The organism is Clostridium sp. MCC328 (genome assembly GCF_018785465.1).
Lineage (GTDB): Bacteria > Bacillota > Clostridia > Lachnospirales > Lachnospiraceae > Pilosibacter > Pilosibacter fragilis.
This window is the reverse complement of record NZ_WQPW01000018.1, coordinates 1-57,671: the sequence shown is the minus strand read 5'-3', so window position 1 is coordinate 57,671 and position 57,671 is coordinate 1. Positions and strand designations below refer to the sequence as shown.

Below are 57,671 nucleotides of genomic sequence, written 5' to 3'. Positions count from 1 at the left end.
CATAATGTTCACCTCATTGACTGCTGCAGCGATCCGCCTGATCTCATGCAGCGTATTATATGAATCCTCGTGTTCTCAGGCTATCATGTTTCATTTCCATGACCACACGTCTCTTTCCTGCATAACACCGGTTATTTCATCGAATTATTTCTTTGTGATGATCCCTTATATCTTATCACACTTTCCCCGTTTTGAACATCCACAGACTTTCTCCGCTCTGTTTTTGTGCACTTTTTAAAATTTAGGCCTTTATATTTTTCATTTTTGGTTAATCTGTTTCTCAAAACACTGCTATACTTACGCTGTAACAAGAAAGAAGCGGTAACTGTTCAGTACCTTCACAGTTACGCAAAAATCCATTCCGAATTGCCTGCGGCAATGGGATTTTTGCCTGCTGGCCAAAATTATGTTACGGTCAGCGCAGTAAATGCGCAGACCTATTGAACAGTTATTAGTCACAAACTTAACAAAACCCCTTTATACACTAAAGCTGAGGGCTGCTAAGCGAATCCGGCAGAACGAATACTGGTTCGTTTGCCGGGAATCAGATTTTTGGAGGAAAAGATAAATGACTACTTTAAAAGCTGAAAAAAGAAGCATGGATGTAAAGGCAAAGAGATTAAGACGTGAAGGATTTGTTACAGGTAATGTTTTCGGACATGCCATCGAAGGCTCCATTCCGGTAAAGATGAACGCTGCAGATGCTGAACGTCTTTTAAAGACCGAACATAAAGGCGGCCAGATCAATCTCGACATTGAGGGTCAGGTATATGATGTCCTGATCAAGGAAATTGACTACAATGCAATGACAAGAAAGATCGATGAGATTGATTTTCAGGCACTTGTAAGCGATGAGAAGGTTACTTCTACTGCTGAGATCGTTATCCTGAACCGTGAAGCTGTTATCGGCGGCGTTCTTCAGGAAGACTTGAGCGAAGTTGCTTACAGAGCATTCCCGTCCGCACTGATCGAGAAGACAACACTGGATGCTGCAGGTCTCAAGGTTGGTGACATCGTACATGTCAAGGATCTTGACATCGCAAAGAACAAAGACATCGACTTAAAGACTGATCCGGAGGCTGTTGTGCTCTCCGTCATCCCGGTTCACAACGTTGTTCCGGAAACTGAAGTTACAACTGCACCTGCTGCAGCTGCTGCTGAGGAGAAAGAGACCAAATAATCTCCGCGTCCATATATAGAAATGGATATAAAAATGGCGGTATCGCTTCAATGGTGAGCGATGCCGCCATTTTTACATCCGTAGGAAATGAACACTCCTTGTACTTCCCGCTGGAATCAAGTATAATAAAAACAATCAAAGACGCTTTTTCTAATGGGAGGAATTTGCATGGGAAGTTATCTGAATCCGGGGAATCTTTCATTCCGCGGTAGTCTCCGCTCTAAAATTTATGTCGACAAAAGCGAACTGATCGCCAGAACCAATGAAGCGCTTTGTACCGAGCAGAAATATATCTGTGTAAGCCGTCCAAGAAGATTCGGAAAATCAATGGCCGCTAATATGCTCGCCGCATATTATGACCGGAGCGAGGATACAACGGAATTATTTCAAAATCTTGCTATCAGTAAAGACAGATCGTATAGGGAAAATCTGAACCAATATGATGTGATCAAAATCAATATGCAGGAATTTTTAAGTATGTCTGAAACAATGGAAGAAATGCTGGAGATGCTTAAAAATTATCTGATTTTGGATTTTAAGGAGACATTTCACGAAATACAGTTTCGTGATGAAAAGAATCTGATTCAGGTCATGAAAGACGTATTCCGTTATACCAAATGTCCTTTTGTGATCCTGATCGATGAGTGGGACTGCCTGTTCCGGGAGTACAAGCAGAATAAAGAGGCTCAGAAAAAATATTTAGATTTTCTGCGCGCATGGCTGAAGGATAAGGATTATGTGGCATTGGCCTACATGACCGGCATATTACCCATTAAAAAATATGGCTCCCATTCCGCATTAAATATGTTTACAGAATATTCCATGACCGATCCAGGCGATCTGGCCGGGTATTTCGGCTTCACTGAACAGGAAGTATCCAGACTCTGCGATACATACGATATGAATTTCGAGGAAGCGAAAACATGGTATGATGGATATCATCTGATCGCACATCGCCAGAATGGTGATGAACATTACTCTATTTACAGTCCTAAATCGGTTGTGGAAGCCATGCTGCGACACAAGTTGGGAACTTATTGGAATCAGACGGAAACATATGAAGCCTTAAAAATTTACATTCAGATGGATATGGACGGACTGCAGGACTCTGTGGTCAGAATGCTTGCAGGTGAAGCAGTACAAATCAATATAGGAACTTTCAGCAATGATATGACCACATTTGCCACTAAAGATGATGTCTTGACATTACTGATCCATCTCGGCTACCTGACATACAACAGCGTAGATGGTACCGTTGCCATTCCTAATAAAGAAGTCTCACAGGAATATGTGAATGCAATCAGCACCATGAACTGGCATGGCGTGATCGACTCCGTAGAATCATCCCGTAAACTTTTAGAATCATTGTGGGCCATGGACGCCGACGCAGTTGCGGCAGGAGTTGACAAGGCTCACGATGAAATTTCGATTCTTCAGTACAACGATGAAAATTCTCTGAGCTGTACCATAAATCTTGCATTTTACTTTGCACGTGAATATTATACGATAATCCGTGAACTGCCTACAGGTAAGGGTTTTGCTGATATATGTCTGATTCCGAGAAAACTGCATTTAGATAAGCCTGCGGTAGTGATCGAACTTAAATGGGATAAAAGCGCATCTGGAGCTTTAGACCAGATCAGAGAAAAACAGTATGGAAATGCATTGAAAGATTATCATGGTAGTATATTACTTGTTGGAATTAATTATAACAAAACAACGAAGAAACACGAATGCATGATCGAGACTATGCAGAAATAAATATAGTATCACGTGAACATCAGCAATATCTTTCAGCTTAAAAGATCAGAAAAGTCGCTGAGTTGACAATTCTGTATTTCCCTGCTATACTGTCTTACAGCTCATCGGAGGGCTTGTAAACGCATTTACAAAGCTGGATAAGATGCCGAAGGATCGTTCGGTATTTTATCCGGCTTTTTTGTATAACTGGAACCTTCCATATCTTCTCATCCTGCAGCACAAGCCCTTCCGTCAGGATTATATTTCCGTCATTACCAAGTACTATATCAAGTCCAAACAGATCATGATAAAACCTTATCGATCTCTCAATATCCTTGACAACGATCAAAATATTCCTCAATCTCATTCTACTTTTCCTGCACCTCCTTGCCGCTCAAATGCTCGATCTCGATTTCAAACATCTGCACAGCCCTTCCCGCCTGCGCGATCTCCTCATCAGCCAGCTGTTCATTCGGATAATATTTCATCGCAAACCGTTTTAACATTTCCATTGCTTTCTCACTGCCATTTTCCATCAAATGACATCTCCCGAACACAACCGTACTCTGCATAAACGGTGCCCAGGCTTCCTCCCTGATCGTCTCATTTCCATAAACCGTAAAACATACCTTATCACATACCCGCAGAGCATCGACCTTATGCCCCGCGCGCGCGCCATGAAAATAGATTTTCCGGTTCTCCCTGTCATAAAAATAATTGAGCGGGATCGCATACGGATACCCATCATCCCCATTCACCGCAAGAACACCTCTCCTGCTGTTCCGCAGAAGTTCCTCCGCCGCGCTATCCTCGATCTTATTTCTCTTTTTTCGAATCTCTCTAAACATAATTCTACACTCCTAATTCATAATATTACCAACCTTATCTTTTCCTGCTCCAAACACCGGCAAATTCTTCCAGATCCATTATATCTCACACGATTGGATTCGTCATCCTCTTCCTTCTCCAACGCGTTTTCCAGCCCCGGTTATACTCCATATTTTATCAAGCTCTGTTTTTCACTTTGCCGCATACAAGCGCTCACACTGTAACGCGCACGTTTGACAACCACTCATTTTTCACATATGATTGACACGCAAATACTAATACGAAAAAGGGAATCTCACCATGTTTGAAAAACTAAAATATTTCTCCACGATCTTCTTCGGCACCTTCATCATCGCCGTGGGAGTCTATTTCTTCATGAACCCGAACCATATCATCAGCGGAAGTATCTCAGGACTCGCCGTGGTTCTCGTAAACTTTGTCCCGCTGTCCCTGTCCGCCATGACGCTGCTCTTAAACATCATCTGCATCATCCTGGCATTCCTCTTCGTGGATAAGACCTTCGGGACAAAGATCATCTTTATCTCCGTCCTGCTGCCGGCGCTCCTCTTTGTGTTCGAGATCCTGTTCCCAAATCCGGGTTCTCCCACAGGAAATATCGCCCTGGACGTGGTGGGAATGATCGTCGTGATCTGCTACGGACAGGCAGTCCTCTTTAACGCCAACGCCGCGTCCGGCGGTCTCGACATTATCGCGAAGATCATGAACAAGTACCTCCACATGGATCTCGGAAAGTCCATCATTATCGCCGGAATGGTGACCGTCGCAAGCTCCTATTTCGCCTACGACCTCCAGACCGTGATCATCGGCGCCCTGTCCACCTACTTCAGCGGCCTCGTCCTGGACTACTTTATCGACGAGTTCACCGGAAAGATCCGCGTCTGCGTGATCTCCGAGCACAACGATGATTTCAAGCGCTACGTCATCGAAACACTCCAGCGCGGAATCACCGTCTACACCGCAACCGGCGGCTACAGCGACACGCAGAAGGAAGAGATCCTTGCGATCCTCACCAAAAAGGAATATGGTCAGTTTATGGACTACGTCCAGGCAAAGGACCCCAACGCCTTCGTAACGATCTCCAACGTGAAGCGCGTGGTGGGAAGCTGGAATACGCCGAAGAGACGGACGTACTTCTAAGACCATGCGCCTCCAGAACCTGTTACCGGCATTCTCTGCAGAACACACACAATTCCTACAGATCCTGCCGCCAGCAGTTTCTTCCGAATTTATGCAGCAAAAAGGCTGATGCAGTTTCAAACCAACGCATCAGCCTTTTCTTTATTTCCTACTATTCTTCCATCCATTGATCGTCCTCCAATACACTCCCATCCCGGTCACTCCAACAAGCACCTCTGAGATCGGAAACGCAAACCAGGTAAACTGAAGTCCCAGAAGAGACAGCGCCCAGAAAATCGGGATCAGACAGAATATCTGGCGCATCACAGACAGGAACAGACTGACTCTTCCATTTCCGATCGCCTGAAAGAACACCGCTGTCATCAGTGAAAATACCGCCGGAATAAAACTCGATCCAATGATCGGAAACGCCGTTTTTCCGATTGCAATGACCTCACTGCTGTCCGAAAAGATCCGGAGCAGTTCCACCGGAAAGAACACGAAACAAACCCCCCCGATCAGCATAAACCCACAGGAAAACAGATAACTGTCCTTCATGGTCTCCCGGCATCTCCCATAACTCTTCGTCGCGTAGTTGAAACTCAGCACCGGCACAATACACGTCTGCAGTCCCATCAGCGGGATAAAGAAGAAGGTCTGCATCTTATAATAAAGTCCTAAAACCGTCACCGCGGAATCCGAAAATCCCGCGAGGATCGCGTTTAAGATCACAATATACACCGTGTACATGGCCTGCTGTAAAATCGATGCGTATCCAAGCCAGTAGATCTGTTTTATGTAAACCTTCATTTTCCGAAACTCCGGCGGCCTGCGCACTCCCCCGAAGGCCGTGATCACAGCCGCGGCCACCTGACCGCAGACTGTAGCGTAGGCAGCTCCCGCCACGCCCATCTGCGGCACAGGACCAAGTCCGAAGATCATGATCGGATCCAGGACGATATTAGTCAGCGCGCCAACGGTCTGGGCGATCATCGGGCGCCGCATATTTCCCCTGGACTGGTGTACTTTCGTCCAGTTTCCCTCTAAAAACGCGCCAATACTGCCGATGCAGACGATCCGCCCGTAGATCACCGCGTCCTCGATCGCCTCCGGAGACTTCGCGCTTGTCATGACATAGGGACGCATAAACACGGCCGCGAGAACCGCAAATATAAGCCAGGTCATGAATTCCAGAACCATGCCGGTTCCCGCTGCCTCCTCGGCTTTCTGCTGGAATTTCTGCGCATACTGTCTCGCCATGTACGTGTTGACACCGACACCGGTTCCCACCGCCAGGGCAATAATGATAAGCTGCAGCGGATAGATCACCGACAGCGCTGTCAGCGAATTTGCGGAATACTGACCGACGAAAAAGCTGTCCACGATGTTGTACATGGCCTGAATGAGCTGCGCCAGCATGACCGGCGGCGCGATCTTCAAAAGAATCTTCGGAATCTTTTCCGTGCGGAAGAGATCCGTTCCAGTCTCCATCTTCTCCTTCATCACTCTTCCTCCTCCAGCGCGTCTTCCAACACCCGGTCATACTCCATGAACAGCTCCGTCATCATCCGGATCCGCTCTGCTCCGAGCTGAGCCGCCGCCCGCTCCTCCATAAGACTTAAAGAATGCAGGAGCCGTTCCGAATACTCTTCTCCGCTCTCCGTCAGCACCAGCGCCTTCTCTTTTCCACGGCTCATCTCCTCGCTGACCGCAAGGATCCCCTCTTTCCGCATCTCCGTGATCACATGGTTCACCGTCTGCCGCGGCAGCATATAAGAATCGCAGACCTGTTTCTGTGTGCAGGATCCATATTCCCGGATCGTATAGAGCACCAGCATCCGGTTATAGCTGACCTTATTTTTCTTCGCCCACACCGAGTAGACTCTTCGGCACCGGATGATCGCCTGGTTTACCTGGTCGTGAAGCTTCTGTATTTCATGGTCCATAATCGTTTTCTCCTTTTCAATCCCATTTGAGACTGAACAGGAGTATACTCCCGTCACCATGATTTGTCAATCCCCGCAGCTCCGCTTCCACCATCAAAGTTCCACCTGCAATTCATGCCGATTTTCGACATCTTGTGCAGCGTTTATTGACAACACCCGAAAAAATGATATCCTAAAGATAACCGATTCCGTTGCAGGATCAGTTTTTTATACCATTTTTCAGCTTTTCTTACGAAAATAAAGGGGGAATCTCTATGAGAAGTACATATAAGAAACCACTGGCGCTCCTGCTGTCCGCGGCGTTGAGCTTTACACTGTCCGGCAGCCCCGTCTATGCGTCAAACAGCAGCTTACTGCCAGAAACAGGCACACGGAACGCACTTCCGGCGCAGACGGCAACCTCTTCCAATGCTGTCACGCCGTCCAACGCCCCGACTCCAGTGACTCCATCCAGCACTGCTGCCGCCACAGCCACATTTTCCAATGCCGTGGAAAGCCAGGATCCCGTTGTTTCCGTAGACTGGAAGGATTCTCACTGGGAATTTACAGATTTCTTTGACGCCCTCCGCTGGATCCGTGGGCTTGAAAACGTAACACTTACTCTGCTCGAAGATGTCATGGTCACGCAGCAGATAGAACTCACGCCAGCAAGATATAATATCTTAGATAACCTGACTGTTGATCTCAATAATCATACACTGTCCGGCAATTTTGATGATGAGGCTGTTGTGTATTTCAATCCCGCGACAGCATATCATATCGCATTTAAAAACGGAACCATCGAAAATACAGCGGAAAATGGCACTGCCGTTCAGTTATGGGACGGCCAGATAACCATGGAAAATGTAAATATCAACGGTGATTTTGTTATTAAATATGATTTTCTTAACCTCTACAAGAGCTATACACCGACCTTCCTCGGCGGCGGAACGATCAGTAAACTCCGCACGGAATCCGAAAATCTGGCGAATTTCGGCAATTCCCTGGCCCCAGGATGTTACTTTGTTGATCCCGATGGCAGCCGCGTGCTGGGAAATGCCCTGGAACGCAGCACCAAACTGGAAAACGTCACAGTCATGACATGTGAGCATGAACAAGGATTTGTCAGGGATCCTGACCCCTTCTTTACCAGATATATCTGTCCAGTCTGCGGCAATGCCTGCACACATGATACCCGCAGTTCAAATGACAGGGAATGTGAGATCTGTCATATGGAGATCAACGACATTGTGTACAATCCCGGAGAGACGGAATATGTCACCTCCTTTAACGATGCAACGACTGCCGCGTATCCTTTCAGCAGCAGGATCCTTCTGTTAAGCGATCAGGATTCATCCTCCAATTTCATCCGCGATCATATGACCGTTGATTTTAATGGTCACACAATGACATGGACCGGAAGTTACGGTAACACCACGGTCTCTCTTTCCGGTACAGGGGTAACATTTCTGAATACCGGTACCTCCCAGGGACACTTTATCGGCACGATCAACCTTTGGGGATCTTCTGGATCTTCTCCCAATCTGATCATCCCGGCCGACACAAACCTTCTCATCGATGCTCTCGAGGTCAAAGAAGGAACTGCCTCCCTCGCCGGCGGTACCTTCGGCACGATCACTATTTTAAACGGCAGTGCCCTCACTGACCTTCTCGCGCCGGGATACTGCTACGAACAGAATGGTCAGATCATCGTTCCATCCGACAGCGACACAAAACTCACCAATGTGTCCGTAGTTCCCTGCGACCACACTTCGGCAGCCGTGACGACCACCAGCGGATCCACGATCATCTACAAATGCCCCTGCGGCAAGGTGACCTACACAGGCAGCGTGACAAAAGACGGAAAGACTCTGTACTACGTGGATCTTCAGGATGCTCTCGATCATGCGTCCGGCGGTACATTCCGTTTTCTCACTCCGTCTCTCAATACCCGGCTTATTGTCCCGGACAATGTGACGATCGATTTCACCAATATGTCGCTGTACCACGATACTTCAGACGCAGAACTGACCATCGCCGGCAGAGTCACACTCCTCAACCTTGAAACTTCACATGCTCTCATCCAGAATATTCCGATCGTCGTCAAGTCCGGCGGTACACTGATCGTTCCAAAAGACTACAGCGCTTCAGAGAGGAACCAGTTGGACCTGTCCAACGGATCATCCATCACCATTGAGTCTGGCGGACATGCTGAACTAGACAGCGGTACATACGGCTGGATCTACGCATACAAAGACAGTGAGATCCATGTTTCCGACTGCAGCACCCCGGTCCTTGTTATGAAGGACGGCAGCAGGGCAGTCCTGACCGGCGGCAGCTACCGGTCGCTCTATCTGGAAGGGCTCTGTGACGTAAAGATCTCAGGCGGAAGTTACGACAGAATTGAGATCTTTGAAACAGACCTTCAATCAGCTTTGGTCCGTCCGAAAGTCACTTACGCGGATTTCTCCGCTCTGCTGACGAATGGATCAGGATTTCAGAAGTCTGACGGCAGCTGGCTCTCCAAGAACGATGTAACCAGTTCTCCCGAATATATGAACAGAAAAAGTAAATATATTGAAGATGTGACCGCTGTGGATGCGCCTGTCCAGGATGCAGCCGTATATGCCCGGATTTCCGGTACAGAGTACAAAGAGTCTGTGAACGTCCAGTACAAAGCACGGACCGGCAGGGAATTCAGCCTGATGCCTGATATCCACTTCAGATCAGATGTAACTCCGTCTGCCTCCTGCCAGTGGTACCAGGTAAATTCCGACGGCAGCATGACGGAGATCGAAGATGCCTCAGACATGGCTCTCCACCTCTCTCCGACGATACCCGTCGGCACATACACCTATGCCGCGGAGATCACCTGCGGCGGATATATCTGCTACAGTGACCCGTACACCGTGACCGTCACTCCCCGGGAACTGGAGCTGACCGTCGATGAAGATTTCATCTCAAAAGTCTATGACGGTACAGCGGATGTACCCGACATAAAGCCTATATTCATTGCGGCTGGCGGCGGAGATCTCCCGGATGCAGACGAGATCACATGTCTGATCGGCGATTCCTGGTACTTTAATTCTCCAGCACCAGAAACACCAAATCCAGATTTTTCCGATGAAAAAGGGGTAAGCTTCCTCTGCACCCTGACAAACCCGAACTACTCGTTTGCAGGCGGGGAAACGGAAAAACGTTTTTTCTGCGGTCAGGCACCGTACATCAAAAAAGCCACCGCATCCAATGCAAAACCAGGAACCATGACTGTCCTCAATCATACGGAAGCCGCGTACCGCTTTGACCTCAGTTCCCTTCTGCCGGAGCTCGACACGCCGAAGAAATACGGCACGGTCGAATACCATCTTGAGGACGTGGCTCTCGGAGACTATTACGACAGCGGCGCGTCCATCTGTGATGGAGTACTGACACTTCCGGTCCGTCCGGTGGATTCTGCGCTGGAGCAGCAGATCGGCACCGTGACAGTTAAAGTCATCTCCCAGAATTACCATGACTTTCTCCTCACGCTCCAGGTCAGCGCTGTCAACAATAAGCTGCCCGACAGCGGCAAAGACAATAAGCCAGGCGGGAACTCCGGCGGCAATACTTCCGGCGGTGGAAATTCTTCCTCCAATGGCAGTAATTCCGGCGGAAACAGTTCTTCCGACAGTGACAGCGATTCTTCCTATGAAGATACGTTCCTGTCCTCAGACTACTCCGGACAGGCACAGTCCAAATCTCCGTCCACGATCAGCATTCCATCCGCTGTACCGGATAAGAACGGTAATGTAACTCTCGATCACAATATGATCCAGTTCGCCATCAAAGCCGCCCGGAAAACTGTGAAAAAGAATGGCAGATCTGCAAACGGTATCGCGGTGTCCATCCCTGTGGTATCAGAAAAGAGTCATTCCGCATTCTCCGTGACGATAAGTGCCCGCATTCTCGACACACTGATCCGCGAAAACGTGACTCATTTAGCGCTCGGACTTGACGGCGCTTCGACCGCAGACCTAGATGCAGACCTGTTAAGATGGCTGGATGCCAGATCTGCCGATGCAGATATCCTCATCAGGATCCAGCCAGCAGTCCAGATCACCGGCAGCGCAAAACCGGCTCATACGCTGTCTGTATTTCTCTTTACTGGCGGAAAAGAGACACCTGTCACTGATTTTGGCAATCTCTCGATCACAATAAAATAATTATGCGTATGTTTTCTTACGGTCAACGCAGCAAGTGCGCCGACCTACTGAACAGTTACAATTCTGCTTACATCTGCATTTCTGACGTGTAATTGCGAAAAAAAGCAGGTCTACATCGGTGTTTTTCACCTGCAGACCTGCTTTTATTATGCATAACCTTTCGATTTTAGTTCAGGAAGTTCTCAATAATAACGCTCTCCGCCTCTTCCTCGGTAAGTCCCAGCGTCCGAAGCTTTAAGAGCTGCTCATCGTTGATCCTTCCGATCGCCGCCTCGTGAATGATCGCCGCGTTTAAGTCGCGCGCACGGATCTCCGGAATGGATCCGATCTCGGCGTGGTCCATAATAATGGAGTCACACTGGATATGGGCCTGACATTTGTTGTTTCCGACCGCCTTCGGGTGGAAAGTCTGGACGGAATTGCCTTTTCCGACAGATCTTGAGATGATCTGGGCTGAGCTGTCCTCACCGTTTAAGCGTACCTCGATGTTGGACTCCGCCGTCTGGTCTCCCTCGGTCATGAGGCGCTCCGTCACATACAATCTGGAGTTTTTATCCATCTCCACAAGCGTCTCGCGGACTGTGGAGTCAACGCCCTTGATCTGTGCCGTATCCAGCGTAAATACGGAATTTTCTCCCACATAGATATTCGTCACCGGATTCAGCACGCGGCCGCCGGTTCCATTTCCCTCTCCATAATGTTTTTCCTGATAACAGACGTTCGCGTTCTTTCCAACATGAAAGGTGTGGATCCCGTCATGTCTGCTCTCATTGCATCCGCTGTTGTGGATCCCGCAGCCCGCAACGATCGTAACGTCCGCGCCGTCCGCGATATAGAAATCATTGTATACAAGGTCTGTCATGCCGGAAACGCTGACGACCACCGGGATGTAAACTTTCTCGCCCTTTGTATCGCCATCAATATAGATATCGATGCCCGGCTTGTCCGTCTTCTTCTTGATCTTAATATGCTCACTGTCACCGTGGCAGATGGACGTTCCGTTCTGGCGCAGGTTGAAAGCGCCCTTCTGGGAAAATCCGTTGTCATTGATGACTTTCAGTACTTCTTCTACTACATGATCCAGCTCTACCATTACGCTCTCACCCCCGCATTTCCTGCACATGCATGACATTTATCAAGACCTTCTAAACACGGCAGGACATCTTCCTTCCGTCCTTCCGCCTTGATCTTCCCGTCATCGATCACCATGATCCGATCTGCCATGCTGATGATCTTCTCCTGATGGGAAATGACGATCAGACTCTGTTTTTTTTCTTTGTGGATCTCCTCGAATTTCCGGATCAGCATGGAAAAACTCCAGAGATCGATCCCGGCTTCCGGCTCATCAAAAATGCATAAGGTATGTTCCTTCGCAAGAACCGTCGCGATCTCGATCCGCTTCATCTCGCCTCCGGAAAGCGTTCCGTCGATCTGACGGCCTAAATATTCCTCCGCGCAGAGTCCCACATCGGACAGAAGCCTGCAGCACTCCTGATCTTCCAGCTCTCTTCCTGCTGCCAGAGCAAGAAGTCTCTGCACCGTCATTCCCTTAAATCTCGGCGGCTGCTGGAACGCATAGCCGATCCCGGCGTTGGCGCGGTGGTTGATATCAAAATCCGTGATATCTTCCCCGTTTAAAAAGATCTTTCCGCTCTCCGCCTTCTCAATTCCGATCAGGACCTTCGCCAGTGTGGACTTTCCACCGCCGTTTGGTCCCGTGATCACCAGCATCTCCCCATCGTCCACCTGGAAAGAAATATGATCCAGAAGACATTTTTTCGCCCCATTCTCCTCCACATGGAGGATCAAATTTTCTGCTTTTAACACAATTTCACCTCTCTGTATCTATCAATGGGCTCAGACCCTGTCGGATAAAAGCCCATGTACATCGACACCATTCCTGCGTCTGTATCCAAATATAAACTGTATTTATCTGGTAGGAATAAGTGTATTATAACGCAAAACCGATAATTTCGCCATCAAATTATAAGATTCTCCGGTTGTTCCTTTTTTTATACATTCTTCTGCGTTCTGATTATACCTTCCATCGGTTCTATTCCAATTTTAGTCTCCCCGACAGTTCAAATTGCCTTTTTTCATATTCTATGATAGACTATCCCTTACACGCACAAATGTATTTGTGATAAAAACATGAGGAGAAATTAATTATGAATCGTAAACGAAGTTCGTTCTCCGGAAAGCTCGGTTTCGTCCTGTCGGCGGCGGGCGCGTCCGTAGGACTTGGAAACATCTGGCGTTTCCCCTATCTCGCAGCAAAGTATGGCGGGGGAATCTTTCTACTCGTCTATATCATTCTGGCACTGACCTTTGGCTACACGATGATCGTGGCGGAAACTGCTCTCGGCCGCATGACAAAAAAGAGTCCGGTGGGTGCCTATGAATCCTTTGGAAAGTCAAAATGGCTGTCCTTCGGCGGCTGGATCAATGCTGTGATCCCGATCCTGATCGTCCCGTACTATTCTGTGATCGGCGGCTGGGTCATCAAATATCTGGCTGAATACCTTCTTGGACATGGACAGGCCCTTGCCACGGACGAATATTTCTCCGCGTTTATTTCCAACGGTCGTTCCACGGAGATCTGCTTTATTCTCTTCACCCTATTTACAGTTGTTATCATTTACGCAGGTGTACGCAACGGGATCGAGCGTGTATCGAAGTTTATGATGCCGATCCTCGTGGTCCTTTCCCTGCTCATCGCGGGCTATTCCGTATCGAGACCGGGGGCTATGAGTGGTGTGAAATATCTTCTGGTACCAAACCTTGAGAACTTCTCATGGATGACGGTGGTATCCGCTATGGGACAGATGTTCTACTCCCTGTCCATCGCCATGGGAATCCTTATCACCTTCGGTTCCTACATGAAAAAAGATACTTCAATCGAAGATTCCACCCAGAATGTTGAGATCTTCGATACCGCTATCGCGATCATGGCCGGTCTCATGATCATCCCGGCCGTCTTCGCCTTCTCCGGCGGTGACCCGGATACCCTGCAGGCCGGTCCTGCGCTGATGTTCATCACGATCCCGAAGGTGTTCGCAAGCATGGGACTCGGAGCCGCAGTCGGCATCCTGTTTTTTGTCCTGGTCCTGTTCGCGGCTGTCACAAGTTCCATCGCCCTGACCGAGAGTGCCGTCTCCACTTTTGAGGATGAGCTGCACTGGAGCCGGAAAAAGGCGACGGTATTTATGGCTGTCATTATGCTCCTGCTCGGAACGCTCTCCTGTCTCGGCTATGGTCCACTGGCCGGTGTGACCGTGATCGGAATGCAGTTCCTTGACTTCTTCGATTTCCTGACAAACTCTGTCATGATGCCGATCGCGGCGATCGCAACCTGCCTTCTCGTATCGAAAGTCATCGGAGTTGCAAAGATCGAACAGGAGGTCACAGACGGCGGCCATCCGTTCCGCAGAAAAGTGATCTTCCAGTTTATGATCCAGTATCTCTGCCCGATCTTTGCGGCTATCATACTGATCAGTTCTGTGGCGAACGCGTTTGGGTGGATCTCGATGTAACGTATCTTTATATTTGTGGTTATCGACCTTTGCCGTCCCTTCCGTCAGGATCAGGACGGCTTTTTTCAAGTGACATGATTCTATTTCTCCTTTGTTGATAATCCGCTGACTGGATTTTCGATCTCCGTAATATCAGCATCCAAATAACTTTGCAGTCTTCTCCATCCGCTCCGCGATCGGAACGCCAAACGGGCACCGTGCTTCGCACAAATGACATCCGATGCACTCCGATGCCTTATGTTCCAGAAGCTCATAGTGGGATTGCACTGTCGCCGGGATCTGCGGCTGCATGGTTGCCAGATCATAAAACTTGTTGATCATGGCAATATCCAGATTTGCGGCACACGGCTTGCAATGTCCGCAGTATGTACATTCGCCCCGATAAGAATGGAACGGTGCATTCGCGATCACAGATGCATAATCTTTCTCTGTCTCTGAGGAGCTCTCATATCCCACTGCCGCATCCACCTGCTCCTTTGTGTCATATCCACACATGATGGAGCAGACAGCCGGTCTCGTCAGCGCATAATGGATACACTGGACCGGGGTAAGACAGACACCGAACGGAGATCTCTTCGCATCGAAAAGTCTTCCGCCCGCGAATCCCTTCATGACCGTGATCCCCACATCGTTCTCCTCACAGGCCTTATAGAGCATCGCCCGGTCCAGATCGATCCCCTTAAGTCCCGCGTCAAACTCCTCCGCAAACATCGTATCGATATCCTCACTCGCCGGCAGCATATCAAACGCCGGGTTGATGCTGAAAAGGATCATCTCTATATATCCGGACTCAACTGCCTTCATAGCTACCTTTGGATTGTGGGAGCTCATGCCGATGTGCCGGATCACGCCTTTTTCTTTCAGCTCCATCACATAATCCAGATAATCAGAGTGCTGGATTTTCTCCCACTCTTCCTCAGAATCCACATAGTGGATCATTCCGAGATCGATATAGTCGGTCTGCAGTCTCTTTAAAAGGTCCTCAAAGGCCGGACGCACATATTTCATCTCCCGCGTGCGGAAATACTGTCCGTCCTTCCAGGTAGACCCGATGTGTCCCTGAATAAACCACTGATCCCGGTTCTCTTTAATTCCCTCGCCGATGATATTTCTCGATTTCGGATCCGCCATCCAGCAGTCCAGAATATTGATCCCTTTCTCTGATGCATACCGGATCAGCTCAATGCCCTCAGTTTCCGTATGCCGTTCCAGCCATTCCCCGCCAAATCCGATCTCACTCACCATGAGCCCTGTTTTTCCCAATCGTCTTGTCTTCATGTGTTCTCCTCCGATCATCTGTTGCCTCCGGCATTTCTCCTATCAGGATCCTACTGAAATGCCCCCGGTCCGTCGCTCTCCGACACGAATTTCGCGATCTTCACCGCTCCATTTCCATTCTTATCCACGGCATAGAACGTATACGTTCCTTTTTCCGTGATCTGGAACGCCGCCATATCCTTATCATTCACCGTAAACGCCGTTCCTTCCACAGTCCCGTTCGCAAACTCCCCGGCTGTATGCTCGCCCTTTGCATAGAAGAGCTTATCAAGATCCCCGTCAATATCGAGGACGCGGACCGTCAGATACATTCCACCATTCCGGTTCGAGGTCTGCATCTCCAGATATGGAGCCGTTCCGTTCGCCGGTCTCGTTCCACCGTTCTGAAATCCCCTTCTTGATAAACTGCCGATATCATAGGAAAGGGCTGCGCCCACATTCAGCATACCGCCGGACACCGTCACGTCCTTGAGACTCTCCATCGGTGTCACCGTGGACATCAGGATCTCCTTCACATCCGCAACCCCGATCCCGTCAAAATACGAATAGATCATTGCCGCCGCCCCGGACACCATCGGTGCCGCCATGGACGTTCCGCTCATATATCCATAGGTGTTTCCAGGGGTCGTACTTAAAATATAACTTCCCGGCGCCGCAAGATCCACGGTCGTTTTTCCATAGTTGGAGCTTGCGGACAGTGCCCCATCAAAGCTTAGATTCGCGACGGAAATAATATTGTCCAGATCATACGCCGCCGGATAAAACGGGATCACGTCCGTATCAACGCCTTTTCCTGTCTTCGGATTTCCGTTTCCCGCTGCCACTACAAACAGCATACCGGAATTCTTCATCGCCTCATATAACGCCTTATCATCTGTCGTCGACGTCAGGCTCAGGTTGCAGATCACCGCTCCGTTATCCTCCGCATATTTGATCGCCTTGATGACAGCCGCCGTGCTTCCGCCGCCGTCATTTCCTCCAAGGGCCTTTAACGCCATCACCCGAACCCGGGTTCCCGGAACGATTCCCGAGATTCCGATCCCGTTTCCTGTCCCGGCACTGATCGTCCCGGCCCCGTGGGTTCCGTGGCTGTCCTCATTCCCGGTGAAGATCTGATTGTTATTATTGTAGAAATTCCACCCATAACAATCATCTACGTAGCCGTTTCCGTCATCGTCGATGCCGTTTTCCGGAATCTCATCGGTATTGACCCATAAAGTGTCCTTCAGATCTTCATGAGAAGCATCAATTCCCGTATCGATCATTGCGACGATGGTATCATGGCTTCCGTTCCCATATGTCTCCCATGCCTGTTTCAGGTTGATATCCACGCCGGAAACCGCCTGTCTCTTCTTTACCTCCACGAGAGTTCCAAGAAGCTCCGCATTCTCCGATGGCTGACCGAACGGATCCGAGTAGACCGGATACTTCGTAACCTCTTCCGATGTGAACGATCCATCGTTGAAGAACGCCCACTGCTCCGATGCGGACGGGTCATTCGTCTGAAGTTTTTCAGACGCATACGCCATAGACGGCTGTCCCGCTGCCGCGAGCATCACCGCCGCCATAAATCCCGCCGCATGTCTGCAGACCGCTTTTCTCTTTCCATAATCATTCTGATCCATAAAAATTCTCTTTTCTCTCTCCATTTCCAGCCCTTCAAAGCGGACATTCGCAATTCTCTTCCGTTGTTTGCTGGTCTGTGTTTAGATCTATTTTTTAATTTTACCAGATATTCTTGTCTTTTTCATGAATTATTTCTTTTATTTGTTAACATCCGGGATTTTCAGTTCAGAAAATTCCTACCCGCGTACAGTAACGATTTTCTCCCCTGCTTCACGTTTTCTGCAACCATCTACTGGACTTTTCATATATAAAAGCCGGACATAACGTGAATTTCCCGAAAAAACGGGCAGGATGACCTATTTTTATCATCCTGCCCGTTTTCGTACCGTATTAATTCTGCTGATCCATCGGATCCTGTCCGTTTCCAGCCTGCGGCATCCGCTGCCCATCAGCTGCTCCGGCATATCCGCCGTTCTCATTCGCCGGCGCATTCTGCACATGTTCTGCGACCTGCACGCCCGGATCCTGTACCTGCAAAGCCTCAGCAGCCTGTACCTGCTGGCTCGCTGCGTCCTCCGCGAACTCGCCGCCCATCCGGCTCTTCTCTTCTTTCTTTCCTTCCTCCGGCTCCGGGATTCCCTTTACCTCACGGAAGATCTTCATAAACTCCTTGCCGGTGATCGTCTCTTTCTCGATCAGGAACGCCGCGATCTGATCCATCGCATCACGGTTTTCGGAGAGAAGACGCTTTGCCTCAGCATACGCCTCTTTCAACATCTTCATGACTTCCGTATCGATCTCAGCGGCTGTCGCGTCACCACAGTTTAAGACAGTGCGTCCTGTCAGATACTGGTTCTCCTGAGTCTCTAATCCCATAAGGCCGAACTTCTCAGACATACCGTACTGGGTGACCATCGCTCTCGCGATCCTTGTCGCCTGCTCGATATCGTTTGCTGCGCCTGTCGTTACCGTATCAAATACAAGTTCCTCAGCCGCACGGCCTGCAAGAGAAACAACAAGCATTGCCTGAAGCTCTTTCTTCGTATTTAAGTATTTCTCCTCCTCCGGAACCTGCATCACGTAACCCAGCGCACCCATAGTACGCGGCACGATCGTGATCTTCTGGACCGGTTCAGCGTCTTTCTGAAGAGCGGTGACAAGCGCATGTCCAACCTCATGGTAGGAGACGATCCGGCGCTCTTCCTTGCTTAAGATCCTGTCTTTCTTCTCTTTTCCGACAAGGACAAGCTCCACTGCCTCAAAAAGATCTTTCTGGGAAACAGCCTGACGTCCATTCTTGACCGCATTGATGGCTGCCTCGTTCATCATATTCGCGAGATCCGCACCCACGGCGCCGGACGTCGCAAGGGCGATCTCCTCGAAATCGACGGTCTCATCCAGACGCACATCCTTGGAATGTACTTTTAAGATATTCACACGGCCTTTCAGGTCCGGCTTGTCAACAATCACACGTCTGTCAAAACGTCCCGGTCTCAAAAGTGCCGGATCCAGAATCTCCGGACGGTTCGTCGCGCCCAGGACGAGAAGTCCCTTAGAGGAATCAAATCCATCCATCTCGGAAAGCAGCTGGTTTAAGGTCTGCTCTCTCTCATCATTTCCGCCCATCCGGCTGTCACGGCTGCGTCCGATGGCATCGATCTCATCAATAAAGATGATACACGGTGCGGACTGCTGTGCCTGTTTGAAGAGGTCACGGACACGGGACGCACCCACGCCGACAAACATCTCCACGAAATCAGAACCGGAAAGGGAATAGAACGGAACATGTGCCTCACCGGCTACCGCCTTCGCAAGCAGAGTCTTACCTGTTCCTGGAGGTCCCACAAGGAGCGCTCCTTTCGGCAGTTTTGCACCGATCTTTGAATATTTCTGCGGGTTATGCAGGAAATCAACGATCTCCACAAGGGATTCCTTCGCCTCGTCCTCGCCCGCTACGTCAGCAAACGTGACTCCCGTCTCCTTCTGGACGTAGACCTTGGCGTTGCTCTTTCCAACGCCCATCATTCCTCCGCCGCCCATCCGGCTGTACATCATATAGAGAAGTCCGATCATAAGCGCTGACGGGAGTACCCATCCCATCAGAAAGTTTAAAATACTCGCGCTCGTACTCGTATCTTCCGCCACCACATGGACCCCGTTGGCATCTAAAAGACGCTCTGCAAGATCAACATCCGGGATTCTTACCGTATAATACTGGATGAAGCGGGAAAGCTTCGTGGAAGAAGTCTTTGGCGTTAAGTAGATCCTGTTGCTGGAGATCTTCGCCGTATCGATCTCTCCCTCTTTTAAGTATTCCACAAATTCCTCATACCCGAGTTCCTGGGTCTGGTTTTTGCGGACCATGTTGTTCATAACGGTCACAGCGATCAGCGTGATCACTAGGATCAGGGCGAGCACCCCGATATTCTGTCCGCTTGGCCGCTTTCCGCCATTTCTGTTCTGATTGTTGTTGTCCATTGATTTTCTCCACTTCTTTTGCGCATATATCACATTTGGGTATATTGACCCATGATTTTGTGATACCTAATCATTATAAGTTGAGTTTCCCCATAAGGCAATAAAAAAAGTATGAAATTTCTATGTTTACAAAAAATATCAGAAACGCTACAATACAACATGGATAGCAATTTTATCATTTAAAATATATCTGAAAGGATATTTATCATGAATACCGTCACACACCCGATTCCGCCTGTTTTTGACAGCGCCTCCAGGATTCTGATCCTCGGTTCCTTCCCGTCCGTCAAATCCAGGGAAGGACATTTTTTCTATCACCACCCGCAGAACCGTTTCTGGAAGACCCTGTCCGGAATTCTCGCGGTTCCGGTTCCGGGCAGTATTGATGAGAAAAAGGAATTTCTCCTCTCCCATCATATTGCCCTCTGGGATGTGATCGCATCCTGCTCCATCGAGGGTTCCAGCGACAGCTCCATCCACGATGTCGTGCCCAACGATCTCTCCCGGATCCTGTCTGCCTCCAGTATTCAGGCAATCTTCTGCAATGGGAAGACCTCCTGGAACTATTATAAAAAATATCAGGAGGCCGTGACCGGAATCCCGGCAGTCTCCCTTCCCTCCACGAGCCCGGCGAACGCGGCGTGGACGCTGGAGAAATTAGAAGGAGCCTGGGGTGTGATTTCAGATTATCTCGAATAAAAAATTATGAATTACTTTCCTGTTTTATTTTCCTTTTTCGATGGAAACTATCATTCAGGAGGTGATTCCATGAAAAACTCATCAAAGAAACTGCTTACCAGCGCCGACTGGGACATCGACATCCAGGCCTGCTCCGCCACCGACTGCACCGGCCTGATCCCGGCGCTCCCGGAGACCGACGCAGAATTAGAACATTATCAGGAGCTCTACCACTACCTGCCGGATTCCCCGGACCAGACAGCTGATGATTCCGACCATTATAAATCCTAAACCAACACGAAAGAAGCATTTAAAGTTATGTTAACCGAATCCATCTACAAATCATGCACTCTCTGTCCCAGGGAATGCCACGCCGACCGTACAATCTCCACCGGCTTCTGCGGCGCCGGGCACGAGCTCCGCGCCGCCAGGGCCGCCCTGCATATGTGGGAAGAACCCTGCATCAGCGGCACCACCGGAAGCGGAACCGTCTTCTTCTCCGGCTGTACGTTACGCTGCGTCTTTTGCCAGAACTTCCAGCTGAGTCACGAAAACTACGGAAAAACCATCTCCGTCTCCCGCCTCGCCGATATCTTCCTGGAACTCCAGGAAAAAGGCGCCGCAAACATCAACCTCGTGACCGGGACCCAGTTCGCTCCATCTATCGTCCGCGCCCTGGATCTCGCGAAGCCGAAGCTTCAGATCCCTGTCGTCTTTAACTGCGGCGGCTACGAAAAGCTTGAAACGATCCGTGATCTCGCAGACTACGTCGATATCTGGCTTCCAGACCTCAAATACATGGACAGCGGTCTCGCCAAGAAATACTCCGCCGCCCCGGACTATTTCGAGAAAACCTCCGACGCCATAAAAGAAATGATCCGCCTCACCGGCGGACTTTCCTGGAATAAAAGGAATCCATCAATGCTGGACCGCGGCGTCATCATCCGCCACATGGTCCTTCCGGGCGCAAAAGAGGACTCGATCCGCCTCCTGCACTGGATCAGAGAAAATCTCCCGGATCACCAGTACCTTATCAGCATCATGAGCCAGTATACGCCGTTCTACAGGAGCACCGAATATCCGGAGATCAACCGGCGGATCACCTCCTATGAGTATAACAAAGTCGTTGACACCGCGATTGACCTCGGTCTCACGGAAGGGTTTATGCAGGAAAGAAGTAGCGCGAAAGAAGAATATACGCCACCGTTTGACTGTGAAGGGCTTTAATACAGATTAATAAGCCTGCCGGTTACAGACCTGCACCTGGTTCGTACAGACAGTTTGCTACTCTCCCCCCAAAAGCAAGTGGCAGCAATTCTTTTCTGCGCATAAAAAGTGGGTACCGAATCAATTTTCTTGTTTCGATACCCACCTTAATGTTCTGCGTTATCCAATGGATCTTACCTCGTTTTCATTAGATTTTTTCTATATGAAGTTTTCCTTTTTCACTCCGCCGGCTTTTTCCGAAATCTTATCTTTCTTTTCGTTCTCATATCGATTATTGTATTTCTCTTTTTGATACTTTCTCGTCATATCTTGAAGGATTTCAAATAATCTTTTTTTCGATTAATTACCCGGTTTTGTGTTTTTCCTTTGTTCCGGATTTTTCAAATTTGAAAAATGGAACGAGACTTATGTGTTCGGTGGACTGTACCTCCTTTACTTAGATTTTTTTAAGTACGAACCTTTTCGTCTTCTTTGCTTTGTTCTCTCTTTCTTTTTGTTGTCTTCATTATATTCGATATCTTCTCATTTGTCAATATGTTTTTAGAAAAAATATTTTTTATTTTATTGTTATTAGTTTATTGTTCTATTGTATATAATTATTCAAATAATTATATTATTCCGCAAAATAAATTCACGCTCTTTTTCCATCCTTCTCCCATCCGCAATGACCTTTCTATATGGCTTCTACAGCTTTCTTCTTTCTCCGCACCCGCGAAACAGGACAGCAAAGGCGATGGAGATCCCAGCTATCATGAGAAACAGATCCGAATACACCCCAAAGGCCGCCGACACCTTCTCCCAGGAGTCCCCAGCGATCCTCCCGGCATAGACGAGGACCGTGTTCCACAGAAGACTTCCCGCCGCCGTAAAGACAAGAAACGGCACAAACGGCATCCTGGCAATCCCTGCAGGGATGGAGATCAGGCTGCGGACGATGGGGATCAGCCTGCACAGGAACACCGCCGATCTCCCGCGTTCCCTGAACCATCCTTTCGCGAGATCCACATCTTCCAGGCGGAAGTGAAGCAGATGTCCGATCTGTCCGCAGAGCAGTTTCCGGAACACCTCATCCGGCAGAAACCGTCCCACGCTGTATAGAATGACAGCCCCCGCCAGCGATCCGGCAGTGGAAAATAGGATCACACCGATGGGCGTCATGTCCGTGCAGACCGTCATGACGCCCCCAAAGGTCAGGATCACCTCCGACGGGATCGGAGGAAAGAGATTTTCAACTAAAATAAGGAGGAACACAGCAAGATTGCCGTATTCCCCCATCAATTCCAGTACCAGCTCCCGCATACAGACACCCCCGCTTTACCATGGGTATAATATATGCAGCATCCAGTCTGTTTTATTCACTTTTCCCGAATCCATTCATCTGCAGATTCAGCTTTTATATTAACCGTTATACTTCTCACTCTGCTCCGCGATCAGCGCCGCATCGTCAAAGTAGTTGATCTTCATAGCCGCACGCATCTCCTTTAATGTCTGTGCAGCTACGCGTTCTGCCTTCTCGCTTCCGCTCTTTAAGATCTCGTATACAGCCGGGATGTCCTGCTCCCATCTCTTTCTTCTCTCGCGGATCGGACGGAGCTCCTCCTCAAGCACACGGTTCAAGAACTTCTTGACCTTTACATCGCCAAGTCCACCGCGTTTGTAGTGCTCTTTCACCTCGTCGAGGTTCTTGTAATCCGGCCAGAACTCTGCGAAGTATTCGTCCTTGCAGAATGCGTCCAGATATGTGAAGACGGTATTTCCCTCAACCTGTCCCGGATCGCTTACCTTTAAGTGGTTCGGATCTGTGTACATGGACATGACTTTCTTCTTTACGTCCTCCTCTGTATCGGAAAGGTAGATGCAGTTTCCTAAGGATTTGCTCATCTTTGCCTTTCCGTCGGTGCCCGGAAGACGGCGGCATGCGTCGTTTGTCGGAAGAAGAATATCCGGCATAACAAGGGTATCTGTATTGTATACCGTATTGAATTTGTGAACGATCTCTCTCGTCTGCTCAACCATCGGCATCTGGTCCTCACCAGCCGGAACCACATTTGCCTTGAAGGCTGTGATATCTGCTGCCTGGCTGATCGGGTAGGTGAAGAAGCCGACCGGGATGCTGGCCTCAAAGTTTCTCATCTGGATCTCACTCTTTACGGTTGGGTTTCTCTGCAGTCTGGAAACCGTAACGATGTCCATAAAGTAAGCGGTCATCTCGTAAAGCTCCGGCACCATGGACTGGATAAAGATCGTGGATTTTTCCGGATCAAGACCTGCAGACAGGTAATCGAGCGCAACCTCCAGAATATTCTGGCGGACCTTCTCCGGGTTATCCGCATTGTCTGTGAGCGCCTGGGAGTCAGCAATCATGATATAGATATCGCTATACTCTCCGGAATTCTGAAGCTCTACTCTTCTTCTAAGAGATCCTACATAATGTCCTACATGAAGACGACCTGTCGGACGGTCTCCTGTTAAAATAATCTTTCCCACAACAATATTCCTTTCTCTCCTGTGATGTCAGGTTTCTGTGATACCGGCGGCTCCACGACTGCAGTCCCATTTCGATCTCCAGAAATCCTGTCGGCTGACCCCAAGTTTCAGGCTACAGCCGGTGGATGAAAATTCCGCTTCGCAGTTTCGGTTCAAACCAGGTCGATTTCGGCGGCATCAGAAGCCCCGCGTCCGCAACAGACAGCAGTTCTTCCATCGATGTCGGATACATGGAAAAGGCAATCTTCATGTCCGCCTCACAGCGGCGCTCCAGTTCTTTCACGCCGCGGATCCCGCCCACAAAGTCGATGCGCTTATCCGTTCTCGGGTCTCCGATTCCAAGCACCGGAGCCAGGAATTTCTCCTGGAGCACGGACACGTCAAGTCCCTTCACCGGATCATCCGGTCGGACTCCCGCCTTTAATTTCAGATCATACCATGTTCCTCCGAGGTACATGCCGACCTCACCGCGTTCCTTCGGCTCCACAGCTTCCTTTAAAGGTCCGGAGACCTCAAAAAGCTTCGAAGCTTCCTTTAAGAGCTCCTCCTCCGAGTGTCCGTTCAGATCCCACACTACACGGTTATACGGCAGGATCGTCAGTTCATCCTCTGAGAACAGTACGGAGAGGAAGTAGTTGAACGGGGCGTCCTTCGGCGCGTCCGGGTGTTCCGCCCTGCGCTTTAAGGCAACCTTCACGGCAGAAGCCGCGCGGTGATGACCGTCTGCGATATATGTCGCCGGGAGCTTTTCAAATTCCTCCCGGATCTCTTTTATCATATCACCGGATCCGATTTTCCATACCCGGTGTCTGATTCCATCCTCTGAGATAAAATTATAAAGCGGATTCTCCTCTTTTGCAAGTGCAACCAGTTCTTTTAAGCGTTTTACCGGGCGATATGCGAGAAAAATCGGTCCGGACTGGGCGTCCATCACATCGATATGGCGGATCCGGTCCAGTTCCTTCTCCTCTCTCGTGTTCTCGTGCTTCTTGATCACGCCGTTTACATAGTCATCTACGCTTGAGCATGCCACGATTCCTGTCTGGGAATGATCGTTCATCGTGAGTTCATAGAGATAGTAGGTCTCATTCGGATCTTCCACATAGTTTCCGTCCTTCACCCATTGTTCGAAAAGATCCTTTGCGTGGGCATAGACCTCCGGCGCGTACATGTCCGCCGTGTCCGGGAATCCCGTCTCCGGGCGGTCGATGGCGAGGAAGGAAAGCGGATGGGACTTCACCTCTCGCTTTGCCTCCTCCCTGTTGTATACATCATACGGAAGTGCCGCGATCTCTGCCGCATGTTCTGCTGCCGGGCGCACGCATGAAAACGGTCTCACTACTGCCATGCCTGTTACCTCCCCATATTATTTTATCCTGCCTCTATATTACACTCAATTCTCTATAAACGCAATTCATCCATGACGATTTTTCGTACATGGATGAATTACAATTACATTTCACAGCTGCCATCTTCTTATGCAGCCGTATTATTCTCTTTTCGACTATAATTTTTTAGCCCTTGATCACACGGACCTTATACATTCCGCTGATCTTTTCAAGATGGGAAACCGCCTCCGCTTTCGCCGGATCTTCCAGATCAAGAAGTGTGTACGCGTACTTGTCACGGCTCTTGTTTGTCATGTTGGCGATGTTGATTCCCTCAGCAGCCAGGATCGATGTGATTTGTCCGATCATGTTCGGAACGTTCGCATGGAGCAGGCCGATTCTTCCTGCCACCTGACAGATTCCCATGTCACACGCCGGATAGTTTACGGAATTTTTGATATTTCCGTTCTCCAGATAATCCTTCAGCTCATCCGCAGCCATCACCGCGCAGTTATCCTCGGACTCTTCTGTGGAAGCGCCCAGATGCGGTGTTGCGATCACGCCGTCCATCGCGGAAGTCTTTGCGTTCGGGAAATCGGTGATATATTTTTTTACCTTTCCACTCTTTAACGCCTCTGCCATATCATCATCGTTTACAAGCAGGTCTCTCGCGTAGTTTAAGATCACAACACCGTCCTTCATCTGGTCAAAAGCATCCTTGTTGATCATTTCCTTCGTGGAATCGAGAAGCGGCACATGGACAGTGATGTAATCGCAGTCTTTGTAGATCGTATTCACATCCATAATGTGCTTTACAGATCGGGACAGCATCCACGCCGCATTTACGGAGATAAACGGATCATAGCCGTAAACTTCCATTCCGAGAGCAGCGGCAGCGTTCGCAACCTCACAGCCGATAGCGCCAAGACCGATGACTCCAAGCTTTTTGCCCCTGATCTCGTTTCCGGCAAAGGCTTTTTTGCTCTTCTCCATCTTCTTGCTGATATCTTCTTCCCCGGCATGTTCTCTGCACCACTCGATACCTCCGACAACATCTCTGGAAGTCAGGAACAGACCCGCGAGAACAAGCTCCTTTACACCGTTCTTATTTGCGCCCGGTGTATTGAATACGACGATGCCCTTCTTCGCACACTCGTCGAGCGGGATATTGTTGACTCCGGCTCCGGCTCTGGCGATGGCCTCGAGTCCAGCCGGGAATTCTGTCTCGTGGAGAGACGCGCTGCGGACCAGGATTCCTTCTGCGTCTTTAATATCATCTACAAGTTTATAGTCTCCTGTGAGGCGGTCTGTGCCATAGTGGGAGATCTGATTTAAACAACAAATATTTCTCATAATTTTTCCTCTGATATTTTCATCCGGCAGTCTTACGCGTCCGCGTGCTCCGCCTCAAATTTCTTCATAAATTCTACAAGCTTCACAACGCCCTCCTCCGGCATTGCATTGTAGATGCTGGCTCTCATGCCGCCGACGGTACGGTGTCCTTTTAAGTTCACGAATCCGGCTGCCTCCGCCTCTTTTACGAACAGGGCATCCAGCTCTTTATCACCTGTAACGAACGGCACATTCATGATGGAACGGTCCTCTTTGCGGACAGTTCCGTGGAAGAGCCTGCTCTGATCCAGATAATCGTAAAGGATCTTTGCCTTTCGCTCGTTTTTCTCCTTCATGGCTTCCAGTCCACCCTGCTTCTTCAGCCATTTGAAGACCTTGCCACAGATATAGATTCCGTAACACGGCGGAGTGTTGTAGAGGGATCCGGCCTTCGCCTGGACATCGTAGCGCATGATCGTCGGTGTCTCCGGAAGAACATCCTCGCGGATCAGGTCCTCACGGATGATCACGATAACAACACCTGCCGGTCCGATGTTTTTCTGGACACCGCCATAGATCACACCGTATTTTGATACATCCATCGGTTCAGAGAGGAAACAGGAGGACACATCGGAGACGAGTGTTTTTCCCTTTGTGTTCGGGAGTGTATGGAATTTTGTTCCGTAGATCGTATTATTTTCGCAGATATAAACGTAATCGGCATTCTCATCGACCGGAAGATCGGAGCAATCCGGAATATAGCTGAATGTCTTATCCTCACTGGATGCAATGGCATTCGCTGTTCCGTAAAGCTTTGCTTCCTTCCATGCTTTCTTTGCCCACTGTCCGGTGATAATATAGTCGCCGACACGGTTTTTAAAAAGATTTAACGGGACTGCCGCAAACTGCTGGTGAGCTCCACCCTGTAAAAACAGGACTTTGTAGTTGTCCGGGATCTTTAAGAGGTCTCGGATGTCCTGCTCTGCTGTCTGGATGATCTCCTCAAAAGCTTTTGAGCGGTGGCTCATCTCCATGACGGACATTCCGGTTCCATTGTAATCAAGCATCTCGGCTGCTGCTTCTTTTAAGACTTCTTCCGGCAGCACGGCCGGACCTGCGGAAAAGTTGTAGACTCTGCTCATAGTTTTGTTCCCCTCTCTGATTGCTCTGTGGCCTCTCTCCTTTCGGGGATGGCCACGATTCCAGCCCTTGTCTCTCGATCCAGCGTCACGCTTCACTCCGTCTCTTCTCTATCAGTGTGAAGTGACGAATCAGGCTGATTTGTCATATATCCTAGCACAAGTACCCGGGCAAATCAATGTTAAAATTGCCTTTTTCTCGAATTATGCAAACTTCTTTCTTTTTTTGATATCCTTTTTAACAATATATGTGGCTCTTATATTTCGTCTGCTATTTATTTTTCTTCAGATATGACTCCATGGATCAGTTTTCAACGCATTCGTGTGTGTCACGCAATCACCGGCAACCGTCTGAGACTTCTGTTCCCTATTACACTTACAGTCCCGCCACCGACAGATTATTCTGGCGTCATGTCAATAAAAAAGAATGTGCCTTGGCACATTCTCGCGCCTCGCGCGGTCGCTTGCGACAGTCTACATCTTCGCGCGAGTGCGCATCTTTGGCACGTCAGTGCCTTTTTTTGTAACAGGGAATTCCTCGGAATTTCCTGTTACAAAAAAATGGCAGAACACACGATTTTCATGTATTCTGCCATCATTGCCGTACTTATTTTATTAGATTCTCTCACAGATCAGATTTCCCATCTCAGTGGTTCCAACCTGCTTTTTGCCCTCGTCCATGATATCGACGGTGCGGTAGCCCTCTGCGAGGACCTTTCTGACCGCATCCTCGATAGCATCTGCTTCCTTGTCAAGGTCGAAGGAGAAGCGGAGCATCATTGCTGCAGAGAGAATAGTCGCAATCGGATTTGCGATGTCTTTTCCTGCGATATCCGGTGCGGAACCATGGCTCGGCTCGTAGAGACCAAATTTGCTCTCATTTAAGCTTGCGGAGGACAGCATACCGATGGAACCGGTGATCATGCTCGCCTCGTCGGATAAGATGTCGCCAAACATGTTCTCTGTTAAGATCACATCGAACTGGCGCGGGTTCATAACGAGCTGCATTGCGCAGTTGTCGACCAGCATATTTTCAAGAGTGACTTCCGGGTAGTCCTTTGCGACTTCCGCAACAACTTTTCTCCAGAGTCTGGAGGAATCGAGAACGTTTGCCTTATCGACACTTGTTACTTTCTTCTTTCTCTTCATGGCGATCTCGAATGCCTTGATCGCTACGCGGCGGATCTCCTTCTCACTGTAAACGAGAGTATCTGTCGCCTGCTCAACACCGTTTACGGTCTCTGTGTGGCGCTCACCGAAGTAAAGGCCTCCGGTCAGCTCGCGGACGATGACCATGTCGAAGCCGTCACCGATGATCTCCTGTTTTAACGGGCATGCGCCTGCAAGATCATTGTAGAGGTATGCCGGGCGGATATTTGCGAAGAGATTTAATCCTTTACGGATCGCAAGAAGTCCTGCCTCCGGTCTTAAGTTCGGGGCAACATCGTACCAGCGGGAGTTGCCGACATTTCCACCGACTGCACCGAGAAGAACAGCGTCACTCTTCTTTGCGGTCTCCAGCGCCTCGTCTGTCAGCGGCACACCGTAGGTGTCGATGGAGATTCCACCCATGAGGACCTCTTCATAGTTGAATTTATGACCGTATTTCTGACCTGTTTTATCTAAAACTTTCTTTGCTTCTCTCACGATTTCCGGACCGATCCCGTCACCGGAGATCGTTGCAATTCTATATTCCATGTCTTTTTCCTCCATATCCCGCCTGAAAATTCACGAAATGCTGCCGTCATTTCCATATTTTTCGGGTATTTTACTTTTCATATTTGTACCGGACTAATTCCTTTTCTGTCCGATTATCTCTTTGTAATCATACTCTAATTTTTCTTAATTTTCAACAAATTGGAGAAATTACTGGCATATATGTTTTCTATTATTTATATGAATCACAGTTATACTTTAGCGGGGTTCACTCTCACTGCTTCTCTTCATGATAAAAGGCACATCACCCGGAACCAATGTTTATTCCATGGCATGTGCCTTTTTCGTTACTGTTCACGCTTTGCGCAAACAGTAACTGATTTTGCCGATGCTTCGCATTCCGAATCGGCAAAATCCACTACCACCACTGTATTGTACGGAATTTTCAGTTCAGAAAATTCCTACCCGTGTACAGTAACCCTTTTTCTTCTCAGAATTTTTCTTACTCGTGATACATCTCCGGTCTTCTATCGCGGAAGAGTCCCCATGAAAATCTCTCGCGCTCCAGCTCGTCCAGATCAAACTCCGCTGTGATCACGCCCTCGCTGTCGCGGTCCATGGACTGGATCACTTCGCCGGCACCGTCCGTGATGAAGGAGGAGCCATAAAATTTCAGGGCTGATTTCTGGTTTCCGTTTGCCTCACATGGTGTTACCTCTTCCAGTCCCACACGGTTTGCCGCGATCACCGGCATCAGGTTCGACGCGGAATGTCCCTGCATGCAGCGTCTCCAGTGGGGCATGCTGTCCACGGAGAGGATCGGCTCGCTGCCGATGGCTGTCGGATAGAATAAGAGCTCTGCGCCCTTTACTGCCATAAATCTCGCGGTCTCCGGGAACCACTGGTCCCAGCAGATACCCACGCCGATGGTGCCGTAGCGGGTCTTAAATGCCTTAAATCCGGTGTCCCCCGGTGTGAAATAGAATTTCTCCTGATAATAATGGTCGTCCGGAATATGGGTCTTTCTATAGATTCCAAGATTCGTTCCGTCCGCATCAAGGATCGCGACGGTGTTGAACAGGCGCTTTCCGTCCTTCTCATAGAAGCTGATCGGAAGAACGACCTTGAGCTCCTCCGCGACCTTTGCGAAGTGTTTTACAGCGTCGTTTTCCTCCACCGGCTTCGCAAACTCATAATATTCGTACTGGCGCTCCTGACAGAAATACTGGCGCTCAAAAAGCTCCGGGAGCAGGATGATCTGGGCTCCGTCCGCTGCCGCTTTTCTCACGAGTCTCTCCGCGTTTGCGATATTCTCATTCACGTCTCTTGTGCAGCGCATCTGTACCGCTGCGACTTTTACTTTTCGCATTTTATATTTCCTCCTGTGGGGTATCCGTTTTATTGTCCCTATGTGCTGTCTATATTCCAGCTCTATATTGTTCTTTCATTTTTAATTTTTTGAATTGCTCCTCAGGTACAGCATCTATCCTGGTTCAATACACGTTTTCTGATTCTATTTTTATCGTATTCTTTTCCTAGCTTCCCTGCGGGATCTGCTGCGTGATACAGTGGATATTTCCGCCGCCGAGCAGAATATCCCGGGCCGGGATCGGACAGATCTTTCTTTCCGGGAACACTTTTCCGAGGATCTCCACCGCCGTCTTATCATGCTCATCCCCAAACTGCGGCACGATCACTCCGCCGTTTGAGATATAGAAGTTTACATAACTCGCCGCAAGCCGTTCCCCGGCTTCTCTCGTGTCCTCGCCGTCCTCAAACTCATAACCGCCAAGGTCTTCCTCCGTCACACAGATCGGTGTCTTTGGGATTGGAAGCTTGTGGACTTTGATCTTTCTGCCCATAGCATCCGTCTCATGTTCTAAAATATCCAGACAGCTCTTCGACATGGCGTACTGGGGATCCTTCTCATCATCGGTCCAGCCTAAGACCACCTCGCCCGGGCGCACGAACGCGCAGATGTTGTCCACATGTTCATTCGTCTCGTCATTGTAGATTCCATGTTCCAGCCAGATCACCTTTTTAGCCCCGAGGTAAGCACAGAGCTTCTTTTCGATCTCGTCCTTTGTGAGCTTCGGATTTCTTCCTCCGCTCAGAAGACACGCTGCCGTCACAAGAACCGTCCCCTCTCCGTCAGAATGGATCGAACCGCCTTCCAGAACGAAGGGGTGGGCCTCATAGCAGTCATAACCAAGCTCCCCACAGACTTTTTCCGCCACAAGATCGTCCTTCTCCCAGTGGGCGTAAAGTCCGTCCACGTTTCCGCCCCAGGCGTTGAACTCCCAGTCAATGCCACGTACAGTGCCTTCCCCGTTCACCACAAAGGTCGGTGCCACATCCCGCGCCCAGGCATCGTCGGACTCCATCCTGATCACGTGGATCCCGTGTCCCGGATTCCCGGCTAACATCTCGCGGGCATTCTCCTCCACATCCGGCTCCGCCAGCATAAAGACCTCCTCGCTCTCCGCGATGGCCCATGCCACGCGCTTGAATGCCTCTCTCGCTTTTTTCGCGCCGTAGTTCCAGCTTCCCGGGCGCTTTGGCCAGATCATGATGCAGCCTCTGTGGGGTTCAAATTCTCCCGGCATGCGAAATCCATCTGCTACCGGTATCGTATGAAGTTTTTTCATTCTTCAGTTCCTTTCCTGACTTATCTTCATTAACTACTAATTATACCAATCTATCTCATGTCCATCTTCCCGCTATTCGACCCGGAAACAACTCTCACTTCCAGGTTTTTTACCGCCACTTTTTTATATAACCGCCTTTTTCCTGGTCACAAGGCGGAGAGCAGCCACAATCCATATTACACGGCGGCGGACAGTCACATCTTCCTCCCGGCTCACATGGAGGCGGGCAGGGACAAAACGGCGGCTTTGGCGGCGGTGGACACGGCTTCGGGGGCTTCGGCGGCTTTTCCTTCTTCTCCTCAACCCGGACCAGAATAATATCGTCCCCGATCTGGCAGATATCCCCAAAAGGGATCACAAATTCTTTTTCCCGTCCCAGGAAACCGCAGACACAGCCCGGTCCCGGCACGATGATCGCCAGAATCCTGCCTGTACACGGATCGACATCCAGATCACCCACAAAGCCTAAACGTTTGCAGTCGCAGACGTTGATCACTTCCCGCCTCTTCAATTCGCTCATCCGCATGGCATCATCTCCCGAATCGAAACATTTTATGTATCCCATTAACCACAGACCTGTTATTCGCGCAGGCTGCCGTCAACCAGTCATACTCTCTATTTATAGTCTATGCTCCATTTCTTGTCCCTGAGATGAATATCCAGCATTATTTTCACTTAATTATAATTTTTCTGAAGCTTTACAATTCAATATTCTCCGGCAGTTTTCCCACCGTTTTCAGGATCTTCGCCGCATTTCTCCACAGCATATCCTCTTTCTCACTGTCCGTGAAACTGCTGTCCCTAATCCTCGCAATAGCGGCTTTCTGGGTGCCATAGGGAAAATCACTGCCGTAAAGCACCCGATTTGTTCCGAACCTGCGGATGATCTCCTCAAACTCACCGGCTTCCTCCAGCTCCGCGCTCATGGCCGTATCGATAAACACATTTTCCGGCAGATTTTCAAGATTCTCATTGGGATTTTTCATCATGCAGAAGCTTCCCATATGCGCCATGATGATCGGGATATCCGGGGCAGATTTTAAGATTTTTCGGATTCCCGACGGGTAAAGATCATAAGGGCGCACGATCCTCGCCGTCCCCATATGGATCAGCACCGGAAATCCCAGCTCATTGATCTTTCTCCACATCTCCTCATACTTCGGATCTTCCAGGTTGACTTTCTGAAACGGCGGATGGAACTTGATTCCCACCATCTCCATATCCTTTAGCTTTTCCAGTTCCTCGATCACATTCTCACAGTCCGGGTGAAGGCCGCCGAATGAGATAATATTCTTTCTTGCCGCTTCCTTCGCGAACCGGTTCACCTCCGCCTGATTCTGGGGTTTCGAGACCACCGGCAGGTTCACGGAGATGTCCACCCCCGCCTCCTGCATCCTCGCCAGCAGATTCTCCCGGATCGGAAGCTTCTTAAAATCATCATTCTCATGCCCGGTGACCTCCATGGCCCGTCTCGCCAGGGCGACCGGATAGATATGCGTATGAATGTCAATGATCCTGCAATTCATCTATTCTTCTCCAGTTCTTCCTCCATGCACCGTTTTCGGCAGCATGTTCCTGAATTTTTCTGCGGCTTTGGTTTTTATTTGCAATGAGTCACTTTTTCTTTACCATGCAGCGCTTTTTAAAAAACGAAATACCGTAGCAAAGAATCTGGTCATAGTCTTCCTCATACTCCTTTGCGTACATTCGATCATCAATTTGCCGCAAAGCTGTATCGCACGCACTCCCCAGATTTTCCAGAACCTTCGTATACTTTGCCTCAAAAATTGCAACACGGGCATTCATAGAATCGTAAATAACCACCTCGCTCCGGCCTTCTCCGTGTTCCTTGTTGGAATCCACCATATATCCGGCGCCGGTGAAGATACCTGCAAGAAAAGCGTGGTAGAAGTCTTCCCGATAGTCATGGTAGCTGATCGTCCGCCGGAGCAGGGCATTCATTTCTTTGGTAATCCTCTCACTGTCACCGTTCCATACAGCGTCAAACAAAGCATTTCGATTCCACTTCTTCGTGCTGTCATCGAACCATTTAATAACTGTCGTTTCAAAAATCTCTTTGATTTCTGCATTCGGAATCATAAGAGCAGCCATGCCATCCGGCAGTTCGTCCTTGTAATCTCCCTTGCGCGCTTTGGTTAAGTAGCCCGTCAGATATAGTGTACTCCAAAGATTCTCTTCCGAAGAATGCAGATAATCATAGGTCAGGTTTTCATCTACACGCTGAACAATACAGCCGCCCGCCATCAAAGTTTCAAGCTTATTTGTAATCGTACCGCCTGCATACTCAATAAAGGAACGTATGATGGCATTGTCGCTGGTGTTTTTCCAATAGCTGACCGGTCTGGCTTTCGGATTTCGCTGCAGTTCCAACATATAATTCATAACATCCCCACGGGCAGTAAACATCAAAATCACCGAAATGGTAGCCATCATACCATTTCCTGATATTGTCAGCCTGTTCCGTCAGACCGGCGTCATTCAGCAGCTGGTCAACCTCGCTCTGTACAAAACCAAAATACTCGTTCAAACGGGAATTTGTGATCGTATCCGACACAAATTTATTTGTTCCAGTAAAGATGCTCTCTTTTGCAATCTTCAGACACCCCGTAACAACCGCGAACCGAAGTGCCTGATTGTCCTTCAGTGCCTGCATCAAGCCTTTCATAACATCAAGCATTTCATCATAGTAACCGTTGTTGTTCGCTTTTGCTACGGGAACATCATACTCATCTATAAGAAGAATTACAGGCTTTTCATAATAACTTTGCATCATCGTTGTCAAAAGCATAAGGCTGCTCTTAACTTCTTTTATCGAACCGCTGCCATGTGCGAGATGTGCAAACGCCGCTTTTTGGAAGTCCGTGGCATTTTTACCATCAAGCAAATAGAGATGTCTGTTGTACAAATCTGCAATCACCATTGTGAGCATATCGTATGCCCCAGTGAAATCCAGTCCATCTACCTGTCGAAACGAAACAAAAATTGTCGGATACTGGTTCATCCACGCATCGCACAATGCCTGGTTTTCTGTAATTTTCAGTCCCTCAAACAGTTTTCTGCTCTCCTTGCGGATGTCGAAGAAGCTTTCCAGCATGCTCATGCCCAATGTCTTGCCGAAGCGCCGGGGACGGGTAATAAGCGTTACTTTTATCCCCGTTCTGCTGAGCAGCTCTCCTATTAATTCCGATTTATCAATATAGTAATACTCATTTTTACGAATTTCTTCAAAATCCGAAACTCCAACAGGAATGTTCATTTCTTTCATCTCTGCTGCTCCTTTCGTGCAGCCATGCACAGATTTTTCATTGCTTCTATGCTACCATGAATCTCGTGTTTTTACAAGAAAAAGCTCTGCTTACTGCGGCTATTCCGGCTTCCGCTCATTCTGCGTAATTTGCTATAAGCCATAACAAAAAATGGCCCGGCTCCATTTCTGAAGCCGGACCGTGTGCGCTCTGCTGCGCTTATCTATTTACTTTACCCATTCCCCGTTTTCATTCACCTTGTAGCCATCCGGAGTTGTTCCGTTTACTACGAGGGAACCTTTTGGACCGCCCGCTGTTACTTCGTATAACCATTTTCACGGATATGCCGCTCCAACAGTTCCGCGAATGTCTTTTCACTCATATTTTTTATCCCGATCCCGGAAAACGAACTTCCGGGATCTTTCCTTTTTCATACTCTCCCAACGATCATCTCTTAACAGCAAAGGTCCACAATCACCTGTGCAAAGATCTTCGCACTCATTGTGAGCTCGTCAACCACCGCGAACTCGTCCGGGCCGTGCATGTGGTTCTCGGTCTCCGGAAGAGCAGCGCCGAAAGCAACACCGTTCTTTAAATTGTGGACATAGGTTCCGCCGCCGATGGCGATACACTCGCCCTTTCTTCCGGAATATTTTTCATATGCGGAGAGCAGAGTCTTCACAAAATCAGAATCTGCCGGTACATGGTGCGGCGGCTTCATTTCTTCCGTATTGAAGGAGATTCCATCTGCTTCCATTTTTTTACGGATCACATCAATGGTGTTTTCCTTTGTGGCGCAGATCGGACAGCGGCTGTCGAATTCGCCCTCCAGGCTTTTCCCGGAAATATCCAGCATGCTGAATGCCAGTGTCAGCTCGCCGGACTCCTCATCGCTCATCTTGATTCCAAGCGCTTCGCCGTACCAGTCACCGTGCGGCATCAGGCGGTTTAACGCGCGGACTGCCTTTGTCTGTCCGCATTCCGCCAACGGAAGACGCTCGATCAGGGATAAGAGTCCTGTCAGGGCATTCTTTCCTTTCCACGGTGCCATTGCATGGCCGTTTTCGCCAGCTGCAGCGATCTTCAGGCAGCCATCCTCAGAGGATACCGTAAACCGGATTCCAAGCTCCTCCTCCATGCTCTTTGCAAGAGCCTCTGTCTCATCTCCGTCAAGACCCTCAAATAATGCCTCTGCCGCGCCCGGAACCACATTCGTCTTCGTTCCGCTGTGGAAGGATACCATCTTCGGAAGACGGTCAGACGGCTCGAACTCTGCCGTAAAATTACCTCCGATCCGGCCTTTCTCGATATTGATCACCGGGAAGGATGCATCCGGTGAGAAGGTCATCGGAGCTTCCTTTTCCACACTGTAGTAGTGGGTGATGTCGGAGCTTCCGCACTCCTCGTCAGTGCCAAGGATCAGGCGGACGTTCTTTTTCATCGGGATTCCAAGTTCATTTACGGCACGCATCGCGTAGAGAGCAGCAATTGCCGGTCCCTTATCGTCCGCGGTTCCGCGGCCATAGATCTTTCCGTCTTTTACTACCGGCTCAAAAGGTTCTGTAACGGTCCAGCCGTCTCCGGCCGGAACAACGTCCAGATGAGCCAGAATATCGAGCTGTGCCTCTTTGTCATTCATGTCAACGGTTCCAACATAGTTGTCATAGTTGTTGATGGAAAAACCGTAGCATTCCGCAATATGCAGAGCTGCACGCAGTGCCTCGGAGCACCCTTCCCCATACGGTTTTCCGATACGGTAAGACCCCTTTACACTGTTGATCCGGCAAAGAGCTCCGATGTCCTCCAGCATTTCTTTCTTGTGCGCGTCAATATACCGGCTGATCTTCTCTTTATACATAAATTTCCGCCTCCATATTTCTTTTGTTATAACCCATTTTACAGACAGGCGGGACCGTCTCATCCCGGATGTTTCCGAGATCGTAAAGCCAGCCCCGCTTATACCATACTTATTCTGTGCGCCAGTTATTGGCTGCATGCCTGATCACAAACCCGCACTTACGCGCTTTATTGTCTGCTTCGCAGGCGTTTCGTTCGTTTATCTTATTTCATGAATCCAGCTAAGATCTCATTTACGATCTTGCCGTCTGCCTTCCCCTTTACGAGCGGCATCAGGGATTTCATGATCTTTCCTTTGTCCTTTGCTGTCGGAGCTTCGATCCCAAGCTCTGCAAGAACCTTTGCGATCGTCTCCCTGATCTGGTCTTCAGTCATATCAGCCGGAGCGAACTCCTGATATACGGCAAGTCTCTTCTTTGCCTCATCGATGATATCGGCACGGTCTGCCGGAGCTGTCTCGATAGTCTCCTTGACCTGCTTGATCTCTTTCTTTACGATCGCGTTCTCCTCATCCTCTGTGAGCGGAGCTTCACGCTTGTCGATCTGCGCATTCTTTAACGCAGAGAGAAGCATGGAAAGGGAATCCTTTCTCTCTTTATCTTTTGCTTTCATCGCCTCGACCATAGCTGCTCTTACAACATCGATCTTACTCATCTTATATTCCTCCTGTCTATGCGGTATTCCCAGTCGAAACAACTGGTTCCGCATGTTCCTGTGATGATATATTTTGTAAACTTGATTAGTTCTTTCCGAACTCACTGAGCTTTAAGTTCGGATTTCTCTCCTCGACCATGCCGACACTCCAGCTGTTGATGAATAACAATAACGGATTGCCCTTGAGGTCGCAGATACGCTTCATATCGGATGTACCCTGGATCTTCGCCACATCCACTTCCTCCGGGTTCTCAACCCAGCGGATATACTCAAACGGAAGCTGTTCCAGACGGACATCGACATTGTACTCGTTCTTTAAGCGGTAAGTCAGGACCTCAAACTGCAGGACACCGACAACGCCGACGATGATCTCCTCCATACCGGTATTGAACTCCTGGAAGATCTGGATCGCGCCTTCCTGAGCGATCTGGTTGACACCCTTTAAGAACTGTTTTCTCTTCATGGTATCGATCTGGCGGACTCTCGCGAAATGCTCCGGTGCAAAGGTCGGGATACCCTCGAACTGGAACTTCTCGTTGGACGTACAGAGCGTGTCACCGATGGAGAAAATACCCGGATCGAAAACGCCGATGATATCTCCGGCATAAGCCTCGTCAATGATCTTACGGCTCTCAGCCATCAGCTGCTGCGGCTGGGTCAGACGGATCTTCTTACCGCCCTGAACATGGTTTACTTCCATTCCTGCCTCAAACTTACCGGAACAGATGCGCATGAAAGCGATACGGTCACGGTGTGCCTTGTTCATGTTTGCCTGGATCTTAAATACGAAGGCGGAGAAATCTTCCCGGAACGGGTCGATCACGCCTGTCGTTGTCTTTCTCGGAAGCGGAGAAGTCGTCATATTTAAGAAATGCTCCAGGAATGTCTCGACACCGAAGTTTGTGAGTGCGGATCCGAAGAATACCGGGGAGAGTTTTCCGGCGCTGACAAGCTCCTGGTCAAACTCATCGCTCGCTCCGTCGAGAAGCTCGATATCGTCCCTTAACTGAGCGTGGAAATCGGAACCGATGACGGAATCCACGTCTGTTCCCTCCACGTCGAAAGTCTCTGTGGCAACTTCCTTCTGTCCGCCCATGGCAGCCGTGAAGGTCGTGATCTTCTTTGTCTGGCGGTCATAAACGCCCTTGAAGCTCTTTCCGCAGCCGATCGGCCAGTTGATCGGACATGTATGGATTCCGAGAACCTCCTCGATCTCGCTCATGAGCTCGAACGGGTCTCTCGCCTCACGGTCCATCTTGTTTACAAAGGTAAAAATCGGGATATGGCGCATCACACAGACCTTGAACAGTTTGATGGTCTGCGCCTCGACACCCTTTGATCCGTCGATGACCATGACCGCGGAGTCCGCTGCCATCAGGGTACGGTAGGTATCCTCGGAGAAGTCCTGATGTCCTGGGGTATCAAGAATATTGATGCAGTATCCCTCGTAATTGAACTGGAGTACGGAAGATGTTACGGAGATACCTCTCTCCTTCTCGATCTCCATCCAGTCGGAGACTGCGTGCTTTGTCGCTTTGCGTCCCTTTACGGTTCCGGCAAGGTTGATCGCGCCTCCGTATAACAGGAATTTCTCAGTCAGTGTCGTTTTACCGGCATCCGGGTGGGAAATGATCGCGAATGTCCGTCGTCTCTTTATTTCATCATTTAATGAAGCCAAAAAATTTTCCTCCAAATCTATCTTAAAAATCTATATTTTTCCACTTAAATTTTTACCAGTATTTAAGGCTTTCGTCAAGAAGAAAGCCCTAAAATTCGTTATATTTATAGCAATCTATCGCTCAATCCCAAAGATCTCGTCTAAGATCGCCCCTGCAACCTCTTCCTTCGACATAATCGGAAGCTCCGTCTCCTTATTCTCGCGGATCATCGTCACTACATTCGTGTCCGTTCCGAAACCGGCACCGGCAACCTTCAGATTGTTGGCAACGATCATATCGAGGTTCTTCTTCTTTAATTTTGCCCTGGAATTCTCCAGCATATGTTCCGTCTCCATGGAAAATCCGCAAAGGAACTGGCTGTCTTTTTTATGTTCTCCGAGCCATTTTAAGATATCGTCGGTGCGCTCCAGTTCGATCGCCATATCTCCGTCTTTCTTCTTTGTCTTCTCGGTATTCACGAACTTCGGGCGGTAGTCAGCGACAGCCGCGGCCTTGATCACCGCGTCCATCTCGTCACTGCGGCCTGTCACGGCCTCAAACATGTCTTTGGCGGTAACCACCGGAACAAAATTTACGAACATCGGCGGCTCCACCTCTGCCGGTCCGGAAACAAGAGTCACCTCAGCGCCGCGGAGAGCTGCCGTCTTCGCGATGGCATATCCCATTTTTCCGGTACTGTGGTTTGTAATATAGCGGACCGGGTCGATGGCCTCCCTCGTCGGACCTGCGGTCACGAGGATCTTCTTTCCTTTTAAGTCTTTCTCGTACTGGACTTCCTTTAAGATATACTGGAGCAGCACCTCCGGCTCCGGCATCTTTCCGGCTCCGGTATCGCCGCAGGCGAGGTATCCGCTTGCCGGACTGATCACTTCCATTCCGTAGTGTTCGCAGATCTTCAAGTTGTCCTGTGTGATCGGATTCTCGAACATTCTCGTATTCATCGCCGGGCTGATGATCTTCCTGCAGGTACAGGCGAGAACCGTGGTCGTCAGCATATCGTCCGCAAGGCCATGGGCCAGCTTCGCGATCACATTTGCGGAAGCCGGGGCAACGAGGACAACGTCCGCCGCCTTCGCAAGAGAAACATGTTCAACGGAAAACTCAAAGTTCCGGTCAAACGTATCCACCAGGCATTTATTTCCGGTCAGTGTCTCGAATGTAATCGGGTTGATGAAATTTGTCGCATTCCGGGTCATAAGCACATGGACATCTGCCTTCAGTTTTTTCAGTGCGCTGGCGAGATATGCGATTTTATATGCAGCGATACTGCCGCTCACGCATAAAAGTACGGTTTTTCCTGCTAACATTTGGAATCCTCCGTTGTAATTTTAGTCAATTTATGGTAAGATAATTCGAACTTTAAAATTATGAGGAACCTGTCTCACACGTTTCTCATATTCACGGTGAAGATTGACAAGTCCCGCAAATACGGAACCTTTGATCAACTGCACACGTAAAAACAGTATAACACGTTACTTAGATTTGTGGAAGGAGTTTTCTCAATGATTTTAGCGATCGACATGGGAAACAGTAATATCGTTGTCGGAGGTCTTGACGACAATAAAACATATTTTGAGGAGCGCATCACCACCGATGACCGGAAAACGAGTCTCGAATACGCGATCCTTTTAAAGAATATTCTGGAGATTCATAAAGTAAAGAAAAATGATATCGAAGGTTCCATTATGGCGTCCGTTGTCCCGCCACTGAACGCGCCGATCTCTTCCGCCGTAAAGAAGATCACCGGAAAGAAACCGTTTCTTGTTGGTTCCGGCATGAAGACAGGCTTAAACATCAAGATGGATAACCCTAAGACCGTCGGCGGTGACCGGATCGTGGCCGCTGTCGCTGCAAATGCCAAATACAAAGGACCGATCATCATCGCGGACATGGGAACCGCGACAACGCTCGATGTGGTGGACCACGATGGAAATTACATCGGCGGTGTGATTCTCCCCGGTGTAAAGGTTGCCTTAAACTCACTCGTTTCCAATACAGCCCAGCTTCCGAGGATCAGCTTCGATGTTCCGAAACGTACGATCGGAAAGAACACCATCGAATGTATGAGAAACGGTATCATGCTCGGCAATGCCGCAATGCTTGACGGTCTGATCGACCGCATGACCGCAGAGCTCGGCGAACCGGCAACCCTTATTGCTACCGGCGGTATGGCAAGATTCATCACACCGCTCTGCACCCACAAGATCACCTATGACCCGGATCTTCTGCTCCGCGGACTGATGATCCTGTACAGACAGAATACGGAAACAAAAGACGCGTAAAGCTTCACTGCCGAATGAAATTAACGTTCATTCGGCTTTTTTTATTGTAACAGGGAATTTCCTGTTACATAAAAAAGGCACATTCTTTTTCATTCAGAATCGTCCTCCCGGCCATTTCTGTCTATACATTTCGTTCGAAACGAAATGCAGAGTTGTAATATTTCGTTTCATGGGATATACTTATGATAGAATTACGTTTGGAGGTGTTCAATGAACTATTTATCCAGCATGGAAGCGGCAAAAGCAATGGGAATCACAGTACGCAGAGTTCAGCAGATGTGCAAGCAGGGTGAAATTTCCGGAGCTGTGAAAAAGGGACATTCCTGGCTGATTCCAGAAAATGCAGTTTGGCCAGATTCAGGCGAAAAGAAAAAGCCGATGCCCATTGGGATTTCTGATTTCAAGACGGCGACCACAAGCTATTATTATGTAGATAAAACCTTGCTGATCCGTGATTTTCTGGATACGAAACCTATGGTATCGTTGTTTACCCGTCCGAGACGTTTCGGTAAAACATTGAATATGGATATGGTTCGGGTCTTTTTTGAAAAAACACAGGAGGACACCTCCATTTATTTCAAGGATAAGCAGATATGGCAGTGTGGTTCTGATTATACCCGGCATCAGGGAAAGTATCCGGTCATATTCCTGACATTTAAGGATGTAAAATGTCTGACATGGCATGAGACATTTCAGAAGCTCCGTAAGCTGATTTCACTGGAATTTATACGGCACAGTGAACTTGAGGAAAGTACTGCACTTGGAATCTATGAAAAAGAACAGTACCATCGCCTTGCCAGTGACAATGCGAATGAAGTAGACTGCCAGATGGGATTACAAATCTTATCTCTGTTGCTGCACAAGCATTATGGACAAGAATGTATTATCATTATTGATGAATACGATACACCGATACAGCAGGGACATCATTGCAATTTTTATCCTGAAATCGTGAATTTCATGCGTAATTTCTTTTCCGGCGGCCTGAAGGATAATCCACATCTGGCTTTTGGCTTTCTCACAGGAATTCTCTGCGTGGCGAAAGAAAGCATTTTCAGCGGCATGAATAATTTGAAAACCAATTCGATTTTGGACGACAGTTACAGTGAATATTTCGGCTTTACGACTGAGGAAGTAAAAGAAATTCTGCACTACTATGGGAAAGAGGACAAATATCAGGAGATCTGCAGCTGGTATGACGGATACCGATTTGGTCATACAGAAATCTTTAATCCATGGTCTGTCATCAATTACATTACCGATCAGTGCTTCCCAAAGGCGTTCTGGCAGTCTACCGGCAGCAACGAAATCATTGGTGAGATTATCGCAACAGCTACACCCGAGATAACGGAAGGACTTCATAAACTGCTCTGCGGTGAAAAAATCACTACTTATATAGATACCAGCGTGATCTATCCGGAGATCCAGAATAATCCATACACGATCTATAGTTTTCTTCTTGTTGCGGGTTACTTAAAAGTTGCAGAAGTTTATCCACAAAATGATGGGAATTTCATGTGTGATGTTGCAATTCCAAATAAAGAGATTGCCTGTGTCTATGAAAAAGAAATTTTAAATCGGACAAATCAGAACAGCGTCGCGATTTCTATCAATCAGGCGATATTCTCCGGAAATGCAAAAAAGCTTCAGTATTTGCTGGAGAATTTTATGCTGCAGAGTATTTCTTCTATGGATGGGGCAAATGAAAGTTTTTATCATGGCATGATGCTTGGATTATGTGCGATCCTTGGAAACAGGTACCAGATTCGTTCCAATCGAGAATCGGGGCTTGGCCGATTTGATATTCAACTGAATCCATTAGTAAAAGGAATTCCGGGATTCCTGTTTGAATTCAAACACACGAATGATGATCATGTGGATCTGGATGCGCTGGCAGATCGCGCCCTCCAACAAATAGATGCGAAAAAATATGACACGGAATTGCGGGATGCGGGTGTCCGGCCGATCATAAAAATCGGGATTGCTTTTCGTGGAAAAACAGCCGTTGTAAAACGAAAATAATGAGAAGGGGCTGCCGCACCAATTTTGGTATGCGGCAGCCCGTTTTCTATATCCATATTTCTTTTTTATCCCAGTCTTCTCACAAATTCCTCATACCCAAAGGTTTTCACCACACTGCACTCCCCATTCTCATCCATTCGCGCGATGGACGGCAGGCACATGCCGTTGAAGGTGTTGTTTTTTACCATGGAGTAGATCGCCATGTCCTCGAAATAGAGTCTGTCACCGATCCGGATCTCGTGGTCGAAGGAATAATCGCCAATCACGTCACCCGCAAGGCAGGTCATTGATGAGAGGCGATAGGTGTACTGCTTTTCGTCCGCTTCGCCGGAGTCTTTTAACGGCGGACGGTAGGGCATCTCCAGCACGTCCGGCATATGGCAGGCGGCGGAAGCATCTAAGATCAGCGTCCTGATCCCGTTATCCACAATGTCCATGACTTCCGTCACAAGATATCCCGCATTTAACGCCACGGCTTCCCCAGGTTCCACATAGACAGTGACGTCATATGTCTCCTGCATATGGCGGATGCAGCGTTCTAAACGGTCGATGTCATAATCGTTTCTCGTGATATGGTGTCCGCCGCCCATGTTGAGCCATTTGATATTCGGAAGCTTCAGGTACTTTCCGAATTTTTCCTCCACCGCCTTCAGAGTCGTCTCCAGATCATCCGAGTTCTGCTCGCAGAGGGTATGGAAGTGGATCCCGTCAAGCTTTTCCACGAGATCTTCCCGGAAATTTGCCAGGGTCACGCCGAGTCTGGATCCCGGTGCGCAGGGATCGTAGATCGCGTGGTCGCCCTGAGTGGAGCACTCCGGGTTTACGCGGATGCCGATGCTGACGCCTTTTTCTTTGCAGAAGTCCGCGTATTTTTCAAGCTGGGAAAAGGAATTGAATACCAGATGTTCGCAGATATCGGTGATCTCGCCGATCTCGGATTCCTTGAAGGCCGGAGCGAACACATGGTTCTCCTTTCCCATTTTTTCATATCCAATCTTTGCCTCGAAGAGTCCGCTGGCTGTGGTTCCGTCCAGATACTGCCCGATCAGCGGGTACTCGAAGAAGTTCGAGAATGCCTTCTGGGCAAGGAGGATCTTGCAGCCGGTGTCGTCCTTTACTTTCTTTAAGATTTCCAGATTTTTCCGAAGCTTTTTTTCATCAATTACATAGCATGGAGTGGGTAATTCATTAATTTTCATTTATTCTACAATCTCCGGATTCTCATCCACAACCCACGGAAGTCCCCACTTGTTCAGTGCTTCCATATACGGATCCGGATCGAACTCTTCGACGTTGAATACGCCTGCGCCCTTCCAGGTTCCGTCAACGACCATCATGGAACCGATCATAGCCGGTACGCCTGTCGTGTAGGAGATGGCCTGGGAGCCGACTTCCTTGTAACACTCCTGATGGTCACATACGTTATAAATATAGATCGTCTTCTCTTTTCCGTCCTTCACACCGGTAAAGATACAGCCGATGTTTGTCTTTCCGACGGTTCTCGGACCTAAGGATGCCGGATCCGGAAGAAGAGCCTTTAAGAACTGGATCGGAACGATCTCCTGTCCGTTAAAGTTTACCGGGGAAGTGGAAAGCATTCCAACGTTCTCTAAGCATTTCATGTGGGTCAGGTAGCTCTGTCCGAAGGTCATGAAGAAACGGATGCGCTTTACGCCCGGAATGTTCTTTGCGAGAGACTCGATCTCCTCATGATGTAAAAGGTACATGTCCTTCTCGCCGACCTGCGGGAAGTTGTACTCACGCTTGATCTCCATCGGCTTTGTCTCTACCCAGTGGCCGTTCTCCCAGTAGGAGCCGTTTGCGGATACCTCACGGAGGTTGATCTCCGGGTTGAAGTTTGTAGCGAACGGATAACCATGGTCGCCGCCGTTGCAGTCTAAGATGTCGATGGTGTGGATCTCATCGAAATAGTGCTTTAACGCATATGCGGAGAAGACGCTTGTGACGCCCGGGTCAAAACCTGTTCCTAAGAGTGCCATAAGTCCAGCCTCTTTGAATTTCTCCTGATATGCCCACTGCCAGGAATAATCGAAGTATGCGGTGAAGCCCTCTTCCTTGCAGCGTTTCTCATAGATCGCGCGCCATGTCGGATCGTCGGTGTCCTCCGGCTCGTAGTTTGCGGTATCGATATAGTTCACGCCAGCCTTTAAGCATGCGTCCATGATCGTCAGATCCTGATACGGGAGTGCAACGTTTAACACTGCATCCGGCTTGTAGCTTTCCATTAAAGCGACCAGCTCGTCCACGTTGTCAGCATCCACTTTCGCGGTCGTGATCTTCGTCTTTGTCGTTCCCTGAAGTTTCTCCTTTAAAGCATCGCACTTGGATACGGTACGGCTTGCGATCATAATTTCTGTGAATACATCACTGTTCTGACAGCACTTGTGGATCGCTACGGACGCAACACCTCCGCAACCGATGATCATTAATCTGCTCATGTTTATTTTTCCTCCTCTTTTAAAAGATCCTCAACATACTTCGGCAGCATGAACGCGCCCATGTGAAGATGTGTCGTGTAATACCAGGTTTCGATATTTAATGCATCCCATTCCCGGGGCTTGAAATCCTTGATGGGATGATATTTCTTTGAAGCGAAGCCGAAGAGCCAGTATCCGGACGGACAGGTTGGAATATGTGCCTGATACACACGGCTGATCGGGAAGGAGCGGAACGCCTTGCGGTGCATGCTGCGGCAGGCCAGCTCGTCCTCATCGTAGAATGGACTTCCGTGCTGGTAGACCATGATCCCATCTTCCTTTAAGGCGCTGTAGCAGCTTCCGTAGAATTCCTTCGTGAACAGTCCCTCAGTGTGGCCGAAGGGGTCTGTGGAATCGTTGATGATGAGGTCATATTTTGCCTTCTTGTTTCTTAAAAATCTCAGACCGTCATCATAGTGGACCTCGACACGCGGATCATCTAAGGCGCAGGCTACCTCCGGGAAAAACTTTCTTGAAACTTCCACGAACATCTCATCCGTCTCCACGACATCAATATGTTCCACGCAGTCATACTGCAAAAGCTCTTTCGCGACACCGCCGTCGCCGCCGCCGATGATCAGTACGTCCTTCACACACGGATGGACCGCCATCGGCACATGGGTCACCATCTCGTCATAAATAAACTCGTCCTTCTCGGAGAATACGATCTCCCCGTCCAGAGAGATAAATTTTCCAAATTCCTCGGAATCGAACACATCGATCCGCTGATATTCACTCTCCCCGGAAAACAGCTGCTTTTCGATCTTGATGGACAGCTTGACGTTTCCGGTGTGCAGTTCTGAAAACCAGAATTCCATATCTCGTGACTCCTTGTATCGTATTGGCCAAAGCCTGTATGCAGGCAGACAGCCTGTTTGCCTGCAGCCAGGTCCGGCGCTTTAAAAAATTCATGCTATATGTTTGCCAGCACCATCAGATGGTCCACCGCCGGATCCTCTGTTCCCTGCATGGAGCATCCCTTTTTCTTCGCATACAGGATATACTGGACCACATCATCCGTGATCATCTCACCCGGTGCCAGAATCGGGATTCCCGGCGGATAACACATCACGAACTCCGCACAGACTCTTCCTGAAGACGCTTCCACCGGAACGGAGACCTTCTCGGAGTAGAACGCTTTCTGCGGGGACATCACGACCTTCGGGGAGATATACTCACCGGAGAGAAGTCCCGCGCTGTCCTTTTTGTAGAGACGTTCCACATCATCGAGAGCCCCCACAAGGCGCTCGATGTCCTGGATACGATCTCCGATGGAGATATAAGCCAGAATGTTGCTGATGTCACCAAATTCGATCTGGATATCATACTCGTCGCGCAGGAGATCATAGACCTCAATTCCCGCAAGTCCGATGTCTCTTGTATATACGGAGAGCTTCGTCACATCATAATCGAAAATGCTGTCACCGTTCACCAGTTCTTTTCCATAAGCATAATAGCCACCGATGGAGTTGATCTCCCGTCTCGCGTATTCTGCCATCTCAACGACCTTCGCGAAGGATTCCTCACCGCGGAGAGCCAGATTTCGTCTTGAGATATCAAGACTGGAAAGAAGCAGGTAGGATGCGCTTGTGGTCTGGGTCAGGTTGATGATCTGGCGCACATAATCGGTGTTCACTCCCTTATTTAAAAGAAGAAGCGAACTCTGGGTCAGACTTCCGCCGGACTTGTGCATGGATACCGCCGCCATATCAGCTCCCGCTGCCATTGCGGAGATCGGAAGATTCTTTCCGAAATACAGGTGGGTTCCATGAGCCTCGTCCGCGAGAACCTTCATGCCCCTCGCATGGGCAAGCTGTACGATCGTTTTTATATCAGAGCAGATGCCGTAATAGGTCGGGTTGTTGACGAACACCGCAACCGCGTCCGGATTGTCCTCGATGGCCTGTTTTACTTTTTCGACCTGCATTCCCAGCGAAATACCGAGTTTCTGGTTCATCTCCGGATTTACGTAGATCGGGATTCCGCCGCAGAGCACCAGAGCGTTGATGACGCTCTTATGTACGTTTCGCGGCAGGATGATCTTATCTCCGGCTTTTACCACCGAGAGGATCATGCTCTGGACTGCGGATGTCGTTCCGCCGACCATTAAATAGGCGCTGGCCGCTCCGAATGCCTCCGCCGCAAGCTCTTCCGCCTCACGGATCACGGAGACAGGATGGCAAAGGTTATCTAACGGTTTCATAGAGTTTACGTCCAAAGACACACATTTCTCGCCTAAAAGCTGTACGAGTTCTGGATTTCCACGTCCTCTCTTATGTCCCGGCACGTCAAACGGGACAACTCTCTTCTTTTTAAATGCCTCGAGCGCTTCATAGATCGGGGCTTTCTTTTGTCTCTCTCTGTCCATGGTTTTGTTCCTCACGCATTTTATTGATTGCGCATCATCTGAATAATAAAAAAAGCAGATGACGCCAAAACCATCATCTGCTCAAAACGATTCTATTCCATTGGGGTCTGGGGCGCGTCACTCCGCTCCCGTCTGCCTCTGAGCTTTATCGTTTTTTCTTCCAAGTCTGCAATCGCAAATATATTGTCCCTGCACTTATTGACCGATTCACAAGATGATGTGTTTTTCAAACACTGATTATAAAGTAATCAACTTATAAATTTGAGCTTTTAACTCAATCAATAATGTGGGCTTAACCCCACGCGGCGCTTGACCCGCCTGTCCGATGGGCTTAACTTCCGTAGTCTGTTCTGCGGGAGTGGTCATTACATACATTTGCATGAAAACGATAAATGTCTCTTCACACTATTTCTATCATACATGAAAAAACATAGAACTGTCAAGTAAAAATTTCCATTTGTCCTATGAGAAGATAAAAGCAGGGATCCATCAACCATAAAAGTTGATGGATCCCCATGAAACAGAATCACACGCTATCATTCTGTATGTTTCCGGTCACCATTGCACCGGTCTTTGGATCCAGATAATAGAGATGTCCATCCTGCGGATCTGTAAACCAGCCGGTCTTCATCGCTCCCTGGGTACCGTCAGAAACCGGGTTCAGATAATACCAGCTTCCATCCGCATCTTTCAGCCAGCCAGTCTTCATCGCTCCCCGCGTACCGTCGGAAACCGGATTCAGATAATACCAGTTCCCATCTGTGTCCTTAAACCAGCCGATCTTCATGGTTCCCTGCGTGCCGTCGGATGCCTGATTCAGATAATACCAGTTTCCATCCGCATCTTTAAACCAGCCGGTATCCATGTACCCGTCTGCACCAAAGTGATACCAGAACATGGTTCCCTCGTACAAAAGCTGTTTCCATGCATTGGATACACGACGTCCATCGCTATCATAGTATCTCCATCTGACTACGCCATTGACTTTCTTTGTTTCCCATGCATTTCTGGTCACATTCCAGTCAGTATCCTCTCTGTCACTGCCGGAACCGGTGTTCCTGTCACCTTTCGGATTATCAGGAGTTGCAGAACCAGGTTTATTGTCTTCCTTCGGATTATCAGGAGTTTCAGGACTGCTGCTTTCCAGAACTGCCTGCGCCGTCACACGATGTCCTTCTGCCTGATCCAGCGCATCCAGGAGTGCTTCGTTCACAGTTGTATACAACGTGCCGTTGATCTTCCAACCCTTGAACACAGCTCCATCCTTGCTGACTGTCGGAAGCGCTTCATCCATCTGCTCCAGGGTATAGCTCCGCTCTCCGACTCCATTATCAAATGTAACCGTTCCCTTTCGGCTGTCTGAGAGCAGCTCAAAGGTACTAAAGCCATCCTTGTTGACAAACTCTGCCATCGCACTTCCCTGTTTTACCCTTACTGTTACAGGATAATATACAATTCTTCCATTATGAAGCAGATGGCGGATAAAGAGATCCTCGGTCGGATAATCTGCCGGGAGTGGCAGGGTGATCGTAACCGGGATTCCGACCTTCTGTGGGATCGCTGAGCCGATCAGAACTGTATTCTTACCGTTGCCTTTCTCCTGCATGGTCTCATTCTTTCCGGCTGTTGTGGCTTTTACATTGTATAATGCGGTGATTTCAAAAGTGATCACATTCACTTCCTGTTTTTCGGTCACACCCTTTACTTCCACCGACATATACGGCTCAACCACCAGTCTTACCTTCTTTCCTGCGGTATCGACTCCTTCCTTCTGAAGTTTTTCCTTCGCTTCCACTCCGGAAATCGTCTGATCTTCTCCTGTTTTTACGATCACATCCCCGTTTTCTGTTTCCCGGATCAGATCTGCTGCCACAGTATCCAGTCCGGTAATCTCCGGGGTCTTCTCTTCCAAGAGGTTAGCAATCTCTTTTACCTCCTCCGGTGCATCTGCCGGAACCGGTGCAATCTTCGGCTCTGCCACGGAAATCTCCGGTGCCTGTGCTTTTCCAACAGCAATTTCCCTGGTCACCGTCGTTCCATTGTAGTCACTATCCCCGGCAACCTCAGCCGTCACAAGGACCGTTCCGGCTCCGATGATCTTCGCCTCTGTTTTTCCGTTCACTTCTGATAGCTCCAGAACTCCATTTCCGTCAGGAACGGAGAATTTCACAGCTCCGGTTCCCTTCTGTCCGGTAAGTTCCAGTTCGAATGGATCATCTCCGTAGAGTTTCCCGTCTACTTCTTTGATCTGAATCTGATCCTCATCTGCTTTTTCGACCTCGAAGCTGCAGCTTACCGGTGCAGGATCATTGTAATTTTCCTTCTCTGGGCCGTCAGCCGGAAGCACATATTCTGCCGAAATTTCATGCGTACCGGCAGAAGGAACCGAATATTCCATGGACGCGGTTCCATTGGTCAATGGGATCTGCGTCTGATTGAGTTGCTGTCCATTTTCATAAAATATTACCGTTCCGGTCAGAACATCCTGATAAGCTCCCTTCGCTTCCAGAGTCAGAACATAAGTATCTTTCACATTTCCAAGAGCAGCCCGGAGTCTCTGCATCAGACCGGTTTTCTTTCCGGCTTTCAAATTCAGGGAAATGCTTCCCTTCTGAACGGTGATCGGTCTGGAATTATTACCTGTCGTGTAATTGGTACCATTTTCCATACGAATCGTTACATTTGCCGTACCTGCGCCATGGATCGTTGCCCGGCCATCTGCATCCACCGTCAGTACATTCGCAGAGTCGCTTGTCTTGGTCACCGCTCCGTCTCCAACGGTGGTAACTCCAGTCAATGAAAAATCAGGATCGCCATATGTTTTCGTTCCCGGCCACTCTGCATCATTGATCGTGATCGAAGATGCTGCTTTTTTGATCGTTGCGGTTGCACTGGAAGGAATGTTGACCTGGTAGTTATCCGGATCGGCTGTTGCTCCGCCACCGCTCGCTGCTGCTCCTGTTATCACTGCCTTCGAGGCATCGATCACAACCTCTTTATCGCTTCCGGCATTTTCATTCTTAAAAGTGGCTGTTAAGCCTGTGATCTGCAGTTTTTCATTTCCGGCACCTGTATTCACATCAGTGTTTATCATGAGTGGCTGCTGTACAGTTGCTGTTGTCGTGCCATCATAGGTCTTATCTTCTACCGCAACTGATAATTGCAGTGTGTACTTAGAAATTTCCGGTACCACGGAATCTGTTAATGTCCTATCGTATGAAGCACTTGAATCTGTCGGTGTAAATTTCACGGTATAAGCCTTGTTATCTTTTACCTTCGGATAAATACCAGATGCTGGACTACTATTTTCCGGTTCCCAGCTCCAGGTTCCGGCTACCAGTTGATTTGCACCGTTATACACACCATAACCAGAAGCCAGGGAAACCTGAATCTGAGCAAGTGAACCCCCATAAGTCCCCTTCGCATTCCACTTTTGTGTTCCGTTTCCTACAATTCTCAGTGTATCCCTGGTAGACACATTAAGCGGTTCCGTTCTCTCAGAAGCAAATGCATTCTCTTTCGCCTTTATTCTGCTGGTTACCTGATATCCATGTGCCGGATATAATCCCTGAATTTTCGTGCCGACAATCCATGTAAATGCTCCGTCTGAATCTACATCACGGTATCCATACTCAATGTCATTTTCCGGATTCGTTCTGTTTATGGTAATCGTCGTACCGGTTATATCCACCTCATTCTCAGTTATTGCAGCCGGTGCTGCCGTTCTTTTAGGAATCGTGATACTTTCAGGTTTTCCGGCAAATTTCTTATCCTTACTGCTTGCAGCATACCGATAATAAACCGTACTCTCATGATCGGAAGAAATGATGTCTGTAATCGAAATTCCTGATCCACTGCCCATTTTTGCAGATGTCCAGCTTGGAGAGGTATTGGTTCCGTTTACAATCACATACTGTAAAGATGAGGAAATTGTGATTTCTTCCTTCCGATAATCAATATTCGGCTTGTTCGATTCTCCCGGAATCGCCTGTGTTTGCAAATCCGCCGCCAAAACCGCTTCACTGGCTGACATGGACGAGGATGCTTTCTTGCGAATATAGACTGGTACAGACCCACCATTTTCACGAATGTTATTCAGCAGCCCTGTCAGACGAACCATACTACCCTGTCTTATCGTTGTCCATGACTGTGCATCCTTAGAAGCAGCATACTCCAGATCGCAGGAAGCTTTATTCTCTAAAGTCTCCTGTTCGTAATTGATAGAAACATCAGCAGCATTAGGTGCCTCCTGCCGCACTTTTTCTGTCTGGAAATTTACATAGGTTACATCAAGAGATAACTTACCCTCCTTTTGAATCATCAATCTGACATGATATTCTGTGTCCGGAGCTAAATCCTCAATAGTATACTCATAGTTTCCGGAAGAGCTTTCCGTAAGTGGCGTTCCTTTCGAGAACATATCATCTAATGTTAATGTCTGCTCATCCTCGCCGGAGGTTAAGAAAAACTTAACCTCTGCTCCGGGAGTTCCTGTTGCCTTAAGTGTAGCAGTCGCTTTTTTTCAGAAATCGTCTTAATATCCGTGACAGCTGCGGAAGTGATACTTGCCGCATTATTATTAGAATATGTACCAGTAGCTTGATCATAATATACCGTCTTACTGTACTTGCGGAAATGCGGGTAATCCTCCGTTCCGATCACCTGTCCCCACGTACCATCTGATTGATTACCGTTTAATTTATAGGCAATTTCTCCGGATTTCAGTTTTTCTTCGCTTATAGTAGTAATACCACCCCAAGAACTAAAATTACCCTTTGTTGTCTCATAACAGTTCGTAAAACTAGCCCTATTAGTCATCGAGGACGTAGTTCCTTCCAGTTTTCCTGATACAGCCAAGCAATTAGTCACCGTTCCGTTTGAAGAATTATTTAAAAAATTTGTTCCTACTACAAAACAATTCTGAATATTGGTACCAACAGCGGTATGACACAACCCGAAAGTCCAACCATCTTCCAACACCAGCCCTATATTTTGTACACTCCCATCTTGAATCCTTGCCACCAGTCCCCGCTTATGACTTGTACCGTCAGCAGCAGGTCGCAGTCCGGAGATTACATGATAATTTCCCTCAATATTCCCCCTGAAATACTTATTATCTATGTTTCCAATGCTTGTCCAGGCATATCCGTCCGGGATCTCAATATCCTTCATCAGCTTCAGATTGCTGTTATCAGGGATTTTACTATCATTAAACTGCTTTGCAAACCAGAAAAGCTGACCGGCATTATAAATCTCATAATATCCATTCCACGTTCCTGCCTCCTGATATGCACCACATGCTTCACAAAATCCATCTGCATTATAGTGCTCATGACTACAAAAGGTATCACCATAAAACATCGTAATTTCATTTGGTGTTGTCGAAATCGTCTTACCTGATACTGTGATCGGATTGCCGTCATTTAGGCCCGGTACCGTCACCGAAATCTCTGTGTTATTCCTATTTTCCGGCAGATATACCGTCAGATGTCCCGTGTTCGCTTCATCATACGAAATCTGCATGGAAGGAATGACCATAGCTGCACTTTGACCTTCTTGATTGCTCAACGGTTCACCATTCTGCTTGATCGTGATATCGGTTGCCTGTAATACCTGATCACTCGTGATCGCCGTGGAAACAAATTTTAATCTTGTCTCATAAAGAGGAGTTGCGGCCTTCAAAGTGATCGTTGCATTCTCATCAGCAACGTCAGCTTCCATCCGATAAACATAGTCTCCAACCGTCACCTGTACCGTTACCGGTTTCCCTGGCGTTAATGGCTTCAGATAATTGGATGCCTTAAGTGTACCTTGATAATCGCTCACCTTCATCGTCCCTGCATTCCAGGTAATCTCTCCCACGCTAATTGTCACCGGATAAGTGCTTTCGGTGAATCGTACATCCGCAATCGTGCCCTGAATGGTATAGTTTTTCAGTCCGGAATTTTCACTTTTCGGGAAATAATCGCCGCCATTTAAGTTTACTGTTGCTTCATTACTGATGGAAATGGAGCCCTCCAAGGTACTACCCTCCGGCAGCGCTTGACCGGGCTTCACTGCGATACCGATCGCATATACTTCATTATTATACGCAATGGCCGAAACCGTTCCACCATTGATCACAATCTCACCATACTTGTATCCACCTTCTACCGCTTTTGCTCCACCGCCGCCAGTGCCGATTGCGGCTCCGGGGTGTCTTCCTGCGTTCGTAGCATATCCTCCACAGGCTGTCACATTGCCACCATTGATCTCAATCCTATCCACGCAGCCGTACGGTCCACCGCCAATTCCTGCTCCACCGTATACATTTTTAATATCCTTGTAGTAGCTTCCATGTCCGCCCATGGCGTACACAGTTCCGTCGTTGATGATAATGGTACCGCTGCCACCCTCTGCACTGCCGCCAATACCTGCTGCCATCCCGCCGCCATAAGCTTTGATATCGCCTCCGTCGATCACAATCGTCCCCAAGGAACCATTTCTCCTGCTCGACGCACCAATTCCTGCTCCTTCTCCACCGGTTGCTTTTAAGCTTCCCTCTCCGCTGATCGTCAGGGTGCAGCCTTCCGGCACCTCAATAGCCGCACACATATCACCGCCCTTGAGCGTGTTTTTCCCCTCCAGAATCAGATTCAGGTTTGCACCATTTCCCAGTCGGATTGCCGGTACCCAGGTACTCGCTGTCTCATCGTTCTTAACAAGCGGTATCTGGATATCCAGATTCGAAATCGTGATTGTAGCCTCCACACCATTAACCAGAATAACATTGGTCGTACTGCTTCCCGTGATAGTCGCATGATTATACTGTTCCAATGTGTTGCTGTTGATGTTGATACCGCCATTCGCAATATTATAAGTATCTGTTGATGCCAGCAAAGCGATTCCGCCGTCCATGCTGACCTCGATCTCCGGAAGCTCCACGCCCGCTGCCAAAATATACTCTCTCGGAAGAACCGGAAGATAATAATAGAAACCACTTTCATCTTCCCGGTTCTCATCCGGCTCCCAAGTAACGCTGATATCCGTCAGCACCGGGATATCTTCTGAGATTTCCTCATCTTCAAACTCATAATCCTTAAGAAAATCCCCGGCATTGCTGTCGGTCGCGATCAGAAACGTACCCTGCTGGTCTTTCTCCTGAACTTCCTGTTTATCTGCTTCCTCCTCATCATTGCTATCCGGCACGTTTTCTGAATTTTCTGTTTCCGGAGTTTCCTCCTCATTCAGATTTTCTTTCTTTGCATTACTGCCGGTAGCAATTCCAAAGTCTTCTTTCTTATCACGGTCGTCTGCTGCCGCTTTCTCATCTTCCGCGCCCTTATCGCGATCCGCATTATTTTTCTGATGATTCACGTTCTTATATTCCACCACCGAAGCCTCGATCGTCTCCGGGAAATTCAGATAATCCTCAAAGTTTTCTCCGGCATCCGCAGGGATCTGAATATGCGCGACCTCCTCCGGTAATTCCGTAAATCCCGTGATCACTTTCAACTTTTTTGTAGGAACTGCAGCAAACGTTGCAGACGGTACGCATAACTGCATCGCCATCATTGCCGCCAATGCTGCAGATACGATCTGCCGTTTCTTCTTTTTATACCTCATATCCATTTCCTCCTGTTGTCATTATTTTCTATATAGCGTGACGGTTTTGTTCTCTCCGGTAATATTTTTTATTCATACTTTTCTTTCTCACCTGATTCATTCCTTCCCCTTTTTCCCTGAAGAAGCCGGGAGACTGCTTTCTCCTTCTGACTATAGCTGCATAGCGCAATTCGCATTTCCATACCTCCGTTTCCTGATGGACTCCATCGCCTCATATAGCTCCTGATCACTACAATCTATGGAGAGGAATGCCGGGATACGAAGCTGATACGCGATCAGGGCGAAGTTTTCATCATCGCTCCACCAGACAAGCGGTACTTCCGGTGCCAGCCGCTTCGCCTGTATGGCCGCCTCCAGTCCCTTTGCTCCGGTCATGGCGATAACAACCGCATGGTATCGGCTCCGCCGCAGTGCCTGAGATAGCTGCTTCTCATTCCATAGCTCATCGATGACAAGCTGACCATCCCCATCAAAAAGGGAGCGCAGCCTGCTCTCAAACCATTCTGCATTCCTTAATTCCGTACAAAGTGCGATTTTCATGCCGGGCCTCCTTTCCCGAAAAGAAAAATGGAAAAGAATCCTGCAAGCAGGATTCTCCGCCTGCGGCGGGGCGCGACAGCGGCACTCTTCCTTTCCGCCGCAGTGCGATCCTCGCGGAGCGTTTTTGATTTCATAGGACGAACTTTCCTATGAAATCAAAAAATCAGACCTTCTCACCTAAAAGGCTGGTAATATAATTAGCGTAGCATCTTGTCAAGAGAAATGCAACCGACTTTGTTTAAGACGCAGGTTTCCTGTTTAAGACGCAAGTTTTTCCTGCGGTTTTATGTTATACTAATATTGGATTATTGTGCGAAGGAGATGGCGCGATGCAGATTGCGATTGTGGATGACAGAGCAGATGACAGAGCAGAACTGTCTGAAAGCTGCCGCCCAGGTCAATTTTCAACTTGTCTTTATGGACATCTATATGGAGAACATGGATGGAATGGGGATGCCAAAATCGAGTAGGAGGCGGTGGCTAACCGCCGTCCTCTCACAGCACCGTACGTACCGTTCGGTATACGGCGCTTTCAATA

The 57,671-nt window shown here is 48.7% G+C and carries 43 protein-coding genes and 1 pseudogene (1 of these 44 running past the window's edge); 11 read left to right on the top strand and 33 right to left on the bottom strand.

What is annotated here, in order from left to right:
- Positions 1–3, bottom strand: partial view of a glutamate racemase gene (murI, locus tag GPK83_RS03470; RefSeq protein ID WP_215704014.1) — the start only. 774 nt of this gene lie to the left of the window's left edge; 3 of the gene's 777 nt are visible here — the first part of the coding sequence; the start codon lies at positions 1–3; its stop codon lies beyond the left edge, outside the window.
- Positions 4–568: 565 nt separating this feature from the next.
- Here murI and GPK83_RS03465 point away from each other — a divergent pair.
- On the top strand, positions 569–1,180 hold the full coding sequence (locus GPK83_RS03465) for a 50S ribosomal protein L25 (RefSeq protein ID WP_215704013.1): 612 nt from the start codon (positions 569–571) through the stop codon (positions 1,178–1,180).
- Between the two features lie 168 nt (positions 1,181–1,348).
- On the top strand, positions 1,349–2,941 hold the full coding sequence (locus GPK83_RS03460) for an AAA family ATPase (protein ID WP_117470750.1): 1,593 nt from the start codon (positions 1,349–1,351) through the stop codon (positions 2,939–2,941).
- 193 nt (positions 2,942–3,134) lie between these two features.
- On the opposite strand, the pseudogene GPK83_RS03455 reads toward GPK83_RS03460, so the two are convergent.
- A pseudogene (locus GPK83_RS03455) lies at positions 3,135–3,287 on the bottom strand (VOC family protein); the annotation flags it as partial.
- Between the two features lies 1 nt (position 3,288).
- Complete coding sequence (locus GPK83_RS03450) at positions 3,289–3,768, bottom strand: pyridoxamine 5'-phosphate oxidase family protein (protein ID WP_215704012.1); 480 nt, start codon at positions 3,766–3,768, stop codon at positions 3,289–3,291.
- Between the two features lie 280 nt (positions 3,769–4,048).
- Between GPK83_RS03450 and GPK83_RS03445 the strand changes: the two genes are divergently transcribed.
- The gene (locus tag GPK83_RS03445) at positions 4,049–4,906 is read left to right on the top strand and encodes a YitT family protein (protein WP_117470747.1); all 858 of its coding nucleotides are present in this window, start codon (positions 4,049–4,051) and stop codon (positions 4,904–4,906) included.
- 141 nt (positions 4,907–5,047) lie between these two features.
- On the opposite strand, the gene GPK83_RS03440 is transcribed toward GPK83_RS03445, so the two are convergent.
- Both GPK83_RS03440 and GPK83_RS03435 read right to left on the bottom strand, forming a co-directional pair.
- Positions 5,048–6,388: an MATE family efflux transporter gene (locus tag GPK83_RS03440; RefSeq protein WP_252196224.1), complete on the bottom strand. Its 1,341-nt coding sequence runs from the start codon at positions 6,386–6,388 to the stop codon at positions 5,048–5,050.
- A complete protein-coding gene (locus GPK83_RS03435; RefSeq protein ID WP_117484379.1) occupies positions 6,388–6,831 on the bottom strand; it encodes a MarR family winged helix-turn-helix transcriptional regulator in 444 nt (147 codons plus the stop codon). The genes GPK83_RS03440 and GPK83_RS03435 overlap by 1 nt, the downstream gene beginning before the upstream one ends.
- Positions 6,832–7,085: 254 nt before the next feature.
- Here GPK83_RS03435 and GPK83_RS03430 point away from each other — a divergent pair, with 254 nt between their 5' ends.
- The gene (locus tag GPK83_RS03430) at positions 7,086–11,012 is read left to right on the top strand and encodes a hypothetical protein (protein WP_215704011.1); all 3,927 of its coding nucleotides are present in this window, start codon (positions 7,086–7,088) and stop codon (positions 11,010–11,012) included.
- A gap of 166 nt (positions 11,013–11,178) precedes the next feature.
- Here the strand turns inward: GPK83_RS03430 and GPK83_RS03425 are convergent, their stop codons facing one another.
- Positions 11,179–12,105, bottom strand: coding sequence for a SufD family Fe-S cluster assembly protein (locus tag GPK83_RS03425; RefSeq protein WP_117552118.1), 927 nt, complete (start codon positions 12,103–12,105; stop codon positions 11,179–11,181).
- Positions 12,105–12,839, bottom strand: a complete 735-nt coding sequence (locus GPK83_RS03420) for an ATP-binding cassette domain-containing protein (protein WP_215704010.1) — start codon at positions 12,837–12,839, stop codon at positions 12,105–12,107. The genes GPK83_RS03425 and GPK83_RS03420 overlap by 1 nt, the downstream gene beginning before the upstream one ends.
- A 341-nt stretch (positions 12,840–13,180) precedes the next feature.
- On the opposite strand from GPK83_RS03420, the gene GPK83_RS03415 reads away from it, so the two are divergent.
- Positions 13,181–14,545, top strand: a complete 1,365-nt coding sequence (locus GPK83_RS03415; protein ID WP_117470744.1) for a sodium-dependent transporter — start codon at positions 13,181–13,183, stop codon at positions 14,543–14,545.
- A 132-nt stretch (positions 14,546–14,677) separates the two neighbouring features.
- Here the strand turns inward: GPK83_RS03415 and GPK83_RS03410 are convergent, their stop codons facing one another.
- The 3 genes from GPK83_RS03410 to ftsH all read right to left on the bottom strand — a co-directional run bounded on the left by GPK83_RS03410 (position 14,678) and on the right by ftsH (position 19,867).
- Positions 14,678–15,823, bottom strand: coding sequence for an aldo/keto reductase (locus tag GPK83_RS03410; RefSeq protein ID WP_215704009.1), 1,146 nt, complete (start codon positions 15,821–15,823; stop codon positions 14,678–14,680).
- A gap of 50 nt (positions 15,824–15,873) precedes the next feature.
- Positions 15,874–17,448, bottom strand: a complete 1,575-nt coding sequence (locus GPK83_RS03405; protein ID WP_252196223.1) for a S8 family peptidase — start codon at positions 17,446–17,448, stop codon at positions 15,874–15,876.
- Positions 17,449–17,779: 331 nt separating this feature from the next.
- The gene (ftsH, locus tag GPK83_RS03400) at positions 17,780–19,867 is read right to left on the bottom strand and encodes an ATP-dependent zinc metalloprotease FtsH (RefSeq protein ID WP_252196222.1); all 2,088 of its coding nucleotides are present in this window, start codon (positions 19,865–19,867) and stop codon (positions 17,780–17,782) included.
- Between the two features lie 207 nt (positions 19,868–20,074).
- Between ftsH and GPK83_RS03395 the strand changes: the two genes are divergently transcribed.
- From GPK83_RS03395 to GPK83_RS03385, 3 genes are all read left to right on the top strand, one after another.
- Positions 20,075–20,566, top strand: a complete 492-nt coding sequence (locus GPK83_RS03395) for a DNA-deoxyinosine glycosylase (RefSeq protein WP_215704007.1) — start codon at positions 20,075–20,077, stop codon at positions 20,564–20,566.
- A 69-nt stretch (positions 20,567–20,635) separates the two neighbouring features.
- Entirely contained in the window at positions 20,636–20,836 is a 201-nt protein-coding gene (locus GPK83_RS03390) for a hypothetical protein (RefSeq protein WP_117513673.1), read from the top strand.
- A 27-nt stretch (positions 20,837–20,863) separates the two neighbouring features.
- Positions 20,864–21,772, top strand: coding sequence for a radical SAM protein (locus GPK83_RS03385; protein ID WP_215704006.1), 909 nt, complete (start codon positions 20,864–20,866; stop codon positions 21,770–21,772).
- Between the two features lie 684 nt (positions 21,773–22,456).
- On the opposite strand, the gene GPK83_RS03380 is transcribed toward GPK83_RS03385, so the two are convergent.
- The 16 genes from GPK83_RS03380 to coaBC form a co-directional block, all read right to left on the bottom strand.
- Positions 22,457–23,071, bottom strand: a complete 615-nt coding sequence (locus tag GPK83_RS03380) for a DedA family protein (protein ID WP_215704005.1) — start codon at positions 23,069–23,071, stop codon at positions 22,457–22,459.
- A 99-nt stretch (positions 23,072–23,170) separates the two neighbouring features.
- Positions 23,171–24,259, bottom strand: a complete 1,089-nt coding sequence (trpS, locus tag GPK83_RS03375) for a tryptophan--tRNA ligase (protein WP_215704004.1) — start codon at positions 24,257–24,259, stop codon at positions 23,171–23,173.
- Between the two features lie 112 nt (positions 24,260–24,371).
- A complete protein-coding gene (locus GPK83_RS03370) occupies positions 24,372–25,607 on the bottom strand; it encodes a DUF1015 family protein (protein WP_117514162.1) in 1,236 nt (411 codons plus the stop codon).
- A gap of 166 nt (positions 25,608–25,773) precedes the next feature.
- Entirely contained in the window at positions 25,774–26,940 is a 1,167-nt protein-coding gene (locus GPK83_RS03365; RefSeq protein WP_215704003.1) for a phosphoglycerate dehydrogenase, read from the bottom strand.
- A 32-nt stretch (positions 26,941–26,972) separates the two neighbouring features.
- Positions 26,973–28,061, bottom strand: coding sequence for a 3-phosphoserine/phosphohydroxythreonine transaminase (gene serC / locus GPK83_RS03360; RefSeq protein ID WP_215704002.1), 1,089 nt, complete (start codon positions 28,059–28,061; stop codon positions 26,973–26,975).
- Positions 28,062–28,673: 612 nt separating this feature from the next.
- The gene (gene leuB / locus GPK83_RS03355; protein ID WP_015553664.1) at positions 28,674–29,756 is read right to left on the bottom strand and encodes a 3-isopropylmalate dehydrogenase; all 1,083 of its coding nucleotides are present in this window, start codon (positions 29,754–29,756) and stop codon (positions 28,674–28,676) included.
- A gap of 460 nt (positions 29,757–30,216) precedes the next feature.
- Positions 30,217–31,083, bottom strand: coding sequence for an N-carbamoylputrescine amidase (aguB, locus tag GPK83_RS03350; protein WP_215704001.1), 867 nt, complete (start codon positions 31,081–31,083; stop codon positions 30,217–30,219).
- A gap of 166 nt (positions 31,084–31,249) precedes the next feature.
- A complete protein-coding gene (gene aguA, locus GPK83_RS03345; protein WP_215704000.1) occupies positions 31,250–32,362 on the bottom strand; it encodes an agmatine deiminase in 1,113 nt (370 codons plus the stop codon).
- Between the two features lie 109 nt (positions 32,363–32,471).
- Positions 32,472–32,882, bottom strand: a complete 411-nt coding sequence (locus GPK83_RS17295; protein WP_345941767.1) for a YlmC/YmxH family sporulation protein — start codon at positions 32,880–32,882, stop codon at positions 32,472–32,474.
- 178 nt (positions 32,883–33,060) lie between these two features.
- On the bottom strand, positions 33,061–33,888 hold the full coding sequence (locus GPK83_RS03335; protein WP_215703998.1) for an amidohydrolase family protein: 828 nt from the start codon (positions 33,886–33,888) through the stop codon (positions 33,061–33,063).
- A gap of 88 nt (positions 33,889–33,976) precedes the next feature.
- Positions 33,977–34,756, bottom strand: a complete 780-nt coding sequence (locus GPK83_RS17290) for a PD-(D/E)XK nuclease domain-containing protein (RefSeq protein ID WP_345941766.1) — start codon at positions 34,754–34,756, stop codon at positions 33,977–33,979.
- Positions 34,668–35,648, bottom strand: coding sequence for an AAA family ATPase (locus GPK83_RS17285; protein WP_345941765.1), 981 nt, complete (start codon positions 35,646–35,648; stop codon positions 34,668–34,670). The genes GPK83_RS17290 and GPK83_RS17285 overlap by 89 nt, the downstream gene beginning before the upstream one ends.
- A 434-nt stretch (positions 35,649–36,082) precedes the next feature.
- Positions 36,083–37,486 (bottom strand): dipeptidase PepV, encoded by a 1,404-nt coding sequence (gene pepV, locus GPK83_RS03325; RefSeq protein ID WP_215703997.1) that lies wholly within the window; start codon positions 37,484–37,486, stop codon positions 36,083–36,085.
- Positions 37,487–37,689: 203 nt separating this feature from the next.
- Complete coding sequence (locus tag GPK83_RS03320) at positions 37,690–38,139, bottom strand: GatB/YqeY domain-containing protein (protein WP_015553671.1); 450 nt, start codon at positions 38,137–38,139, stop codon at positions 37,690–37,692.
- Between the two features lie 85 nt (positions 38,140–38,224).
- Positions 38,225–39,817 (bottom strand): peptide chain release factor 3, encoded by a 1,593-nt coding sequence (locus GPK83_RS03315; protein WP_117484361.1) that lies wholly within the window; start codon positions 39,815–39,817, stop codon positions 38,225–38,227.
- Positions 39,818–39,931: 114 nt separating this feature from the next.
- Positions 39,932–41,125 (bottom strand): bifunctional phosphopantothenoylcysteine decarboxylase/phosphopantothenate--cysteine ligase CoaBC, encoded by a 1,194-nt coding sequence (gene coaBC / locus GPK83_RS03310; protein WP_215703996.1) that lies wholly within the window; start codon positions 41,123–41,125, stop codon positions 39,932–39,934.
- A gap of 195 nt (positions 41,126–41,320) precedes the next feature.
- Here coaBC and GPK83_RS03305 point away from each other — a divergent pair, with 195 nt between their 5' ends.
- Both GPK83_RS03305 and GPK83_RS03300 read left to right on the top strand, forming a co-directional pair.
- Positions 41,321–42,100, top strand: coding sequence for a type III pantothenate kinase (locus tag GPK83_RS03305; RefSeq protein ID WP_117552135.1), 780 nt, complete (start codon positions 41,321–41,323; stop codon positions 42,098–42,100).
- Between the two features lie 210 nt (positions 42,101–42,310).
- A complete protein-coding gene (locus GPK83_RS03300; protein ID WP_215703995.1) occupies positions 42,311–44,122 on the top strand; it encodes an AAA family ATPase in 1,812 nt (603 codons plus the stop codon).
- Between the two features lie 65 nt (positions 44,123–44,187).
- On the opposite strand, the gene nspC is transcribed toward GPK83_RS03300, so the two are convergent.
- The 7 genes from nspC to GPK83_RS03265 form a co-directional block, all read right to left on the bottom strand.
- Complete coding sequence (gene nspC / locus GPK83_RS03295) at positions 44,188–45,321, bottom strand: carboxynorspermidine decarboxylase (RefSeq protein ID WP_215703994.1); 1,134 nt, start codon at positions 45,319–45,321, stop codon at positions 44,188–44,190.
- The gene (locus GPK83_RS03290; RefSeq protein WP_118530590.1) at positions 45,322–46,581 is read right to left on the bottom strand and encodes a saccharopine dehydrogenase family protein; all 1,260 of its coding nucleotides are present in this window, start codon (positions 46,579–46,581) and stop codon (positions 45,322–45,324) included.
- Positions 46,582–46,583: 2 nt separating this feature from the next.
- Complete coding sequence (gene speE, locus GPK83_RS03285; RefSeq protein WP_015553676.1) at positions 46,584–47,438, bottom strand: polyamine aminopropyltransferase; 855 nt, start codon at positions 47,436–47,438, stop codon at positions 46,584–46,586.
- A gap of 95 nt (positions 47,439–47,533) precedes the next feature.
- A complete protein-coding gene (locus GPK83_RS03280) occupies positions 47,534–48,988 on the bottom strand; it encodes an aminotransferase class V-fold PLP-dependent enzyme (RefSeq protein WP_215703271.1) in 1,455 nt (484 codons plus the stop codon).
- A 526-nt stretch (positions 48,989–49,514) separates the two neighbouring features.
- Positions 49,515–53,309: an Ig-like domain repeat protein gene (locus tag GPK83_RS03275; protein WP_215703993.1), complete on the bottom strand. Its 3,795-nt coding sequence runs from the start codon at positions 53,307–53,309 to the stop codon at positions 49,515–49,517.
- A gap of 137 nt (positions 53,310–53,446) precedes the next feature.
- Positions 53,447–56,593: a hypothetical protein gene (locus GPK83_RS03270; RefSeq protein WP_215703992.1), complete on the bottom strand. Its 3,147-nt coding sequence runs from the start codon at positions 56,591–56,593 to the stop codon at positions 53,447–53,449.
- Positions 56,594–56,743: 150 nt separating this feature from the next.
- Positions 56,744–57,133 carry a hypothetical protein gene (locus GPK83_RS03265; RefSeq protein WP_215703991.1) on the bottom strand — a complete coding sequence of 130 codons (390 nt, stop codon included), beginning with the start codon at positions 57,131–57,133 and terminating at the stop codon, positions 56,744–56,746.
- 348 nt (positions 57,134–57,481) lie between these two features.
- On the opposite strand from GPK83_RS03265, the gene GPK83_RS03260 reads away from it, so the two are divergent.
- A partial coding sequence (locus GPK83_RS03260) for a hypothetical protein (RefSeq protein ID WP_215703990.1) occupies positions 57,482–57,671 on the top strand: 190 nt, incomplete at its 3' end.

What these genes read in the sequence shown, in the direction of transcription:
- GPK83_RS03465 (WP_215704013.1), top strand. Translation starts at nt 569, where the DNA reads ATGACTACTTTAAAAGCTGAAAAAAGAAGCATGGATGTAAAGGCAAAG.
- GPK83_RS03460 (WP_117470750.1), top strand. Translation starts at nt 1,349, where the DNA reads ATGGGAAGTTATCTGAATCCGGGGAATCTTTCATTCCGCGGTAGTCTC.
- GPK83_RS03450 (WP_215704012.1), bottom strand. Translation starts at nt 3,768, where the DNA reads ATGTTTAGAGAGATTCGAAAAAAGAGAAATAAGATCGAGGATAGCGCG.
- GPK83_RS03445 (WP_117470747.1), top strand. Translation starts at nt 4,049, where the DNA reads ATGTTTGAAAAACTAAAATATTTCTCCACGATCTTCTTCGGCACCTTC.
- GPK83_RS03440 (WP_252196224.1), bottom strand. Translation starts at nt 6,388, where the DNA reads ATGAAGGAGAAGATGGAGACTGGAACGGATCTCTTCCGCACGGAAAAG.
- GPK83_RS03435 (WP_117484379.1), bottom strand. Translation starts at nt 6,831, where the DNA reads ATGGACCATGAAATACAGAAGCTTCACGACCAGGTAAACCAGGCGATC.
- GPK83_RS03430 (WP_215704011.1), top strand. Translation starts at nt 7,086, where the DNA reads ATGAGAAGTACATATAAGAAACCACTGGCGCTCCTGCTGTCCGCGGCG.
- GPK83_RS03425 (WP_117552118.1), bottom strand. Translation starts at nt 12,105, where the DNA reads ATGGTAGAGCTGGATCATGTAGTAGAAGAAGTACTGAAAGTCATCAAT.
- GPK83_RS03415 (WP_117470744.1), top strand. Translation starts at nt 13,181, where the DNA reads ATGAATCGTAAACGAAGTTCGTTCTCCGGAAAGCTCGGTTTCGTCCTG.
- GPK83_RS03410 (WP_215704009.1), bottom strand. Translation starts at nt 15,823, where the DNA reads ATGAAGACAAGACGATTGGGAAAAACAGGGCTCATGGTGAGTGAGATC.
- GPK83_RS03405 (WP_252196223.1), bottom strand. Translation starts at nt 17,448, where the DNA reads ATGGATCAGAATGATTATGGAAAGAGAAAAGCGGTCTGCAGACATGCG.
- ftsH (WP_252196222.1), bottom strand. Translation starts at nt 19,867, where the DNA reads ATGGACAACAACAATCAGAACAGAAATGGCGGAAAGCGGCCAAGCGGA.
- GPK83_RS03395 (WP_215704007.1), top strand. Translation starts at nt 20,075, where the DNA reads ATGAATACCGTCACACACCCGATTCCGCCTGTTTTTGACAGCGCCTCC.
- GPK83_RS03390 (WP_117513673.1), top strand. Translation starts at nt 20,636, where the DNA reads ATGAAAAACTCATCAAAGAAACTGCTTACCAGCGCCGACTGGGACATC.
- GPK83_RS03385 (WP_215704006.1), top strand. Translation starts at nt 20,864, where the DNA reads ATGTTAACCGAATCCATCTACAAATCATGCACTCTCTGTCCCAGGGAA.
- GPK83_RS03380 (WP_215704005.1), bottom strand. Translation starts at nt 23,071, where the DNA reads ATGCGGGAGCTGGTACTGGAATTGATGGGGGAATACGGCAATCTTGCT.
- GPK83_RS03370 (WP_117514162.1), bottom strand. Translation starts at nt 25,607, where the DNA reads ATGGCAGTAGTGAGACCGTTTTCATGCGTGCGCCCGGCAGCAGAACAT.
- GPK83_RS03365 (WP_215704003.1), bottom strand. Translation starts at nt 26,940, where the DNA reads ATGAGAAATATTTGTTGTTTAAATCAGATCTCCCACTATGGCACAGAC.
- serC (WP_215704002.1), bottom strand. Translation starts at nt 28,061, where the DNA reads ATGAGCAGAGTCTACAACTTTTCCGCAGGTCCGGCCGTGCTGCCGGAA.
- leuB (WP_015553664.1), bottom strand. Translation starts at nt 29,756, where the DNA reads ATGGAATATAGAATTGCAACGATCTCCGGTGACGGGATCGGTCCGGAA.
- aguB (WP_215704001.1), bottom strand. Translation starts at nt 31,083, where the DNA reads ATGCGAAAAGTAAAAGTCGCAGCGGTACAGATGCGCTGCACAAGAGAC.
- aguA (WP_215704000.1), bottom strand. Translation starts at nt 32,362, where the DNA reads ATGAAAAAACTTCATACGATACCGGTAGCAGATGGATTTCGCATGCCG.
- GPK83_RS17295 (WP_345941767.1), bottom strand. Translation starts at nt 32,882, where the DNA reads ATGAGCGAATTGAAGAGGCGGGAAGTGATCAACGTCTGCGACTGCAAA.
- GPK83_RS03335 (WP_215703998.1), bottom strand. Translation starts at nt 33,888, where the DNA reads ATGAATTGCAGGATCATTGACATTCATACGCATATCTATCCGGTCGCC.
- GPK83_RS17290 (WP_345941766.1), bottom strand. Translation starts at nt 34,756, where the DNA reads ATGTTGGAACTGCAGCGAAATCCGAAAGCCAGACCGGTCAGCTATTGG.
- GPK83_RS17285 (WP_345941765.1), bottom strand. Translation starts at nt 35,648, where the DNA reads ATGAAAGAAATGAACATTCCTGTTGGAGTTTCGGATTTTGAAGAAATT.
- pepV (WP_215703997.1), bottom strand. Translation starts at nt 37,486, where the DNA reads ATGTATAAAGAGAAGATCAGCCGGTATATTGACGCGCACAAGAAAGAA.
- GPK83_RS03320 (WP_015553671.1), bottom strand. Translation starts at nt 38,139, where the DNA reads ATGAGTAAGATCGATGTTGTAAGAGCAGCTATGGTCGAGGCGATGAAA.
- coaBC (WP_215703996.1), bottom strand. Translation starts at nt 41,125, where the DNA reads ATGTTAGCAGGAAAAACCGTACTTTTATGCGTGAGCGGCAGTATCGCT.
- GPK83_RS03305 (WP_117552135.1), top strand. Translation starts at nt 41,321, where the DNA reads ATGATTTTAGCGATCGACATGGGAAACAGTAATATCGTTGTCGGAGGT.
- GPK83_RS03300 (WP_215703995.1), top strand. Translation starts at nt 42,311, where the DNA reads ATGAACTATTTATCCAGCATGGAAGCGGCAAAAGCAATGGGAATCACA.
- nspC (WP_215703994.1), bottom strand. Translation starts at nt 45,321, where the DNA reads ATGAAAATTAATGAATTACCCACTCCATGCTATGTAATTGATGAAAAA.
- GPK83_RS03290 (WP_118530590.1), bottom strand. Translation starts at nt 46,581, where the DNA reads ATGAGCAGATTAATGATCATCGGTTGCGGAGGTGTTGCGTCCGTAGCG.
- speE (WP_015553676.1), bottom strand. Translation starts at nt 47,438, where the DNA reads ATGGAATTCTGGTTTTCAGAACTGCACACCGGAAACGTCAAGCTGTCC.
- GPK83_RS03280 (WP_215703271.1), bottom strand. Translation starts at nt 48,988, where the DNA reads ATGGACAGAGAGAGACAAAAGAAAGCCCCGATCTATGAAGCGCTCGAG.
- GPK83_RS03275 (WP_215703993.1), bottom strand. Translation starts at nt 53,309, where the DNA reads ATGATTCAAAAGGAGGGTAAGTTATCTCTTGATGTAACCTATGTAAAT.
- GPK83_RS03270 (WP_215703992.1), bottom strand. Translation starts at nt 56,593, where the DNA reads ATGAGGTATAAAAAGAAGAAACGGCAGATCGTATCTGCAGCATTGGCG.
- GPK83_RS03265 (WP_215703991.1), bottom strand. Translation starts at nt 57,133, where the DNA reads ATGAAAATCGCACTTTGTACGGAATTAAGGAATGCAGAATGGTTTGAG.